Raw genomic sequence first — 48,276 nt, 5'->3', positions numbered from 1 at the left:
CTGCCCCATGCGGTTCCGTTGCTCGATGGGCTGCCCGGCGTGCCCAAGTGGGTCGTGGGCGACCGTGGCTACACCAGCCACGCCTTTCGCGACCACATCTGGACCATGGGCGCACGGCCTGCGATCCCGCCCCAGCGCCATGAGGCGCCCGTCGCCTGCCCGGACTGGATCTACAATAACCGCAACCAGGTCGAGCGCCTATGGGCCAGGCTCAAGGAGTGGCGGGCCATCGCCACGCGCTACGAAAAGACCGCCGCCAGCTTCACCGGCGTCCTCTGCCTCGCAGCCGCCCTCGATTGGCTCAAGCGATGACACGCCCTAATGGGCCTTCACCGGACCATTGACCCCCATTGGGTTGGCTGGCTGGCATACGTGGCTGACTCCGATCGAACTTTAGAGCTAGGATGAACTTCCGGAGCGCTAGATCTAGCTTTGCGCTGCTGAGATCAGCTCGAAAGCGAAGAAGCGTCATCCGATCCACAAGAGCACCCCCGGGCAGTTTTAAAGAATTTTATCCTATGCGCACATCGCGCAAAAATCAAGAATAAAAGCCTATAACGGTCGGGGCAAGAAAGCTGCTCTGGAGCCAGAGTCGCGAATTTCCGAGAGGAGCCGCTGCAGCGCAGCTATGCGTTGGGAGCCGGAACACCTCCATCAAGCGAGCGTTTCCGCCGGCAAACTCATTCACCACACGCGCCTCCACGGCGCGTCGAGGAGATTTTCCGGATGATCAACGCCAAGCTTCTGGCCGCCGTCGGCCTCACCGTCGCCGTCCTCTCGACCCCGGCCCTCGCGCAGGAGCCCCTGGCCGTCCGCGTCGCGCCGCAATACGACGGGAACTCGCCCGCAGCCCGTGACACCTCGGCGTTCCGCTCCGCCGCCCTGAAGTCGGATGCGGTCAGCATCGAGTCGAGCCGCATCGCCCTGGAGCGCTCGCGCAACCCAAACGTACGCAACTACGCCCAGCACGTCATCGCCGAGCGTGAGGCCACCACCAAGGCGCTGCTGCCCGAGGGCACGTCGCTCACCGCCGGCGGCACTGTGGTGTCGGACAGCCAGCCCTTCGAGACCCGCCTCGACAACCCCGTCGGCGTGATCCTCGCGCCCGTGACCATCTCGGCCGGCATCGCCCAGAAGGTGGTGGGCGGCGTGCTCGGCGGCGTCGGCCTCGTCGACAACAGCCCCGGTGAGCCCGGCCGTCGCGTCGCCATCGGCCCCGAGGGTCAGGCCCGCATCGACGCCCTCAAGAACGCCCGCTCCGCCCGCGAGTTCGACCGCACCTACGCCCTCCAGCAGGCCCGTTCGGATGCCCGGACGCTCGGTCTCTACGAGGCCTATGCCCGCAACGGCGACAGCGCCCAGGGTCGCGAGTTCGCCAATCAGGCGCTGCCTTACATCGCCAACCAGCACGGCCACTCGGCCGTCCTCGCCGATCGTCTCGGCGGCTGATCAAGCCGCTGTTGGTTGAAACGGAAAGGGCCGCCCCTCTGGGGGCGGCCCTTTGTCGTTCACCACCCCTGTCATTCCGGGTTCCGCTTCGCGGCCCCGGTCACCCACCTCACCCTGTCCCTCTCCTTTCCGGAGAGGGGACCCGCGATTTCCAGGGACCAAAAGGATCGGCCGGAAACCATATCAGATGGCCGCTGCCGGATCGCCGCCGAGGGGATTGCCGTCGTCCTCGTTGCGGGTGTCGCGGGGGCGGCGGCGAGCGCCGCGGTTGAAGAACGAGCGACCCAAGGCCCGGAGCGGCGCCGTGAGGCGGCGGGCGTCGTCGGCGCGTTCCATGAAGCGTTCGCCGTTGCGGATCTCCTTGTCGAGCCGCGCCATGGTGCGGGCCAAAGCCGGATCGTCGTCATCGAGCCAGACCTCGACGGTGCGGGCGAAGGCGATGACCACGCCTTGGACTTTCAGCCGCCCGAGCGGACCCTCGGTGTCGATGCCGGCCGCCGCCAGCATGAAGCGGTGGGAGTTCAGTGCCACCCCGTTGAGCGCCAGCATCGACAGGGGATCGCCGCGCAGGGCCGGGGCGATCCGCCGAAGCGCCTCCTTGTACGGCGTCATGGCGTCGAGGCGGCGCATGAGCACGTCGAACAGGCGCTCGCGGGTCGGCTCGTCGGCGAGGTCGCTGCCGTCGCCTTCCAGCACCTTGCGGTCGATGATCCGCGCGAGCCCGCCCAAAACGGCACCCTTCGACGGGAACAGGTCGCGGAATTCGGCGAGGCTCAGGCCCGCCTCACGGGCGATGTCGCCGATCTCGATGTCGTTCCAGGGCTGCTCGGCGGCGAGCCGCATCAGCGCCTCGACGGCGGCCTCGCGGGGGGAAAGTCTTGGCGCCGTCACGGCGACCTCGGTTCCGGTGGTGTCCTGGGCGGAGGAATTGGGCATGGGCGGTCCTTCGGCTGCGATCCTCGTCCGTCCCTCCCATGTAGGGTGAACCGGCCGGGGTCGTTAGGGCGAAGTGGCTACCCGGACAATTCGCCCGCCCGATGGCGCGCCGCCGTCACCGCTTCCCGCATGAGGTCGGGCAGGCCGCCGTCGCGCCTGAGCACCGCGAGGGCCGCCGCCGTGGTGCCGCCCGGCGAGGTCACGTCCTGGCGCAGCTGCGCCGCCGGCCGGTCGCTGGCGTCCAGGAGGGCGCCCGCGCCGGAGACCGTGACGCGAGCGAGGCGCGCCGCCATCTCGGGGGGCAGACCGGCGGCGATCCCGGCCTGTTCCATGGCCTCGGCCAGGAGGAACACGTAGGCCGGCCCCGACCCGGAAACGGCCGTGAGGGCATCGATGAGCGCCTCGTCGTCGAGCCATTCGACAGTGCCGACGCTCCTCAGCAGGGCATCGGCCGCCCCGCGCTGGGCGGCGTCGACCTCCGCGCTCGCCACCGCTCCGGTGGCGCCCCGGCCGATGCTCGCCGGCAGGTTCGGCATCGCCCGCACGATGGCGCCCGCCCGCGGCAGCCGGGCGCGCAGGTCCGCGATGGTCTTGCCCGCCAGGATCGACACCACGAGGGTGTCGCTTCCGACAAGGGGCGCCAAATTCGGCGCGGCGGCGTCGAGCCCCTGCGGCTTCATCGCCAGCACCAGGGCCTCGGCGGCGGGTACCCGGTCCGGATTGAGGCTGAGCCCGCGCGCGGCGCAGAGGGCTTCGAGATCGGGCGCGGCGTGCGGATCGAGCACCGTGGTCCGCGCCGGATCGAGGCCGCCGGCCAGCCAGCCGGCGAGCATGGCGCCCCCCATCTTGCCGGCGCCGACCAGGGTGAGGGAGGCGGGCAGCCGGCTCACGCTTCGCCTTCGGTCTCGAACAGCACGGCGTCGAGGGCTTCACGGGCGGGCTTGCCGGCCCAGAGCACGAACTGGAACGCCTGATAATAGCGCTCGCAGGCATCGACGGCCGATTTCAGCATCATGGTGCACTGGTTCTGCGTCGGTGCCGATCCGCCGGTGAGGAGGAGCGAGTGGCGGAACATCACCACGCTGTCCGTGGACCACAGGTCGAAATGGCCGATCCACAATTGCTCGTTGACGAGGGAGACGAGCTTCAAAATCTCCGTGCGGCGCCGCTCCGGCACCTTGAGATCGAAGGCGCAGGCCACGTGCAGGGCTTCGACATCTTCGATCCACGTGAAGGCGACGTGATACTCGGCCCAGCGCCCGGCGACGGAGACGGACATCTCGTCGGTCTCGGCCCGGTCGAAGATCCAGTCGCGCAGCGACGCGAGGCGCTCGACGATGTCGAGGGGGTGCTCGTGCCGATCGTGATCTTCGATATGGAGTTGGGTCATGGCGGTCCAGTGTGTCGATCCGGCACGGATCGTCGGCGTGCTGTGCGGAGATCCGGCATCACCCCTCCGCGACCGGCCGTATTCATCCGGAGAGCGGATGCGTCGGCCTCGGTCGTGGTCGCGGCGGGGTGGCTCGGGCGATGAAGCGAATCAGGTCATGACTCACTATAGACCGCGCCGGACTCGGCTTTCAAAGCGCGCCCGGAAGTCGGTGAACAGGAAAGCGACCGTCCACCGTTCCTTCCTGTGCACAAGCGCGATGGTGCGGGAAACACGCAAGACCGCGCTTTTTCGGCCGAATCCCTTAGAGAATCTCGGTGGCGCCCGGGGCTGGACCGGCCTCGCCGCCGGAGCCTTTCGCTTCGAGGGCGGCGACACGGTGGGCGAGGGCGTCGTTCTGGCTGCGCAGGGCGGCGACCATGTCGCGCAGCACGTCGAGTTCCTCGCGCGAGGCGATGTCCATGTCGCGGATCAGGCGCTCGAACTGCGCCTTCACCACGGTCTCGGCCTCGCGGCGCACCCCCTGAGCCGCCCCGGCGGCATCGGTCATCAGGCGGGCGAAATCGTCGAACAGGCGGTTGGGGCCGGAACGGTCGGAGCTTTGCATCGGTCGTCTCCCAGAGGGGATCGCCATCCGATCCGTGAGCCTCACGGAAACCGGCGTCCATTCGCGCAGACATAAGAATCGGCGCCCCATCCGGCAATCCGTTGCGGGTCGGGGGCGGCCGGAAACAGCCGTTTACAAATCGTCTCGCCCCGGCCCCTTCGCCCGGGCGGCGCGAACGGCCATAACGGCGAGGCGAAAGCCCGTCCCGAGCCCCGCCCACGTCATGACCCAGCCCGCGACCCCCCACATCCTCGTGGTCGAGGACGACCGTGAGATCAGCGCCCTGGTGGCGCGCTATCTCCGGGCCAATGCCTGCCGCGTCACCGTGGCGGGAGACGGGGTCGCCATGGAGCAGGCCCTGCGCGAGGCCCGCGTCGACCTCGTGGTCCTCGATCTCATGCTGCCGGGCGAGGACGGTCTGAGCCTGTGCCGTCGCCTGCGGACCACCTCGACGGTCCCGGTCCTCATGCTCACCGCCAAGGCGGAGGAGATCGACCGGATCGTCGGCCTCGAGATCGGCGCCGACGACTACCTCGGCAAGCCATTCAACCCGCGCGAACTCCTGGCGCGTATCCGCGCCATCCTGCGGCGGGGCTCGGGAGCCGAGGACGAGACCGGCGTGCGCCGCCTGCACTTCCTCGACTGGACCCTCGACGTGTCCCTGCGCCAGCTCGTCAGCCCCGAGGGCGCCCGCATCGCCGTCACGGGGGCGGAGTTCGATCTTCTCCACGCCCTGTGCCTGCGGCCGGGCCGCGTGCTGTCGCGGGATCAACTCCTCGACCTGACCCAGGGGCGCGCCGCCGGACCGTTCGAGCGCAGCATCGACGTTCTCATCAGCCGCATCCGCCAGAAGATCGAGCGCGATCCGCGCAGCCCCGAGATCATCCGCACCATCCGGTCGGGCGGCTACCTGTTCACCCCGGAGGTCACCCGCGCATGAGGTCTCCCCGGCTCCGCCTCGCCGCCCTGTGGCCCCGCAGCGTCGCCGGGCAGATCGCCCTGCTCATCGTCGCCGCCATGGTGGTGACCCATGCGGTGGCGACCCTCGCGTTCTTCACCCTGCGCGAACCCTGGCGGCCCGACGATCATCCCGGGGTGGCCGCCACCCGGATCGCCACCGTGGCGCGCCTCCTCGACGCCACGGCGCCGGACGCGCGCGACGCCCTCCTGCATGCCGCCGCCCGGAGCCTGCCGACCCTGCGCCTCGCGCCCTGGCCCGACTCGGCTGCCGCCGGTACGGTGAGCGAGGCCCTCAAGACGCATTCCGTGGTCCGGCGCGTGCGCGACGGCTTCGGTCGGCCCCTCGCCATGGCGGACCTCGCGGCCTCCGAGACGCCACCGGGGATCCGGGTGGGGATCGTGACACCGGCCGGGGCGCGGTTCTCCGCCCTCGTGCCCGACGACGAGCGCCCGCCGATCCGGCAGGGGGCCATCGTCGTCACCTTCCTGTTCCTGGCCGTGGCCCTGTCGCTGGTCACCGTGTGGGCGGCCCGGGCCCTCACTCGGCCGCTGGCCCGCCTCGCCCAGGCGGCGGAGGCGTTCGGCACCCGGATGAACGTCGTCGCCCTGCCCGAGAACGGGCCGCAGGAGGTTGTCGCCGTGGCGCAGGCCCTCGACCGCATGCGCGCGCGGGTCCGGCGCCTCGTCGACGACCGCACTCAGATGCTGGCGGCCATCAGCCATGATCTGCGCACCCCCATCACCCGCCTGCGCCTGCGGGCCGAGTTCCTCGAGGACGACCACACCCGCACCATGACCCTGCGCGACCTCGATCAGATGAACGGCCTCGTCGAGACCGCCCTGTCCTTCGTGCGCGACGGCCAGACCGGCGGGGAGGGCTCCGCGACGCTCATCGATGTCGCCTCCCTGGTCCAGACCGTGAGCGATGCCTTCGCGGATGTCGGCGCCGACGTCCGGGTCGCGGCCACCCGTCACGTCCTCGTCCGAGGGCGCCCCGAGGAGTTGCAGCGCGCGGTGACGAACCTCGTCGACAACGCCGTGAAGTATGGCGGCGGCGCGCGCCTGCACATCACCCAGGCGGAGCACCGGGTGGTGGTGGCAGTGTGGGACGACGGTCCCGGCATCCCGGAAGCGGAGCGCGAGGCGATGCTGCAGCCCTTCGTGCGCGGCGACCGGGCCCGCAACCTCGACACGGCGAGCGGTTTCGGCCTCGGCCTCTCCATCGTCGCCGCCATCGCGGAGGCCCATGACGGCCGCCTGATCCTGGAGAACCGACGGCCGCGCGGCCTCGCCGCCCGCCTGGAACTGCCCCTCGCGGCGACGGCGGCGCGGCCGGCGCCGGAGCGGATGGCGGCGGAATGATCCAGCGGAGACTGGATCGGCAAGCCCGCGCGGCGCCTGAGCGAAGCCGAACTCCGCCATTCCGAAGGAATCAGACGGAGTTCGTCTGAATCAGAACTCCATGTCGAGTTCTTCGATCTCGTCGGGTTCTGCGAGGGCGGCCGCGATCCATTCCCGCATCAGGGGCCAGGCCAGGATCGTGTCGCGGTAGGCGGCGGCGCCGGCCGAAACCGGCACGTCGTAGGTGACGAACCGGGAGCACACGGGGGCCAGCATGGCGTCGGCGAGGCTCGGCGTCTCGCCGAACAGGTAGGGGCCGCCGTAGCGCGACAGGCACTCCTCCATGATGCTGACGAGGCGGTCGATGTCGCCGCGTGCCCCGTTGAAGATCTGGAACCGGGTGTGACGGGCCTTGATGTTCATCGGCAGGGCCGAGCGCAGATTGATGAAGCCGCCATGCATCTCCCCCGCGATGGAGCGGCAATGCGCCCGGGCCACGGCGTCTTTCGGCAGGAAGCCGGCCTCGGGGCGGATCTCGTTGAGATATTGCGCGATGGCGAGGGTGTCCCACACCACGATGTCGCCATGGCAAAGGCGGGGCACGAGGAAGGACGGCGAGAGGTGGAGCAACTCGGCGCGGGTGGAGGCGTCGTTACCCGAGAGCAGCTCCGTCTCGAAGTCGAGATCCGCCATGCGGCAGACGAGCCAGCCCCGCAGGGACCACGACGAATAATTGCGACTCGAAATGGTGAGTGTCGCCGTCGGCATGGGGATTCCTCGGTGGTTTCTGTCGGCGGTCGGTCTCGTCCGGCCTTGGCGCGACTGATCCAAGACTCGTGCCGAAACCTCGCGGCGCGGGAGGCCCCGTAGGAGCGCGGACGCGCCGCGATTGGGAAGGGCGCGGCTGGGGGGGCGCCGGCGGTGAGCGGGGCTACCTTCGGGCGCGGGATTTGGCGTTATCTTGCCGGTCGTCGTGGTCTGCCCCGGGAGGGGCGACCCGTGATGCAGGCGTACAACAGCAGCGGGGGAATACTCTCGGCGACCGTTGCGTTGCAGACTCACCTGGATCAGCCTATGCGCCCGCTGGTGGCGAGGCTTTTGCCTTGCGCGCCCCACACGGATGTTTCGCGATCCGGTTCGTCCGCGTAGGAGATCTGCAGCGCCATGCTTTATCATGCCTTCGATGCCCAGACGGATCTGGCGGAACGGACCCGTGCATGGGGGCGTCTGGTTCATGATGCGGTCTCGCCCTGGACCGCCGCCGGCTACCGGGAGCCGATGACCTGGTGGTCGGCGGGTGCCCGCATGATGATGCGCGCCGGCCTCACCTTCACCCGCCCGGCCTACGGCATCGATTCCGTCCGCGTCGGCAATCGCGATGTGCCCGTGACCGAGCAGGCCGTGGTCTCCACGCCCTTCGGCACCCTCCTGCGCTTCCGCAAGGACATCGACACGGTCCAGCCGCCGGTCCTCGTCGTGGCGCCGCTGTCGGGGCATTTCGCGACACTCCTGCGTGGCACGGTCAAGACCCTGCTCGCCGATCACGACGTCTACATCACCGACTGGCACAATGCCCGCGACGTGCCCCTCGCGGACGGTGCCTTCGGCTTCGACGATTACGTCGATCACCTCGTGCGCTTCCTCGGCACCATCGGGGAGGGTGCCCACCTCGTCGCCGTGTGTCAGCCGGCCGTGCAGGCGCTCGCCGCCGCCGCCGTCATGGCCCAGTCGAAGGACGCCGCGCAGCCGCGCAGCATGACCCTCATGGCCGGTCCGGTGGATTGTCGCATCAGTCCGACCTCCGTGAACCACCTCGCCACCTCGAAGCCCATCGAATGGTTCGAGAAGAACCTCATCTCGACGGTGCCGGCGCGCCACAAGGGCGCCGGCCGGCGGGTCTATCCCGGCTTCATGCAGGTCTCGGCCTTTGTGTCCATGAACGCGAAGCGGCACATGCAGGGGCATGCCGACCTGTTCTGGCACCTGGCCAACGGCGAGACCGAGAAGGCGCGGCAGATCGAGACCTTCTATGACGAGTATTTCGCCGTCCTCGATCTCGCGGCGGAATTCTACATCGAGACGGTGAAGACCGTGTTCCAGGATTACACCCTGGCCAAGAACGAGCTCACCTACCGGGGCAATCCCATCGACATGCGGGCAATCCGACGCACGGCGCTGATGACCGTCGAGGGCGAGCGCGACGATATCTGCGCCGTCGGCCAGACCATGGCGGCCCACGATCTCTGCACCGGCCTCGCCCCCCACATGAAGAGCCATCACCTCCAGGCGGGGGTGGGCCATTACGGCGTGTTCTCGGGCCGGAAATGGGAAAGCCAGACCTATCCGCTCGTGCGCAACTTCATCCAGTCTCACGCCTGACCGCAGGCCGCCAGCTCGCGGGCGCCGATGACACATGGATGTCAGAATCGCGTTCCGGCGGTTGGAACTCGACCGGGCTTCGTGTATGAGCCTGCCCCAAGTGCAGTTTCTGCGCCGATTCGAGGTCGTCCGATCGACGTCCCGCCCGGAAGCCAATTCCGGGTCCGGGACGTTTGTCGGTTCCATCTCTCCCACGGGAGCACGATGGGCCGTGACGAGGCGCCGTCCGAAAACAAACCTATGTCTCAGAGGATCTAGACCGTTGCAGGTACTCGTTCGCGACAACAACGTCGACCAGGCTCTCCGCGTTCTCAAGAAGAAGATGCAGCGCGAAGGCATCTTCCGCGAGATGAAGCAGCGCAAGGCGTATGAGAAGCCGTCCGTGCGCAAGGCCCGCGAGAAGGCCGAGGCCGTCCGCCGCGCCCGCAAGCAGGCGCGCAAGACCGCCATCCGCGAGGGCCTGATCGCCGCTCCGAAGCCGAAGCCCCGTTTCGGTGCCGGTGCGCCGCGTCGTCCCGGCGGTTCGCCGTTCGCGCCGACCGCTCCGACCGTGCTGCCCGCCGTCGGCGGCGCTGCCTGAAGCACAGGCTCGGGGGTTCGATCCTCAGGATCGGACCCGGCGTCGAAAAGGCCCGGCCGCGTCGCGCGGCCGGGCCTTTTCGTTGGTGCCCATGGTCGCCACGCGGGCTGACCGCTTCGCCCTCCGCTTCATCCAAGCGGAAAGCGGAAAACCTCACGCCGCGCGGGCCGCCAGGGTGGCATGTTCGGCCTGGACCAGCACGTCGAGGGCGCGCCAGGGCTTCTGCATGTAGACCGCTCGGCTCGGGATCCGCCCGGCGCCCTTGGCGTCGCCGCCCGAGGTCAGCACCACCCGAACCTCCGGCCAGCGCCGGCCCACCGCCGTGGCGAGGTCGATCCCGTCCATGCCGCCGCCGAGCTTCACATCGGCGAACAGCAGGGCGACGTGGCCGCCGGCCCGTTCGAGGACGGAGATGGCCGCCTCGGCACTCTCGCAGGCGATGACATCGAGATCCGTCTCTTCGAGCACCGCCGTGGCGAGGTCGCGTACGGCCGCGTCATCCTCGACCACGAGGGCGATCGGACAGTCCGGCAGGGATTGGGCCATGGGGGCTCCTTCTCTAGGGTGAACGAGACGAGGACGGGGGGCGAAGGGGCTCCGAGGGGGGCAAACCCGCATCGATCGCCCGCCGTGTTGATTCTCTGGAGGTGATGCTGCTCTGCCACGCCGCCCCCGGCAAGGGTCGCAAATGCGAATTCGGCTATGCGGTTCCCGCAACCATCCCGGTTTCGCCGGCCGCCGTCACGCCGCCATCGTCTTCTCGCCATGGTGCGGGGCCAGGGTCGCCACCCATACGGTCCATCTCTTGCGTCGCCGACACGGGCCACGACGGGGCGGTGGCCTTAACCACTCGTTCACCGTTCCGGTCGGAAAATCGGCGCTTGGACGAGGAACGGCCTGAGGACGCGAAGCGGGGTCGCGGACTGGCGAATGGGAGGCACCCCGCGCGAATCCCACAGGAGGTGTCTGCCTGCCATGTGCCGTTTTCTTGCGTATTCCGGTGATCCCGTCTTCCTGACCGACCTCGTCTGCGCGCCGACGCATTCCCTGGTCCACCAGTCGCTCCACGCGACGGAAGCGAAGACCGAGACCAACGGCGATGGGTTCGGGATCGGCTGGTACGGGGAACGGACCGATCCGGGACTCTACCGCGACGTCTGCCCGGCCTGGTCCGACGAGAACCTCGTCAATCTGTGCCAGCAGGTTCGCGCGCGGATGTTCTTCGCCCATGTCCGCGCCTCGACGGGGACGGCGACCACGCGGGCGAACTGCCATCCCTTCGCCCATGGGCGGCACCTGTTCATGCACAACGGCCAGATCGGCGGCTATCTCAAGATCAAGCGCCGTCTCGAAGCCCTGATTCCCGACGACCTCTACGATGTCCGGCGCGGCAGCACGGATTCCGAGGCGATCTTCCTCCTGGCGCTGTCCAACGGCCTCGCGGAGGATCCCATCGGCGCCATGGCCCGCACCCTCTCGACGGTGCGCGACCTCATGCGGGCGGCGGACGCGACCGAACCGCTGCGCTTCACCGCCGTGGTGACCGATGGCGACACCCTGACCGCCTATCGCTGGGCCTGCGACGGGCACCCGCCGAGCCTGTATTACCGCCAGACCGAGACGGGCCTCGTGGTGGTGTCCGAACCCATCGACGGATGCCGCGACGGCTGGAAGGTGGTTCCGAAGGGCGGGACTCTCCAGGCGACGCGGGGCGGCACCGTCACCCTCACGGGGCCGGACGCCGCCATCGTGCCCCGCATGGCGGCCTGACCCTTCGCCCGCTTGCGGCGCTGGCCCGAAGGGCACACAACCCCCGGGCCGTCCAACGCGCGGGAGCCGCCCATGACCTATCCCAACGTGAGCCTGCACATCGCCGGTGCCTGGACCGGGGGCGAGGCGGGCGAGACCCTGCCGGTCCTCAACCCCGCCACGGGCGAAACCCTCGGCACCTGCGCCGTCGCCACGCAGGGAGACCTCGACCGGGCGCTTTCCGCCGCCGCGCGGGGCTTCGCGGCGTGGCGCCGGGTCTCGGCGTTCGAGCGCGGCAAGATCCTGCGCAAGGCCGCCGACCTCCTGCGCCAGCGCGTCGAAGCCATCGCCCGCATCATGACCCTCGAACAGGGCAAGCCCCTGGCCGAGGCGCGGATGGAGACCCTGGCGGGCGCCGACGTCATCGACTGGTTCGCGGGCGAGGGGCAGCGTGCCTATGGCCGCGTCATCCCGGCTCGGGCGGAGGGCGTGGTCCAGACCGTCCTGCGCCAGCCCGTGGGACCGGTCGCGGCCTTCACGCCCTGGAATTTTCCCATCAACCAGGCCGTGCGCAAGGTCTCGGCCGCCCTCTGCACCGGCTGCTCGGTGATCCTGAAGGGGCCGGAGGACACGCCCGCGAGCTCGGCCGAACTCGTGCGCGCCTTCCTCGATGCCGGGGTGCCGGGCGACGTGCTCTCCCTCGTGTACGGCGATCCCGCGATGATCTCCGGCTACCTCATCCCGCATCCGGTCATCGCCAAGATGTCGTTCACCGGCTCGACCCCCGTGGGCAAGGAACTCGCGGCGCTCGCCGGCCGCCACATGAAGCGGGCGACGATGGAGCTCGGCGGCCACGCCCCGGCCCTCGTCTTCGCCGATGCCGATATCGAGCAGGCCGTGGCAGTTCTCGGCGCCAACAAGTTCCGCAATGCCGGACAGGTCTGCGTCGCCCCGACCCGCTTCCTCGTCCACGAGGCCGTCTACGAACGGTTTCGCGATGGGTTCGTGGCGTTCGCGGAATCGCGAAAGGTCGGGGACGGCCTCGACCCCGAGACGACCATGGGGCCGCTGATCCACGCCCGCCGCCTCGAGGCCATGGAGGCGCTGTGCGCCGACGCCGTGGCCAAGGGGGCGGAGCTGCGCACGGGCGGCCACCGCCTCGGCAACCGGGGCAACTTCTTCGCCCCTACCGTGCTGTGCAATGTGCCGCTTGAAGCCCGCATCATGAACGAGGAGCCGTTCGGCCCCGTGGCCCTGATCCAGCGCGTCTCCGACGACGAGGCGGCCTACGCGGAAGCCAACCGCCTGCCCTACGGGCTCGCGGCCTATGCCTACACCCGCTCCGTCACCCGGGCGACGGAGGTCGCCGAACGGCTCCGCAGCGGCATGGTCGGCATCAACCACCACGGCCTCGCTTTGCCCGAAACGCCCTTCGGCGGGGTCGGCGATTCCGGCTACGGCAGCGAGGGCGGCTCGGAGGCCATCGAACCCTATCTGACCACCAAGTTCGTCAGTCAGGCGAGCGTCGGGGCGTAGGCGATCGGCCGAAGTCTAATAATGCGGCGGCGGCGGTTCCGGGGCGTTCGAGCCGGGACGGCTGCCCGCCTCCTCGATCTCTTCCACGAGCTTCGTCATCCGCCGCGTCAGGGCGTCGATCTGGCGCCACTGCGCCGTGATGGTGGCGTTGAGATCGTCGATCACCGCGTCCTGCTCGGTCAGGCGCATCTCCAGGGCGTCGATCCGGGCGCCGAGGTCGGGTTCGCTCATCGCAGGGTCTCGTTCATCGCAGGGTCTCGGGGGCATGGTCGGGCCGTTCGACGAGGGCGGGGCCGAGCGCGATGCGGCCGTCGAACACGAAGCAATCCCCCGTCCAGCGGTTTTCGGTCTCCGGCACGGTTTCGAGGTAGCGCAGGATGCCGCCTTCCAGGGTGTGGACCTCGGCAAAGCCCCGGCTGCGCATGTAGGCCCCGGCCTTCTCGCAGCGGATGCCGCCCGTGCAGAACATCGCCACCTTCGGGTGGGCTGCCGGATCGAGCCCGTCGACATAGGCGCGGAACTCGCTGAAGCGGCGCGTGCCCGGATCGACGGCGCCCGGGAAGCTGCCCAGCGCCACTTCGAAGCGGTTGCGGGTGTCGATGAGGAGCAGCCCCGGCGTGTCGAGGAGGGCGTTCCACGCCTCCGGCGCAACCGGTCGCGCGGGGCAAAAAGCCGGATGGGTGGCACCGCCGTCGAAGGTCACGATCTCGGGCTTGACCCGGACCTTGAGGCGCCCGAACGGCGCGGCCTCCGCCGAGGACAGCTTCACGTCGAGGTCGCGCAGGCGCCCCCCGAATAGCGGGCCGGAGCGCAGGGCGTCGAGGAGCTGCGTGACGGCGTCCATCTCGCCCGCCACCGTGCCGTTGATCCCCTCCCGGGCGAGCAGCAGCGTGCCGGTGATTCCGAGATCCCGGCACAGGGCCTCGACGGGATCGCGGAGCGCGTCGGCATCGGGCAGGTCGACGAAACGATAGAGGGCGGCGACGGTGAGCATCGCCACGGCATAATCCGGGGACACGCGGCGGGTAAACCCGCCGCTACGGCGCGGGCTCGATCCGGCGCAGGATGAAGGTGGTGCCCACTTCCGGATCACGCCGCCAGCGCCCGTCCCCCATGGGAATGAGCGAGACCGTGTGACCGCGCCGGGCCGTCAGGGTCAGCCGCCCCCGGACGAAGCGCCACGACACCGGATCGAACACCCTCAAGCCGCTGTCGCGGCAACCGTCGCGGATATGCACGGGGGCCGGCTCCGGCCCCTCGGCGAGATCCAACCGGCAGGTGTCGAGGTCGCGGTAGCGGTCGAGGGTGTAGAGCCCGGCCGGAGGCGGTTTGCCGCCGAGATCCGTTTCCGGCGCCCCCAAGCCCCCCGGCGGGGGAGGGGAGGCGGGGGCGGTGGCGCTCGCCGGAACCACCGGAACCGCCGGCACCATGGCGACGATCTGGAGGGGAACGAGGCTGTAGTGCTCGCCGGAATCCGCGGCTGCCACGAGGCTGCGCGCATCGGGCCGCCGGGCGAAGGGCAGGACCGGCCGCAGGTTCTTGTCCACGAGGCGCAGGGCGCCGTCCGTGAACAGCCAGCCGGCGACCCCGTTCAGGACCGGCAGCGCCCGCCGGCACCCGGCCGGGAAGGACAGGCGCCGTCCGGCTTCGCCGCTCTCGGCCGACAGGGTCACGACGCAGCGTCGGGTGCTGCCGTCCCGCGACAGATCCCAGGTGCCCGGCACCCCGGCGATGTCCTTCGGCAGGCTCTCGACGAAGGGGGCGGGCGTGTCCGGGGCGGCGGGCGCAACCTGCGAAGCGGACGCTGCCCCCGGTGCGGAGGCGTCTTGAGCGTGGACTGGCCCCCCCGTGGCGAGGAGAGTCAGGAGACCGAGGCGGACGACCGTTGCAATCCTGGTCATGCCTGCCCACCCCGGTGCGTCTTGGGCACGGGTGTTTCGGGCACGGGCGTTAGCGGTCCCCGGCCGGCGAACCAGTGGAGCAGGTTGTCGACCACGAGGCGGCCCATGGCCTCGCGGGTGTGAACCGAGCCGGACCCCACATGCGGCAGCAGCACCACGTGATCCATGGCCACGAGCTCGGCCGGCACGTGCGGCTCGCGGGCGAACACGTCGAGGCCGGCGCCCAGGATCGTGCCGTCCTTCAGGGCGGCGATGAGGGCTTCCTCGTCCACCACGCTGCCGCGCGCCACGTTGACGAGGATGCCCTGGGGGCCGAGGGCGGCGAGGATCCCGGCATCGACGAGCCCGTCCGTCTCCGGCCCGCCCGGCGCCACAACCACCAGCACGTCGACGGCCCGCGCCAGCTCCAGCAGCGAGGCGTGGTAGGGATAGGCGACCTCCGCCTGCCGGCGGCGGCCGTGATACGCGATGGTGACGCCGAAACCTTCGAGGCGGGTGGCGATGGCCCGGCCGATGCGCCCGAGGCCGAGGATGCCGACGCTGCGCCCGCGCAGGGTCGGGGTGAGGGGATAGGGGCGCGTCGGCCAATGCCCCGCCCGCAGGTAGCGGTCCGCCTGCGGGATCTGGCGCAGGGTCGCCAGCAGGAGCCCGAGGGTGAGGTCGGCGACCTCGTCGGACAGGACATCGGGGGTGTTCGTCACCACCACCCCGCGCGCGGCGGCGGTACGGGTATCGATTGTGTCGTACCCGACCCCGAAACTCGCCACGATCTCGAGGTTCGGCAGGCGTTCGAGGAGGGGGGCGTCCACGGTCACCTGCGGCCCCGTCGCGATGGCGCGGATGCGCGGCCCGATCTCGGCGTAGAACGCATCCCCATCCGGGGCCGTGTCGGCCCGATGCAGGGTGAAGCGTGCGGCGAGAGCCCCCATCACGCTCGGCTGCATCGGTTTGAGCAGCAGCAGATCGACGGGCGGCAAACCGACGGGCGACAAACCGACGGGCGACATGGCTGACCTTCGCGGGTTTCGTGCGCGCTCCCCCGAGGGCGCGGTTTCGCTTTAGCTCCCGCTCCGGACCCGGTCCAGTGACGCGGGCGGGCGCCCCGACATGCGGAATCGTCGGCGCTGCCATCCGTCCGGGGCGGCGGCACGCCCACTTTCGCTGGGCGGTCTGGAACATTACTAAAGGAGAGCCGGGCACCGAGGCCCCTTGAAGAAACGCGAAGACAACCCGATCATGACCGCGCCGCGCACCCTCTACGACAAGATCTGGGACGACCACGTCGTCGATGTCGAGCCCGATGGCACAGCCCTCCTCTACATCGACCGCCACCTCGTCCACGAGGTGACGAGTCCGCAGGCATTCGAGGGGCTTCGCGTGGCCGGGCGCCGGGTGCGCCACCCGGAGAAGACGCTGGCCGTGGTGGACCACAACGTCCAGACCTCGGACCGGAGCTTGGGCATCGAGGATCCGGAAAGCCGCATCCAGCTCGAGGCGCTGGCCGAGAACGTGCGCGATTTCGGCATCGAGTTCTACGACGCCCTGGACCGGCGCCAAGGCATTGTCCACGTCATCGGCCCCGAACAGGGCTTCACCCTGCCGGGCCAGACCATCGTGTGCGGCGACAGCCACACTTCGACGCACGGCGCGTTCGGGGCGCTCGCCCACGGCATCGGCACCTCGGAGGTGGAGCACGTCCTCGCCACCCAGACGCTGCTGCAGAAGAAGGCCAAGAACATGCGCGTCACCGTGGACGGCGTCCTGCCGCCCGGCGTGACGGCGAAGGACATCGTGCTGGCCATCATCGGCGAGATCGGCACCGCCGGCGGCACCGGCTACGTCATCGAGTATGCCGGCGAGGCCATCCGCGCCCTCTCGATGGAGGGGCGCATGACCATCTGCAACATGTCCATCGAGGGCGGCGCCCGCGCCGGCCTCGTGGCGCCCGACGCCACCACCTTCGCGTATGTGAAGGGCCGGCCGAAGGCGCCGCAGGGCGAAGCATTCGAGCGCGCCTGCGCCTACTGGAGCACCCTGGTCTCCGACGAAGGCGCGCATTTCGACCGCGAGGTGCGGTTGGACGCAGCGAACCTCCCCCCCATTGTCAGTTGGGGCACCAGCCCGGAGGACGTGATCTCCGTCTCCGGCGCCGTGCCGGACCCGGCCCTGATCGCCGACGAGAACAAGCGCCAGTCGAAGGAAAAGGCCCTCGACTATATGGGCCTGACGCCCGGCACCAAGATCACCGACATCGCCATCGACCGGGTGTTCATCGGCTCGTGCACCAACGGCCGCATCGAGGACTTGCGCGCCGTGGCCAAGGTGGTGGAGGGCCGCAAGGTCCACGCCAACGTTTCCGCCATGGTGGTGCCGGGCTCCGGCTTGGTGAAAGCCCAAGCCGAGGCGGAAGGCCTCGACCGCATCCTCAAGGACGCGGGCTTCGATTGGCGCGAGCCGGGCTGCTCCATGTGCCTCGGCATGAACGCCGACCGCCTGAGCCCCAACGAGCGCTGCGCCTCGACCTCGAACCGCAACTTCGAGGGCCGCCAGGGCCATCGCGGCCGCACCCACCTCGTTTCCCCCGCCATGGCGGCGGCGGCGGCCGTGGCGGGCCATTTCGTCGATATCCGCGCCTGGCCGCAAGCCTGACGTCATCAAGATGGGGCGGAAGCGAAAATCCCGATTGACGGGTGCCTCCGCTCCGCCTAAACGAACCCACGTCGGCGCCGCGAGCGGCCCCGACAGGCCCAGGTGGCGGAATTGGTAGACGCGCTGGTTTCAGGTACCAGTCTTGCAAGAGGTGAAGGTTCGAGTCCTTTCCTGGGCACCAATTGATTTCTAACTTGCTGAAATCAAATCGCTTTTAGGTTTGCATCCCGCACCCGGGAAACTGGTGCGGGATTTCTTTTGGCCTCACGAGCCAGTCGCGCGCGGTTCGCAGTCCTCGTGTAGGTCGCACTTTCCCGGCTTCCATCCGCCCATCCGAACAGCGCGTTGAGCTGCGCCTCGCTGGCGCCGGCCTCGGCCGCACGCCGCGCCCCAGCCTTGCGCAGACCATGGGCCGAGCCGGGGCAGCCAGCCTCTCGGCACACCTTCCCGAACCACGTCCCGAACGACTCTTTGGTGAAGGGCCGGCCGCGATCCGTCGCGATAAAGGTGAGTTCGCCCGTCGGTGTCGCGGCGATCGAGTCTGCCAGCGGCGGCAGGATCGGGGCGACCACCACCATCCCGGTCTTCTCGGTGCGGATCGTGAACTCGCCGTCGCGGACGTGCGGGCGGCCGAGGCGAACGGCATCGCCGCGGCGCAGGCCGGTGTAGAGCAAGAGGTCGAATGCGAGGCGCTGACGGGTCCCGATCTTCCAGCGCTCCTCGAAGCGCGCGAGCTCGTCCTCGGTCCAGGCATGGAAGCCGGTGTCGTCGTTGCCGCCGGACAGCAGCTTCACCCCGAGCGTCGGATCGACCCTGACGTAGTCGGCGTTGACCGCCCAGCCGAACAGGCCGCGCATCGCCTTCAGGAAGTTGTTGGCGGCGTGCGGCTTGTCCCGCCGACGATCCCGGCCGGCCAGGATGGCCCGCCGGTCGATCGCTTTGATCTGTTCGGTGCCGGCCGTCTCCTCGATGGCGCGATAGACGGCATGGCGCTGCTTGCGCGTCGCCGGCGCGAAATCCGACCACTCGGCCGTGGTGAGGTACTTCGCGATCAGCCAGCCGAGTGTGCCCGGCGCGGGGCCGGTGGGCTCAACGATGGGCTTACCCTCCACCGCCAGACGATAGTCGCGCCAGAACGCAGGGCTGTCGTAGGCCTCCCGCATCCGGGTGCGTGGTCCCTGGCCCACTCGGACGTACCAGACCACGGTGCCGTGGCGGTTGGTCTCTCGGACGAGGTGGGGCGGACGGGGCTTGGGCATGGCGGCGGTCATAGGACCACCACACGGCCTTCATCCGCAACGGGGGGCAGCGGCGCATCGGGTTCGACCGCATCGGCGGCCTTCACCGTCTCGACCGCAACGCCATCGGCCCGGACGATGACGCGCATCACCGGAAGGCCAGCGGCCTGGACGGCGCGGATCGCTCGGGCGATGTCGGCCTGGGTCACCGTGGCGCTGCGGCGGGGCATCAGGGGTTGCCTGTCGTGATCTGGTTCGTGGGAGTCGGCGAGGGGCCGGGGTTCGCGCACCAGGCCGGGTTCTCGCCCTTGGGGCCGAACAGGTCGGGCACCGCGTCCTCGACCGTGCGGTAGAGCTCGGTCATTCCCCTGCACTCGCGGTCGTAGGCCTCGCCGCGTTCTTCGTCGCAGGACAGGACCCGATCCTCCGGGCCGTAGGCCTGCCCCGACAGGAAGCCCTGGAACACCATGTCGAAGGCGATGAAGCCGATGTGGTCGCGCAGGGAATCGGGCAGGCCGCTCCAGGCCGCGCTGAGTTCGACGGGACCTGGCACCTTCATCGGTCACTCCCAGGGGTGAGGCCCAACCGGGGCTCGCACCCCGCCAGCGATCGGGCGATGTGTAGGAAGCCGTCGTCGGCCCAGGCTTCGCCCCAGCGGACGTAGTGGCAGGCCAGGGCGCGCAGGCCGCCGAGGGTTGCCGGCAGGGTCCGCATCATCGCGTGCCGGGCCACCGACGCCCGTTCGCAGGCGGCGTTGCAGCCCCGCATGGATGCGTCGTCGGTCTCGTCGAGGGCTTCGCACGCCAGGGTGTGCTCGGTCTCGGCGGTGTTGGCCGCGTCGAGGACGGCATGGATCGGATCGGCCCCGCCGGAGCCGGAGGCCGGAGCCCCCAGCAGCATGGCGAGTTCGGCGGCCCGCGCCTCGGCCCGTCCGTAGGCCGGCTGGTAGCCGGCGGCGAACTCGGCTTCCTCGGCCAGCCACCAGCGCAGGTGCGCCAGTAGGGCGCGGGCGCCGGGACGCGTTGCGCAGGACGCGGCGAGGAGCGCGTCCAGGGCCTCGGACATCGCGTCGTTCGCCAGGATCGTGTCTTCGCCCTCCGGGGCGACCTGAAACGCGTTCCAGGCCTGCCGGTGATCGGCGATGGCGGCGTGGATGGGATCAGGCGGCATCGCGCGTCTCCCGTGCTTGCAGGCACTCACCCATGCGCTCGATATCAGCGCGGAGGGTCGGATAGATGGCGGCCAGATCGGAGTGAGACCTGCCAAATTCGTTGGCGTTCTCCATCCACGACAGGCGGGCGAGGACATCGCCGATCGTCGAGGCCGGCAGCGTGTCGAGAAGATCCTCGAGGACGTACCGCCGGACCTCGACCCAGAGTTCGGGATAGTGCTCCCACTCGACCATCGTCTGACGATCGCGGTCCAGGGCCTCGGCGGCGCGGTACTCGGCCCATGCCTCCTTCACGGTCGGCGGGAGCGGCCATGCCGCCTTGACCGCGTTGAGGACGGCTGAGGGCAGCTTCGAGCGGCCGTCGAAATACTTCCAGCCGCTGAGCGTGTAGGTGCGCTCGTAGCCCGGCCGGTTGTCCCAGATCGTGAACGGCTGGCAGGCGCGGCGTAGGGCTGCCTCCCGGTCGGTCTCGGCATGGACCGCCTCCGCGCTCCCATACTGCGCGAGGATCTCGACGCGCCGGGCCTGCTTCTCCTGCTCGCGCTCCGCACGCGCGGCCCGCATCTCGGGCGTGTTGAAGAAGTCGTTGAACGCCGAGGCTGCGGCCTGGGCGGGCGTCACGACCGGCGGCGCGTCGAGCTTTCGCTTGGCCTGCGCCACCGTCATCCCGGCCTCGCGAGCCAAGGCCGTCATCTTGGTCGCGGCCACCTTCCTCTCGTGCGGATTGTCGGTGCGCTCGTGAAGGGCGCGCACCTTGGCGAAGCGGTCGAGCGCGCTCATGCTGGGCCTCCCGCAACACCGTTGGCGAACACCTCGGGCTTCAGCTCGGCCGCCCGCGCCCAGATCTCGGTGCAGACCTCGTGGCCGACCATCTCGTAGGCGGCGTGGACGAAGGCTTGGCGCTTGGCGTCGACCTGAACTGCCTTTTGACCGAGCACGGCCGCGTGGGCGGCGGCCTTCTCCGCGCGGCCGAGGGTGCCGATGCGGGCCTGAAGGGTCGGGCGGGACCGGCGCTTCACCTTCAGGGCCCGCTCGGCGCGCACCCGCCAGTCCTGCGCCTCGGGCGTGGTCTGGTCCGAGTGGGCGATCTGGTCCTCGATGGCGAGGATGGTGCCGTCGAGCTCGGCGAGGACGAGACGGCCCTGCTCGGCCGTCGTGATGTCGTCGATGCGGACCTCCCGGCCATCGCGGAGGAGGATGGAGGTGACGGCGGGGATGTCGCGGGGGTGGAGGATCGGGGCTGGGCTCATCGCTCAGGCCTCCATCTCAGGAAGAGCAACCCCGGCATCCCGCATCAGGGAGCGCAGCATCAGCTCACCCCAGTTGGCTCCCCTCATGTGCGGTACGGCGTCTTGGAACGCCCGGAGCTTGATGTGCATGCCCTCAACGGTGCGCGCAGGGAGGGCGGCCATGCGGTCCAGCACCGATTTTAGCGCCGAATCGGCGGCTGTGCATCGTGCCTCCGCTTCGAGGAGACCATGGGCCTCGTTGACGGCGTCCTTTGCCGAGTCCCAAGCCTTCCAGGTGGATACGATCTCATCGATCCGCGCCTGCGCTTCCGGCCACGGCACGACATCGAGCACGTGACCGGGGAAATCATGCCATGCTCGCTCGCCCGGCCGAACGGGACGTTTGATCTCGTGGCATGCAGGACGCCGGGTCATCCATTCGATGTCCCCCCTGTCGATGGGGGTCCCCTCCAAATCAGCGATATACCGGCCATCGCACTGAAGGTTGAAAGGGCGATCCGACTCGCGGAAAACCAGAGCCGAAGGACGTTCTGGCATGGCAGCGAAGACGACATCGGCGCGCGCGTCGCAGTCCGCGTCCGCTACCTTCATTCGGGCGTCTGCGGCCTCAAGCTCGACGCCGAGTGCGATCAGGGCGGCGTCGGGATGCTCGGCAGGGTGAGAAGCTGTGATCGGCACCAGGGACAGGACGGCATCGCACAGGGAGGCGAGGGCCTGTGAGCCGTCCTCGTCGGGGTCGACGCTGTTCGAGGCCAAGGCTTGGGGGAGGTAACTGGCCCAGGCGATGAGGCCAGCAAGCGAGATCGGCCGGGCCGTCAGAACCATGGCATAGGCGGCCCGCTCGCGGTCCTTAGGACCGCTCTCATCGGCCTCGGCGCGGGCATACTCTGGGGTCCCGTCTACAAGCTCGGTCGTCACCTCCATGAAGGGAACCCACTCGGCATAGGCTTGGCGATGCCGTTCGATCAGATCCAGGATCGGATCCGGCGTCGGGGCACCGACGACGCGAGGCGAAAGCGGTGCGCTGCCGACCGCACACTCTCGCGCCGCCTCGAACACCTTGTTGGGCCGGAAGGCCAGATCGTGCAGGGCATCGAGCCGATGGCTGCAACGCAGATCGTCGTAGAAGGCGCCGTTCGCGTCCTGGTCCTGCACGGCACCTGCGTTGAACTGCCGGGCCATCTCCCGGCGGGCTACACCGGCCATGCGCTGCGCCATGAAAGAGATCCAGTCCGTGACCGGACGGCGGTGGGCTTTGCCGGCCGCATCCTCGTAATAGACCGTGCCGTTGGCTGCGATCATTTCGGTCGGGATCGCTCGCTCGGGATTAGCGACCCGATCCAGTTCCGCGACCCGGAATCTGCGGCGTAGTTGGTCCAGCCGGCCAGCCCGAGCGTACTCCGGACAATCATCAGCCGACGCTCGACGGGCCACCTCGCGCAGGGCGATGGCGTGAAGCCGCTCGGCCTCGACCCGAATCCCCAAAGCGATGTTGATGAAGGAGGTCGGCTCGCCGGCCGGGTATGCCATGAAGCCTTCGGGTGGCTTGTCCCAATCTACCTCCGGCTCGGAGGAAGGTGCGGGTGGGGGAGTGACAGCGACGCTGAGGGGTGAAGCAGCGGGCCGTCCCTTCCAGTCAACGCCTGCGAGGCTCAAGGCCGACTGGATCAGTGCACGCACCGGTTTCTCCGGCAGGTCCTCCCTGTCACCAAGCTCGGCATCCTGTTCGTAGTCGCCAAGCACCCAAACATTGGGGATCACTGCCCGCGCATGGACTGCGAGACCGGCGAGAGAGGTAGCCGGCATCTTTAGGATTTCGAGCCCGAGATCAGTCACGACAGCGAAGGCTTCGTCGTCACGATGATTTGCCTCGGTAACTCCCGGCAACGCCCAGGCAGCTTCCAACTCCTTGATGGTTGGGCCACCCGTTGCCTTCGCGGCGTCTATGAAGGCCGTGAAGCGTTCGGTCGGTTCGCGATTGGCCTCGACGGCATCGAGCCAAGCAGCATGTGCTGCGTCGAACTCGACGCCCAGGCGCAGAAGTTCATGATCGGGCTCGGGCGCGTCGGCTTTCGCCGAAGGCGCCGTCAGCAGCGCGGCGACGGCCGCGTCCAGCGCGTGGTCCTCCCCGGCATCGTCGCGAATGTCCTGTGCAGCGGACATGCGGGTGCTATCAAGGCGGGTGCCCTGTTCCATGGTTTCAGCTCCTTGGGTTCGGGGTTGGCCCTCGCTGGTGTTGCAGCACTGGCGGGGGCCGCTACGTGTCGGGTGGCGCGCCGCGCTCACCCGAAACCTCTCAGATGTCGGTGTCCTCGGGATCGCCGCAGGGCTCGCCGTGCAGGCAGACCGTCAGGGTGCGGGAGGCGGTCAGGCGCGTCTCGGCGCCGAGGGTGATGGTGCCCGTCGCCACGTCGTGGGTGTTCGACGTGTAGAGGCCGCTGCGGACCATCAGGAACAGGGTGGTGTTGATCTCGCCCCCGCCGACTTCCTCGGGCAGGCCGAGCCAGTCCTGAAGGTGACGGAACAGCGCGAAGGGGCAGATCGGCCCAGCGACATGCGCCGTGCGCCGGATCGCTTCGGCGAGGAGGGCGCTACGCCACTCGGGCTGGCCGATTTGCGGGGACTGCTCTTGGGGGCGGAAGGGGACGATCTGTGCCAGCGCTCAGCCCTCCATACGAAGAGCGAGACGACCGGTCAGCCATAGCGTAGCGAGGCCAAGGATTGGAAGGAAGGGAGGGGCCTGGATGAGCATGGGAGGGCTCCACCGCGAGAGGCGATGAAACACGATTACCCGTAATTCAACCCGATTTCAACCCATTTTCGGGTGAATTTGATGGATGAGAAATATCGCACGAAATCAATCGTCTTTTGGCAAATTTGCCTCAGAAGCCCAGTAGGGCGCTTTGCCTTTTTCGAAGATGTGCTTTTTGCCGTCATAGTCTGAAATCTCGACAAGTCCTTCTGAATTTATCCAAATGTAAGAATCATCAAGCATTTCGAATGCAACTTCTTTCTTCGAGTAACTCAGGCGTGCAACATTTGGATGGTCCACAAGCGTTTGCGATGCTGCGGCAATCAGTGATCCAGATCTATTGAATGCTTTCATGAAGCGTTCTGTAAGTGATATATAATCATCTCTGCTCTTGAGGGCTATATCAAGAAGATCTACTATAGCTTCGTTTTCAGAAGTAATCCGCCGGTCTGATTGGAAGCTTTTTATTTCTTGGATAATTTCAGAGGGCACCAACACGGTTACCCTCACGAATCCCTCCGGCTCTTTTGGTTCGATGTCTGGTGGCGAAAATTTGGGTATATTGAGGTCAAGGACTTTTGCCACATCAGGCAGCACCCGAGAGCGACGCGTTAGTCCGCTTTCGATCCGATCAATCGTAGATTGGGTGGTGCCAACTTTGGCGGCCAGATATTCCTGACTCCATCCCATCGCCTCACGCGCGCGACGAACTTTCTCACCGAAATTTTCGCTCATGGGCAACATTCTACCCAGAAGTGGGTAGCTCCAAACAACCCTATTGCGGGTAATGCACAAATGGGTTATTGCGGGTTATGCATCAGAATACGCACCATCCTGCTATGCAAGCGGCGATAGGCCACTTCCGTTCGCAGAAGGCCCTCGCACAGGCAATTGGGTCATCACAGTCTGCGGTCTCACGTATGTTGCTCAAGCAGAACTCAATCTCCGCGGAGCTGGCTATGGCAATCGACTTCGCGACAAATGGACGAGTAAATAAACGAGAACTTCGGCCGGACCTGTGGACTGAGCCAGCTGTTCCTCCTCTGGCACTCGATTTTGAGCATCGGCAATCTTCCAGTGAGTTTTGCAATCCCGAGGAATCCCATTCGAAGCATGCCCCGGCATGACCGCTCGGATCACGAATGCTCACGACCAAACCCGCAAGATGATCAACAACCCGACCGGAACCACGAACATCAGGCCGATCGCCCAGTGGATGTCGTTCCGCGCCTGCTTCAGTTCGTTCTCCAGTTCGGCGATGCGCGCCTCCAGGGCTCGAAACCGCGCCTCATCCATTCCGGGCTCCTTTGGTCCTCGCAGCATCAGTCTTTGGGGTCTTCAGGCATGAGTGCTCTCAACCCTTCCCACCGGTCCTTAGGGCGTTGCCATGGATCTCGATCTCACTGGGCTCGCCCTACTTGTGACCAACCTCGTCATGCTATTTCAATCCTACGTGCTGTGGCGCGTGACTTGGAGGGGGAACACGCGACCCTGTCCCTGTTCGCGCAAGGAGGCGGAGAGGGTAACCGTCACGGGTCCAGGGGCCACACCGGACGGAGTGTAACGCAAGCCGTAAGTCCCTCTGAAGCGCTCGGCTGGCTCGATCAGTGCACGTACGGGCATAGTGTCGAAGGTAAGCCGCCCCTTGTCTCCTCGGGTTTCGAAGTGCCAACCCTGCCCTTCAACCGCGAGGGACTCCACGACGAGGCGCGTCTCACCGCGATTAAGTATCCGGCAGTCGATTTCGCACGCGGTTGGGTCAAGGAGCTTGATGCTGAAATCCAGCAACGGCAGTCGTGCGAGCCTATCCCGTTGCTCGCGTCGGCTGTTCAACCGAAGCGAGAGAAAGGCACAAAGACCACTCACGAACGAAAGTCCCAAGGTCGCATAGGCGCCCCACCACATGGCCGCTCCATCCGTTCGGTTGGCCCCACCCATGGTGACGGGACCGGCCCGTCACTGTCCAGCCGGCCGCAGGCCCTGTCCCGGCACGATGCGCCACGCCTTCGTCTGGTCCGCCAGGGCGGTGAAGGCCCGGTTCAACTCGCTCATGGCGAACGGGATGATCTCCGTGGTGGTCACCACGTCCGCGTCGAGGCTCACCGTGATGTGGATAATCGCCGTGCCCCGGGTGCAATCGAACGCGACGTCGTAGCTCGTGTCGCCGAGATCGGGGCCGAGGCTGCGCGCGACGCTCTCCAGTTCGATCTCGAAGAGCTCTTCTTCGTTCGCCATGGCGGCCTCCTTGGGTTCGGTGTGGGGCGAGCCGGGGCGCTACCGCTCCAGGCGCATCAGGGCGTTGGCGACGGCGCCGAGCAACGCCGCCGCCGGGCCGGCGCCGGGAACCCGGCTCTGATCGTCGAGGCGGTTGGCCAGCCGCTCGCGCGCCGCCGGGCGGTCGGTCATCGGCACCACGGCGATCACGTCCACCACCAGCACCGCCAGGGCATCGCCCAGGGCCTGCAGGTCGGGCCGTCGCCGCGCCGCCGCGCCGGCGGGGAAGGATAGGGCCGCCATGCTGTTGCGGGACTGGATGCGCGCGGCCGAGGTCGACGATGCCGCCCTGGCCGAGAAGATCGGCGACCTCAGCGCCTTCACCGTGCGCAAGCTGCGGTACCGCGAGCGCGGTCCCTCCATCCGGGTCGCGGCCCGGATCGAGGAGTTGTCCGGCGGCATGGTCCGCGCGCCGGACCTGCAGCCGGTGAAGTCGCGCCGCACCCCGGCGGAGGCGTCGTCGTGACCGCCCCCGCCCTCCGTTTCTCCAGCCGCATCGTCGGTCCGTCCGCTCCCGCCCGCCAAGACGTCGCGGCCGGACTGCTCGATGCTGCTGTTCCTGCCTATGGTCTGCACCTCGCGGTCTCCTCTCCGGTGGCGATCCCAATCGACCACAGGAGGCACCCGAGATGTTGGGCAAGTCACCCGAGCCCGCGGGTCAATCACCCAAGGGCCGAGAGGCCGTCGTGATGTCAGCCAGAGCCGAAGCACGCACCCTCGTCGAAGCCATCGCCGGTCCACTGCGGCTCGGTGAGAACGTGAAGGCAGCCCTGTCGCGGGTGGCGCGAGCGACGGGGCTCAACGACCGCCGGGTGCGGGGCATCTGGCACAACGAAGCCCGGTCGATCCGCTCGGACGAGATGGACCGTCTTAGGAAAGCCGCGCGCGAGGCGCGCGCCACGGAGCAGGCACGTGATGAGTACAGGGCCGTCCTCACGAAACTCGCCGCCTGCGGCACGGCCCTGGGCCTTCCGGGCCCGGACGTGGATCGCCCGGCTGATCCTGGGCTGGGCCTCGGGCCTCGCGGTGATGATCGCGCCGTGGATCGAGGATCCTGAGCCGTGATCCCGCTGACCCACGCGCAGCCGCCGCCCTAACCGGCCGGTAGCCGACCCCCAGCCCTCATCCTTCCCCGCCCGACACGGTGCTCCCGAACCCCGGAGCTTTGGCCGATGCCCCTTGCTGTCCTCGCTCCGTCCCGAACCGCCGTCCGCATGCCTTCACAGGGAGCTTCGTCATGGGTGAGGTGATCGACCTCAAAGCGGCACGCGATGCCCAGATGACCAGCGCCTTCGCCGAGTATGCGGCGGCGAAGAACCGGGCCGACGAGACCCTGCGCATCCTCGACATGATCGCGGCGGCGCGGGCCTGGGAGCGGTTCATCCTCCTCGCCATTCCGGATCCCCGTCAGCGGATCGGCCTGCTGTGACCTCGGCCCCGACAGGACTGGCGCATGCCCGTGGCACTCAGGTTCGGACGCCCATGGCAGATGTGATCCCGGCGGACCTCGACACCGAGGCCGGTCTGATCGGGTGCGTGCTGACGTCCCCGGCGGTGTTCCCGCTGGTGCAGCACCTCGTGGCGCCCGAGCACTTCCACGAGCCGCTGCACGCCTACCTTTGGGAGACCATCGCGGCGGTGAGTGCGTCGGGTGACACGCCGAATTATATGAAGATCCGGGCCGCCATCGGCCCAGCGGCGGGTGGCCGCGACATCGGTGGGCGCACCCTCGTCCAATACCTCACCAACATCACCGCCAACGGCGTCGTGCCGGCCTTCGCCGAGGAGTACGCCCGGACGGTGCAGCAGTACTGGCAGCTGCGCGAGTTGGCCGCCACGACCAGCAACGTGCGCGAAGGCGGCCCCGTGATTCCCGGACCGACCCTGGAGCGGATCTACGCCGAGGTCGACAAGGTTCGGGCGAGCTTCGTTTCACAGAAGTCCACGAGCGCCACCCTAGCCGAGGCCGGCGAGGTGCTGATCGCCGGCATCACTGCCGACCTGCAGGGCACCGCCGTGAAGCTCGCCAGCAGCGGCATCCGCACCTTGGATCGAGAGATCGGTGGCGGCCCGCAACCGGCGAACCTCATCACCGCCGCTGGCCGCACCTCGATGGGCAAGTCCATCCTCGGCACCGAGATCGCCCTGGCGATGTCCGACCAGGGCTGCGCCACGATCTACCATTCCCTCGAGATGTCCCGGCGCCAGATCGCGGCGCGCACGGCGTCCAGCGAATTGCAGCGCCGGAACATCCGGATCTCCTACGAGCAGATCATGCGCCGGGGCGGCCTCGATTATCGCCAGGCCGAACTCGTCGCCGGCGTGGTCTACGAGCAGCGCCAGCAGCCGATGACCATCGAGGATGGCGGTGGCCGCACCATCGGCGACATCGCCGCCTCTTCGGACCGGCTGGCCAACGCCTACGCCCGGAAGGGTACGGCGCTCGGCTGCGTGGTAATCGACCACGCTCACATCGTCCGCCCGGCCCGCGCCTACCGCCGCGAGGACGAGGGGTTGAAGGAGGTGGCCGACGGGGCGCTCGCCCTGGCCAAGCACCTCGATTGCCCAGTCTTCCTACTGGCGCAGTGCAACCGCGGCCCCGAGGGGCGCGAGGACAAGCGCCCCGGCCTCGCCGACATCCGCGGGGCCGGCGCGTTCGAGGAGAACTCGGACACGGTGATCTTCCTCTACCGGCCGGGCTACTACGCCGAGCGGACGCAGGCGTTTCGCGACGGCTGTCCGAACGCCCGGGACGATTTCGACCGGGTCCGGCACGACCTCGAACTCATCATCGACAAGAACCGCGCCGGCCGCCCGAACCAGACCGTGCGGGTCTGGGTCGACCCTGCGCTCAACGCCATTCGAGATCGGTGAGGCGGCGATGAAGGGCGAGTTCTACAAGATGGACTACGAGGCCTGGGACGAGGGCACCGATGGTCTGTCGCTCGAACAGGAGGCCGCATACCTCCGGCTTTGCCACCAACTCTACCGGCGCAAGGCCTCGATCCCGAATGCTCCGGCGACCCTCGCCCGCATCTGGCGCTGCCATCCGAACAAGGCCCGCAAGCTCCTCGCGGACCTCGTGGCCGCCGGGAAGGTCGTCGAGAAAGACGGACACCTGACCAACACCAGGGTGACACGTGAGCTAGACGACAGGGAGACGCGCCGCACACAAAAGGCGGACGCAGGGCACACAGGAGGAACACGTGCCCAGGAAAATCGGCGTAAGTCCCTGAAAACGCTGACTCCAGATCAAGCATCTGCCGGACTGCCGGACAAGCAAAATCAAGCAGAGAAAGAGGGAGAGGGAGAGAAAGAAGATACCCCTAAAGTCCCCAAGGGGACCGACACGGGGTTCGATCGATTTCGAGCTGCCTTCCCGCCAAAGCACGTCAGCTTCCCGACCACCCAGGCCCGGAAACGCTACGACCAAGCGATTAAGGCTGGGGCCACCCCCGACGAGATCGAGGCCGGCGCGAAGGCCTACGCCGCCGAGCAGCTCCGCATCGGCAAATCCGGCACCGAGTTCGTGAAATCGGCCGACAGCTGGCTCTTCCAGCGCCGGTGGCTCGACTACGCCAAGCCGGCTGGCGAGCCTCAGGGCGCACCGGCGCCGAAGCTCAACCTCGAACAGGACCGCCGGCACCGCCTGCGCCTCGCCATCGACCACTTCCGCGACGAGTGGCGCCAGGGGACCGATGAGCAGTACCGGCCGGGCACGCCGGGCTGCACCACGGCACCCGAAATCCTCGAGGAGGCGCGTCTGGCCGTGGCGACCGAGCGAATCCTGACGGAGCGCCCACCGGCAACCAATGCCGCCTGAGATCCCCACCCCGTCGCGTACCGAGAGCCACCCATGACCGTCCAAGCCAAGAGCCAGCGAGCGAAGGGCAAGCGCCAGCGGGAGCGCGAGCGCCGTCAGCGCCGGGCCGAGCGGCGCGGAGCTGCCGGCACCACGGCAACGTCCGGCACTGTCCAGGCCGCCCCCAGCGCACGCAGCATCGCCGATCCGATCTGCGGCGTGGCTTCGCCCGTCATCGATCCCTCCCTGTGCTGGTTCATTGCCAAGACGATGCCCCGGATGGGTGATCGGGCTCTCAAAGCCTTGCAGGATGCCGAGGTGGTGACCTACCAACCCCGCTCGACCGAGGTCGTGGTCCGCCGCGGCCGCCGGGTGGTCCGTCGGACGCCCATGCTCATCCGCACGGTGTTCATCGGCGTGCGGGACCTCGGGCATCTGGACACGGCCCGGACCAGCCTCGGCGTGGCCGAGATCGTCTCCCGTCCCGTCGAGGACACCGCCACGGAGGGCAACATCGCCGGGCTCGTCCTGAAGCCCGCCCGGCTCGACGCGGACGGCCTCCAGCGGTTCGTCGACGTCATCGCCCGGGGGGAGATCGTCGAGCCCGTGGGCATCAAGCCGGGGCAGAGCGTGATAGTCACCACCGGGCCGTTCGCCACCTTCCCGGCCATCGTCGAGGAGATCCTGCCGAACGACCGGCTGAAGGTCGCCGTCAGCCTGTTCGGCCGGCCTTCGCCCGTGGAGCTTGGGATCGCGGATGTGCAGGTGGGGTGAGAGAGCGCGGCCTGCGACCTCCATGAGTACGCCGCCGAGGCCGCTTGGAAGGAGCACAACCGTCGCGTTGCAAACGGCGAGGCGTCCAATCGCACGATTGGCCTGATGATGGCTTCGCCCGTTAGCTAGGCGTGGGAGGGCCACTGGCAGCGTTAAGAAAGGGGTTAGGCGGACGACCCTTGCCGTCCGGAAAACGCACCCGGCGCGTTGAAGTTCGGCCTTTGTCTGGCCCAGGGGCGCCACGTTTTGCGCACGGGCCTCCCGAGTGGCCGAAAGGGGTAAACGGCCGCTGGCGCCCCCTCCAGGGCTCGAATTCGCCCGGTTTAAAACTGGACTGTTGACGTGGGGTTGGCCGCGAGTCATATTGACGCTCGGGCGGGGGAACCTCTGCCCAAAAACGACAAAAGACCAGGGCTTCCGACCCCGGCCTTCTTGTCTTAACCGCAGGAGCCTTGGAGGGCCTGCAGCTATCTAGGTGACACGCGCATTTTATGCGTGCCTGATGGCATGTCAAGTTCTCCAAGGCTCCTTACATAAAGGAAGCCTTATATGACGCCCTCAGCCCGGCGCCCCTCGCGCCGCCTCTCTCCCGAAGACGCTATGGTGGTCTGGCTCCGACACTGGAACGGCGAGTTCCAGAACCGGATTGCGGCCAGCTTCGACGTGAATCCTGCCCGTGTTAACGAGGTCCTTAAGGGGCGTCGTTATCCCGAAAGTCGGTCGGCTGCGCTCGCGCACCGCTCGGCCACCTAGGGAGGACCGGCATGGCTAAGAAGCCCCCCCTCGCGAAACCTCGCCCGCCGTCTCGACTCTCGCCTCCGGCGTCCTGTCGGGTCGGATCACGCCCTCAAAGGCCCAAGTTCTGACCTTGGCAGCGACTGCCCTCGGGCAGGACCAGACCAAGGGCCAGAAGCCGAAGCGCTGAGTTACCCGGCTGAGTAATTTTGGAGAGGCGCAACCGTGAGGTTGCGCCTTTTGGCTAGCGAGCCCGCCACACCTGCCCCGCCTGCATGCGCTTCCCCTCCGCCATCCGGCACGCGCATCTTCCTGAGCGCGCAGCCCACGCGGCGCGTCACGTCTGTGAGTAACCTCCAGTCCCGGCTGTCCTTCCCTTCCGTCTGACACACTGATTCGGCCAACTGGGGAGCCGTCATCGGCTTCTTCGCCTTGCGTAGCTCGGCAACCCCGCCTTCTACGCCACCCGTCGGCGCCACTTCTCGGGGGCTGGATGCCGTTCGTGAGCGAGGGCAAGGGCCTCCAGCCATTCGACCACGTCCGGCGGTACGACGGCGTCTCCGGAGGCCCAGCGTCTCACCAAGCGGTCATCGCAGGACAGGGCATCGGAAAGCCCCCGCTGCGACCAGCGCAGCAGGGCCAGCACCTCGCGAAGGCGAACCGGCGTCACGGAAAGAAGATTTTGATGACGGCTGCCGTGCCGCCGATCAGCGCTGCCGTCGCGGCCACCGTCGTCGCCACGATCTGCCAGGGGGCGATGGCGCGGTCGCGATCCAGTTTGGCCGCCTCGGCGCGGAGCTTGGCTTGCTCCTCGACGAACTTCTGTGTTTCGGCGTTGGAGCGCAGGACGCGAGCGACCTGCTCCGCGATGTCCAGACTGTTTGGGGCGGACGTGTTTGCCATCGGGGTCAACCCTCGATCCGGCCGGGGCAACCCCTCAGCCATGTCCGCAATGTGAGGGGCTGTCAGGCGAGCGTCAAGGAGTGCTCATCGCATGACGTGGTGCTGACTATGCCCCTGAAGAACGACCATGGTGACCTAATCGCGATCGGCACCGAAGGCATGATCGTGAGCGTCCACGGTTACGGCCAGAGCTACATGGTCGAGTTTGCAAAGCCGCTGGGCGCTCCCGCCATGGCTGAGCCGCACGAGGTCGGGCTGCAATAACTTCTGCCCCTTGAGCGCTACGGCGTAGACTCGAACGGGCGCGCCTTCGGGAGGCAACTGCAGCGGAGACGATAGGATAGGCGCTTTGAGCCTGTGGTGAGGACACGCGGCGAAAGGCCAAGCTTCACGGAACTGTGACCCCGGTCCTACGCAACGATCCCGGATGAGATCGCTTGGCCAACGTGCTGCACGTTCGTGCTGCCCAAATCATCCCTGTCTAATGAGTTTTTTGATGACGCCTCAGTTCTGGCTATGGCTCGGCTTCGCGGGCATGGCGGCGGGTGCCGCTGCGATCCTCTATCTGGCGAAGAGGAGAACGCAGGCCGAGGAGGCTGATGGCATCATCCATGGGATCGTGCCGATCATCGCGGCCTGCTCCTACTTCGCCATGGCGACCGGACAAGGCAGCATCGTTCTCCCGGCCGGACCCGATGCGGCCGATGTCGCGCGCCAGTTCTACTTCGCCCGCTACATCGACTGGACCTTCACCACGCCCCTGCTGCTTCTTGGCCTCGCCCGCACCGCGATGCATTCGGGAATGCGCCGGCCGGCCATCGTCTGGGGCCTGATCGGCTCCGACCTCATCATGATCGTGACCGCGCTGGCGTTCGGCCTGTCGACGGTCGCCTGGATCAAGTGGATCTGGTTCGCCATCTCCTGCGGCGCCTTCCTCGCCGTGTTCTACGGGATCTTCGTTCAGCTCCGTGAGGAGAACGCGGCCGAGCGTGCCGATATCCAGTCCGCCTTCCGGCGCAACGCCGTGTTCCTGTCCGTCGTCTGGTGCATCTACCCCGTCGTGCTGCTCGTGGGTCAGGACGGCTTGGGCATCCTGTCGCCGACCATGGCTCTGGCCGTCGTCGCGCTCTCGGATCTGACCGCGAAGGTCGTCTATGGCGTGATGGCGACGCTCTCGACGACGCGTGCCGTCGACCGCGACTTGGCTGAGGGCAAGGCCACGGCCACGCCGCTGCGCCGCGCGGCCTGATCGGCATGGCGGCTCGTGCGTCCATTCCGGTCTTCGGAAAGCCCGATGCGGCGAGCCGCCACCATGCGTGGCCGGCGGCAAGTCTCCTGCCCCTGGCCGGCGCTGTCGTAGCGCTCGGTCTCATGGCCTCGGCCTACCTGCCTCGTGAAGCGTCTTGGCTCGTTGCCCTGACGGTGGTGATCGTCCTCGGCGTTCCGCATGGCGCCCTGGACGGTGCGGTGGCCGCACCGCTCATGCGCCCGCGCTACGGCCGGGCGTGGTTCGGGATCTTCGCGATCCCGTATCTCGGCCTTGCGGCTCTCGTTCTCCTCGCCTGGGCGGTCGCACCCCTCCTCACCCTGGCCGGCTTCCTTGCCCTCTCGGTCTTACATTTCGGGGAGGAGGATGCTGGTACGGGGCGACCGTTCGAGGCCTTCGTCCGCGGCGGTTTGCCGATTGCGCTTCCGGCATTACTGCGGCCCGAGGAAACCGCCGGGCTGTTCGCCGTGGTCACGCGCGTGCCGATGCCGGAGCTTCCCGTGTGGTGGACGGCTGCCTCCTGGTTCTGGTTTGCCCTGGCGGTCATTTGGATCGTCGCGCGTCGGCGGCCACAGGGTGTGCTGATAGAAGTCGCTGTCCTGGCCGTCGCGTTCTGGCTGCTCCCGCCTCTGACCGCGTTCACCCTCTACTTCGTTGGTCTTCATGGCCCCCGGCACATGCGTGCCCTCGTGCGTGATCCGAACCGCGCGCCCCGCGTCGATACGATGCGCAAGGCCGTCCTCGCATCCCTGCCGGTGTTCGGCCTTACCCTCATGCTCGGTGCAGCCCTGTGGCCGCTCTACAGCGCTGGCTCGCCCGATGAGCCCTCAACCCTGCTGGCCCTCACCCTGCAGATGCTGTCAGCCCTGACCGTGCCGCATGTGCTTCTCGATCGTATCGTGGAGCAGCGTACGATCTAATTTCCGGTATGCTGACGACCACCCGTTTTGGTGCCATGGCGGCCGGCAGTCCCCCATGGGGGTTGCCCAAACTGGGCACGCCGGTCATCTTACCGGCATGACGTTTCAGTTCGCCTATCAGTTCACGCCGGACGTGCTGCAATCGGGCCTGCGGGATCTCGATGCCGTGGTGCTGACCGTGCCTCTGAAGAGCGACGATGGCGACCTGATCGCGGCCGGAACCAAAGGCACGATCGTGAGCGTCCATGGCGACGGCGAAAGCTACGTGGTCGAGTTCGCCGAGCCACTTGGTGCTCTCGTCACGGCTGAGCCGCACGAGGTTCGCGCCGTAAAAGCCCCCGACGCTTGAGCGACAAGACGATTCAGGTTCGCTGGTTCATCGACGGGCCGAAGGTCTCGGCCTATTTGCTGAACCCCGATCATCCGGTCGGAGGGTCAAAGGCCAAGTACCTACTTGGGTTCGGGTTCTCTGCCGATGAGCCGAGAGTGCTGGCCGAGGCCCTGGTTGATCACGCCATGATGAACGCGCCCGGTACCGTCGTCCGGCAGGCGAAAGGGCCAGACCGTGCCGTGTTCGAGGGGACGGTCACGGCACCCGATGGGCGAGAGATACCCCTGCGCACAGTGTGGGAAGCCGGCAAGCCCTACGAGATGCGCTTCATCACGGCAGTGCCGCTGACACGTTGAGACGCAATACCCTGTGCAATAGCATTGCGGAAAGCGTGCTCGTGTAATAAATTGCGATCTTAGCACTGTAGGCGCTGTACTCTCCCGTCGCGGGATCGATGTTGAGCCCCTAAGGAGACGGTCGAACCCGCTTCTCCACTTTGAAGGCTGGTCCTGAGGATCGTCCCCCATTGGGGGACACTTTAACGAGCGCCACCCTATGCATTCGCCGAATGGAGCAGCCCGGTAGCAGTGCCCGAGGTCGTGAGCGAGCGGTTGAACCGCCCAATCCGATCGGTCAGCATGCCTTCGCTCACCTCTCAAGGGTCGCGACCATGTTCTACGACTCGGTGCACAGGCTCCGCCTCTGGCTATGGAGGCGTCAGGAGCGGATGCTGGAACGCACCCACCGGCTGAGACGAGCAGAGGACGCCTCGACCCTTCCGAGCGCCTCCGGAACCGCCGGATACGCGGCAGGCGCCGATGCTGGCTTCCACGCAGGCATGTTCGCCGGATACGAAAACACCAACATCAACATCAACTCGGCGACCTGTTTGGACAGCGGATCGTTGGGCGGCGGCGGGGATTAGGCAGGACATGGGCGACCGCGTCGACCAGCGCCTTGCCGACCTCGTTCGCGCGGCCGTCGCCTACGACGAAGCGGAACGGCGGGGCAGCAGCGCTCAGATGACGCCGCGCAGTAAGGCCCTCGTCATCGCCTTCGGCGACTACAACGACGCCGTTCATTGGGCCCGCGATGGTCGCACCGAGTATGCCGCAGCGGGCGGCCCGAAGGGAGTGGCCTCCCGCGACTGATGAGACCGATGTCCTATGGCAGGGGACCCTGGGAGCCCTGGGTGTATACGGGTGGTCGGGGTCCCCAAACTTTCTAGCGCCAGGGTCCGAAAACCCGGTAACGCGGTTGGGTAACGGGTAACGGGTAACGCTCCGATGGCAGATCCCGAACCGACGATCCTGATGTCGCAGGCCGAGTTCGCCCGGCGACGCGGCGTGTCGAAGAAGACCGTCACCGAGTGGAAGGGCAAGGGCCTCCTCGCGATGACCGCCGACGGAAAGGTCGACGTCGAGGCGAGCGAGTGGAACCTCGACCAGCGCCCGGCGACCTACCGGGGCGGCACGGCGCATCGGCCGGTGCGAACGGTCCCGAAGCCCGAACCGGATCCGCGCAAGGCCAAGCCCGAACGCGCCAAGCCGAAGGCGAGCGAGGCACCGCCGCCGCGACCGTCCGATGGCGACGAGGGCGACGACCTCGACCTCGACGCCGAGAACCTGCCGACGCCGCAGGCCATCCGGCGCAAGGAGAACTTCCTCGGTCTCCAACGCCGACAGGAGTTCAGCCGCAAGCAGGGCCAGCTCGTCGATCGGGCCGCCGCCGAAAAGCTGTTCTTCGACACGGCCCGTAACCTGCGCGACGCCTGGGCCAACTGGCCCGCCCGCATCGCGGTCGTCATGGCCGATGAACTGAAGGTCGATGCGCGCACGCTCAACACGGTCCTGACCGCGCATGTCCAGCAGCACCTCCGCGAACTCGGAGAGCCCGAGGCCGACCTACCTCGATCTCGCGAGCCTTGAACGGTCCTGGCGCAAGGGGCTGACCCCGGCGCCGGACCTCAACGTCGTCGAGTGGGCCGAGGAGTACCGGAAGCTCAGCAAGGAATCGTCGAACGGCGGCCGGTTCGTCACCGCTCGCGTCGAAGTGGCCCGCGGCCCGATGCTGGCCGCCACCGAACCCGGTGTCGCCACCATCACGCTGATGGCGTGCACGCAGTTGCTGAAAACCACCGTGATCGAGAACATCCTCGGCCGGTTCATCCACATCGACCCATGCCCCATCCTCGTGGTGCAGCCGAAGGACGACGCGGCCGAGACCTTCTCGAAGGACCGGCTGGCGCCGATGATCCGCGACACCAAGGTGCTGCGGGACCTGTTTGGCGACGCCAAGGCGACGGATGCCGGCGCCACCCTGACGCACAAGCAGTTCCCTGGGGGCCACGTGACCCTCGTCGGATCGAACAGCCCGACCAACCTCGCCATGCGGCCGATCCGGCTGCTGTGCTGCGACGAGATCGACAAGTATCCGCTCTCGGCCGGCGGCGAGGGCCCGCCCATCGACCTCGCCGAGGAGCGTCAGGCCGAGTTCAAGACCAACAGTTTGAGCGTGCGGGCCTGCTCGCCCACCGTTACCGGGCGCAGCGCCATCGAGGCATCCTACGACGAGAGCGATCAGCGCAAGGCGTTCGTGCGCTGCCCGCACTGCGAGGACTGGCACCCCCTCGAATGGGAACAGGTGCGGTTCGATAAGGACGAGGGCGGCAAGATCCGCGCCGAGAGCGCGCGCTATGAGTGCGTCGGCTGCGACAAGCCCTGGACCGAATCGCAGCGCCTCGTCGCACTGCGCAAGATCGAATGGCGCCAGACCCGGGCCTTCACCTGCTGCGGTGAGAACCAGGTGCCCGAGCGTTGGGCGCCCGAGGCGCACGGGGTTCGCCGCGCCCTGTGCCTCCACTGCGGGGCCATGGCAGTGCCCAACGATCACGCTGGATTCGTCGCATCCAAGCTCTACGCGCCGAAGCAGACGATCCGCGAGACGGTGGCGAAGTTCGCCCGCGCGCTGAGACGGGGGCCGGAGGCGTTGCGGACCTTCTTCAACACCCAGCTCGCCCGCACGTGGAAGGAAGGCGCGGACGCGCCGGACTGGCAGGACGTCTACACCCGGCGGGACAGCTACCTCGCCGGCACCGTCTCGCGCGGCGTCCTCATCCTGTTCGGTGGCGTCGACGTCCAGAAGGACCGCCTCGAGGTCAGCGTCTGGGGCTTCGGCCGCAACCGGGAGCGCTGGCTGATCGAACACCGCGTGCTGCCCGGCGACACCAACCGCGCCCCGGTCTGGAAAGACCTCGAGGCGATGTTCGGCGAGACCTGGGAGCACGAGAGCGGCGCCGACATGACGGTGCGCGATTGGGGGATCGATTCGAGCGGCTTCACGGCGGAGGTTTACGCCTTCGTGCGCAGTCAGGCCGGGCGACCGGTCCACGCGGTGGATGGCCAGGACAGCTATGCCGCGGCTTTCCTCGGTGTAGGTGCGAAGGATGCGACCCCGGCCGGCAAGAAGCTGCGCCGCGGCCTGAAGACGATCCGGGTGGGGGCGTCATTCGCCAAGCAGGAACTGATGGGGTGCCTCGCGCTCCAGCGGCCGAGCGACGGCAAGCCGTACCCGGCCGGATTCGTCCATCTGCCGCGCGACGTCACCGAGGATCAGGTGAAACAGCTCACCGCCGAGGAACTCGTCACGCACGTCACCCGTGGCCGCACCCGGCGCGAGTGGGTGCCGATCGGTGGCCGGCGCAACGAGGTGTTGGACTGCGCGAACTACGCCCGAGGGCTCGCCGCCATGCGCGGCTGGGACCGGTGGCGCGAGACCCACTGGCGCGAACTCGAAGGCGCCTTGGGGATCGAGCGCGACCGCCCAGCCGGATTGCCGGAGGCATCGGTGCCCGAGGCCGTGGTTGCCGCCGGATCGCTCGCGGCGCGTAACCTCCAGCGCGCCAGCGCCAAGCGCAGCCGGGTCAGAAGCCGAACGACGAGGTAGGCCATGGCCGCGACCATCGAGAAGCAGATCGCGGCCCTTGAGACCGCCATGGGCAGCGGCGCCCTGCGCGTCGAGGCGCCCGACGCCGCGACGATCACCTACCGGAGCTACGACGAGATGCGCCGGGCCTTGGCCGACCTGCAGCGCCGGAAGGCGGCGAAGGATGCCGGTGCCGGAGTGGCCCGGCGCCGCACCCGTCAGATCGTCACCACAAGCCGCAGCGGATGGTAGGCGTGCGCCAGCCTGTCCGCTTCCGCGTCAAGGGGACCCGCGACTACGTCGAGCCCGTGGCCATGGACCTGTCCGGCCTCGACGTGACCGTGGCACCCGAGAGCGGAGCTTACGATATCGCCAACGGGGCAGGCCGGCGGTCGCGGGCCTGGCGCGTCGGTAGCTACGGGCCGAACACCGCCATCGTCTACGCCCTCGACGAGCTGCGGCGGAAGTCGCGCGATCAGGCTCGCAAGAACCCCTACGCCGTGGCGGCCGTCGACCGCCTGGTCACGAACATCATCGGCACCGGGATCAGCCCGCGTTCCACGGCGGCCCGCTCGACCGAGGGGATGAGCAAGGCGCAGGCGAAGCGGATCAAGAAGGAGGACGCCGCGTTTCGCGCGGATCTCCAGCGCCTGTTCCTCGACTGGACCGACGAGGCCGATTCCGTCGGCACCCACGATTTCTACGGCCTGCAGGCCCTGGCCGTGGCCGGCATGGTGGATGGCGGCGAGACCTTCGTCCGCCTGCGCACCCGGCGTCCCGAGGACGGGTTGACCGTCCCACTCCAGCTTCAGATCCTTGAGGGGGACCACTGCCCTCACCTCAAGTCCGATCCGGCCGCCCGCATCCGCCAGGGCATCCAGTACGACGCCATCGGCAAGCGGTCCGGGTACCACCTCTACCGCGAGCATCCCGGCGACGGGGTGATGACGGCGGACGCCATCGAGCTTGCCCTCGTGCCGGCCACCGACGTCTGCCACCTCTACCGCGCGCGCCGCCCCGGCCAGGATCGCGGCGAACCTTGGCTCGCCCAGGCCCTGCGCACGCTCTACGACCTCGACGGCTACCTCGATGCCGAACTGATCCGGAAGAAGAACGCCGCCCGGCTCGTCGGCTTCGTGAAGCGCATCCTGGCGGACGGGGCCGAGGAGAGCGGGGCAGGCGGCGGTCCGCTCGGCACCGACGCACCGGACGACGATGGCGCGGCCACCCTCGATTTCGAGCCCGGCACCATCCAAGTGTTGGCCGACGGCGAGGACATGACCTTCAGCGATCCGAAGGACGTCGGGCCGAACTTCGAAGCCTTCGTGCGCGAATCCAAGCGCGGCATCGCGGCGGCCTGCGGCTTGCTCTACGAGATCCTCAGCGGCGACTACAGCCAGTTGAACGATCGAACCCTGCGCGCCGCGCTCAACGACTTCCGCCGCGCCGTCGAGCGCTGGCAGCATCACCTCGTCGTATTCCAGATGTGCCGGCCGATCTGGATCCGGTTCATCGACCTCGCCTTGTTGTCCGGTGCCCTGAAGCTCCCCGCTGGGATGAGCCGGAAGGACGCCTACGCGGCGAACTGGATCCCGCAGGCTTGGCCGTACATCCACCCCGTCCAGGACGTGCAGGGCAAGACCATGGAGATCCAGGCGGGTCTCTCCACCCGCAGCCGGAAGGTCGCCGAGGGCGGCTACGACGCCGAGACGGTCGACGCCGAGAACAAGGCCGACAACGACCGGGCCGACGAACTCGGCCTCGTCTACTCCAGCGACGGCCGCCAGAGGGCGAAGGGCGATCCCGCATCCGCGGGCGCCGACGATCCGGCCCCCGAGCCGACCCCGGCCGCGATCTGAGCGGCCACAACACCACCTCACGGAGGCACCATGGCCGCTCTGGTCAATGGGAACGAGATCATCCTCACCGGGACGGTCGGCGATCTCTATTGGGACGACAGCTTCACGTCGGCCGATGTCATCTTCGCGCTGGCGCAGGTCGGCCGCGAGCAGGACATCACGATCCGGCTCAACAGCGCGGGCGGCGTCGCGACCGAAGGCGCCGCCATCCACTCGGCCATCGCCGCGCACAAGGGGCGCAAGGTGATCGTGGTGGAGGGCATTGCCGCATCGGCCGCGTCCGTCATCGCGATGGCGGGCGACGAGGTGGTGATGTCGCTCGGCTCCCTGATGATGGTCCATGACCCATCGGGCTTCACCTTCGGTCCGATCACGGAGCATGAGCTCTCGATCCGGATGCTCCAGGCCCTCGCGACGTCGATGGCCGGCATCTACGCCGAGAAGACCGGCAAGACGGTCGCGGACGCCCGCGCCGACATGCAGGCCGAGCTCTGGATGACGCCCGACGAGGCCGTGGCCGCCGGCTACGCGGACCGGACCCTGGCCCGCGCCGCGAACGACGACTCCGAGCCGCAGCCGACGGCCTTCGACTACCGCCTTTTCCAGCATCCGCCGGAGCGCCTCGTGGCCCTGGCCGATCAGCACGCGTGGACGAAACGCGCCCGTCCCACCGCGGCCTCGCCGGCCGTTCCCCCACGCCAGAAGGAGAACACCATGGCGAACGAACCGGCGGGCAGCGAGCCCGTCGTCCCCCCTGATCCCACCGCGGCACTGGCCGCCACCGTCGAGGGCGCCCGGAATGCCGCCACGGCATCCACCGTTTCTCGGGCCGACGCCTCCGAGATCGCCAAGCTCTGCGTCGAGGGCGGTGTGCCGGCGATGGCGGCAACGCTGCTGGCGGAAGGCGCGACCGTTGCCCAGGCCAAGGAACGTATCGGTGCCGCCGGTGAGGTGACAAATCTCGTCGCGCTCGCGCGGCGCAAGGACCCCAGCCTGCCGACCAACCTCGCCGCCACGATGCTCGCCGAGGGCAAGACGGTCGAGCAGGCGCGAGCTGCCCTCTTCGACAAGCTCGTCGCCCACGAGGATCGCACCTCGATCTCGTCTCACCCGCCGGCCGCTCAGGGCAACGCCGGTCCCACCGCATCCGCCACCAGCATGGAGCGTGAGCTCAAGCGAGCTGGCATGAAGAAGGACGCTTGATCATGGCCTTGCTCGAAACCGCACAGGTCGGCTCCGACTGGCTGAAGACCGAGGACGGCAGCTATCGCAGCCGCGACACCGCCATCATCGCCTCCGGCGCCGGCAAGCTGAAGACCGGTACCGTTCTCGCCCAGGTGGCAGCCACCGGCAAGTACTTCCCCGCCGCAGCCAGCGGCGCCGACGGCACGCAGACCGCCGTGGCGGTGCTGTTCACCCCGGTCGACGCCACCAGCGCCGACCAGAAGGCCGTGATCGTCTCGCGGCACGCCACCGTGAGCCACAACGGTCTCACCTACGGCCCCACCATCAACGATGCGACGAAGCGCGCGGCGGCCAACGGCCAGCTGAAGGCGGTCGGCATCATCGTGCGCGAAGGAGCGTAAGCCGATGCCCACCATCCTCGACATCTTCAATCAGGACGCCTTCTCGGCGGCCTCGCTCACCGGCAACATCTCCATGGTGCCGAACGCCTATGGCCGGATCAACGAGCTCGGGCTGTTCGCGGCCGAGCCGGTTCCGACCACGTCCGTCATCGTGATCATCGAGAACGGCGTGCTGAACCTGCTGCCCACCCGCCCGCGCGGCGGCCCGGCCAGCCTCGGCACTCGCGGCAAGCAGAAGCCCGCATCCTTCGTCGTGCCCCACATCCCGCACGAGGACAGCGTGCTGGCCACCGACGTGCAGAACATGCTGGCGCTCGCCACCGGTGGCGGTGCCGGTCTCGAAACCGTCCTCGGCTTCGTGAACCGCAAGCTGATCACGATGCGGCGCAAGCACGCCATCACCCTGGAGAACTTGCGGATGGGCGCCATGAAGGGCGTCATCCGCGATTCCGACGGCAGCGTCCTCCTCGACCTGTTCGCCGCCTTCGGCGTCACCGAGAAGGTGGTCGACTTCGCTCTGGGCACGGCCAGTACCGACGTGGTCGGCAAGTGCCAGGACGTGACCGGTTACATGGAGGACAATCTCCTCGGCGAGACGATGACGGGCGTGCACGCGCTCGCCTCGCCCGAGTGGTTCCGGAAATTCGTCACGCATGCCAGCGTGAAGGAGGCCTACAAGTACTACGCCTCTGCGCCGAACCCGCTTCGCCAGGACGTGCGCAAAGGGTTCGAGTTCGGCGGCATCACCTTCGAGGAGTACCGCGGCAGCGCATCCTTCATGCAGGAGGATGGCACCGCCAGCGTGCCACAGCGGTTCATTCCGGCCGGCGACGTGCGGTTCTTCCCGCTCGGCACCACCGACACCTTCACGAACTACTGGGCGCCCCCGGACTTCTGGGGAGAGGTGAACCAGGCCCCCGCCAGCGCCGACGCCGAGGTGTTCGTCGCCCCGCTCGAGCCGAAGAAGTTCGGCAAGGGCATGGACATCCACACGGAGTCGAACCCGCTCCCGCTCGTGAAGCGCCCCGCGCTCCTCGTGCGCGGCACCACCTCGAACTGACGGGGGCGAGCATGCGGTTGCGCGAACAGGGCAACGCGGGCGGCGAGGTCGTCACCCTGGGCTGGGACGAGGCGCAGACCGCGCTTCGAGCCGGTACCCACGAGGTGGTCGACGACGCCGACGATGGCAAGGCGATCAGCGGTGAAAAGGGTCCCGAGCCCGACGCGCCGGTCGACGATCTCGACACCAAGACCAAGCCGGAACTCGAGGCGCTCGCCGCCGAGCGCGGCGTCGACATCTCGAAGGCCAAGACCAAGGCCGATGTCATTGAGGCGCTGCGCGCGTCGAAATGACCACCTTCGCCCTGGCCGTCGACGCCATGTTCGACGATCCGAACATGGCCGAGGACGCGATCTGGCGCGCGGGCGGAGCCGCCGAAGGCCTGCCCGTGCGCATCCGGTACCGCTCCCCCGAGGCCATCGTCGGGTTAGGCGGCAACCAGTTCGACCTCGTCGCCACCCTGATCGAGGTGCGGCTGTCCGAGATAGCCGAGCCAGCCAAGGGTGATCAGGTCGACGTCCTCGACGACGACGGCGCCGTGCGGGAAACCCTCGAGGTCACCGGCCTCTCGCGGATCGACGCGCGCAAGCTCGTCCGGACCTGCGAGGTGGCGTCGCTCGCCCCGGACGACGATCCGTGAAGTTCTCAGCCGCGGTGCCGGACCTGCGCGAATTGATGGCCGGCACGGAGGTGCGGATCGCCAAGTCCGTGACCGCCGGCATGCGCGACGTCACGGACGGACTGAAGCAGGACCTGCGCGCCGACGTGGTGCGGGCGGGTCTGGGCCAACGTCTCGCGAACACCTGGCGCGGGCAGACCTTCCCGAAGACCGGCGAGAGCGTCGAGGCCGCCGCCTACCTCAGCACCAACGCCCCCAAGCTCATCGACGCCTTCGACCGCGGCTTCACCATCACGGTCCGGAACAGGAAGTTCCTGGCGATCCCGACACCGGATGCGGGGGTGCGGCAGATCTCGGTGAAGCGCGGCGCCGCCTCGACGGGCTACGTCCTCACCCCGGCCGCCTGGGAGCGTGAGACCGGCGTGAAGCTTCGCTTCGTCCCGACCAAGACCGGCGGGGTGCTGGTCGCGGACGCATTCTACCGGCGCCAGGCCGCGCGGTACCAGGGACGCAAATCCTTCCGGGCGATCAAGGAAGCCGGCCCGGCCCAGGGCCGCTCCTTCGTCGTCATTTTCGTCCTGGTGAAGCAGGCCAAGCTCCGCAAGCGCCTCGACGTCGAGGCCATCGCCAAGGCGTGGGCCGAGCGCGTGCCGAGCGCCATCGCCGCGAAGTGGGTCGCCTAACCGAAATCAACTTCGAGGTTTATGGTATGATCTCTCGGATCATCTCGAGCTTGCTGCTCTGCTTGGCCTTAGGCGGCGTCGCTCGCGGTGAAGCGCCGCCGAGTAAAGCGCCTGGTGTGCCCAGCAGCATCACGCTGCAACCGGTCGCAATCTATGATGCCGCTGGGAACGTCGTCTCCTCGTTCGGAGGTGGCGCAGGCGGCGGCGCGTCCACCGTCACCGGCTCCATGGAACAGGACGTCCGCGCCACCAACACCCTGAACGCGGCCACGGCCAATGCCGCCGTCACCCTGCCGGTCAACGGACAGTCGACGGTCGGCTTGGCTTTCTCGGGTCTCACCGCATCGGGGGCCACGGTCACCTTCGAGCAGTCGAACGACGGCGGAACGACGTGGACCGGCGTCAACGAGGTCAACGCCGGCACGGGCGTGCCCACCGCGACGCGCTCGACGGACGGGCAGACCCGTGTCGCGGTCCAGGGGCGCACAAACCTGCGCATCCGCGTGAGCACGGTCGGCACCGGCACGATCACCGTTGCGTCCAACATCTCGGTCCGCGAGGGGCTGGTGACGCTGGCCTCGCCGCTGCCGCCTGGCGCCAACGTCATCGGCTTCACGAGTCCCCCTCCGTCCACGGCCATCAGCACCCAGCGGACCACAGCCATCGGCACTACGGGCGTGCTGGTGTCTCCGGTGGCCGCCGATGCGCGCCGCACGGTCACCAACACCAGCGGCATCGCGTGTGAAATGATGGGCAGCGCCGCCGCCTATGGCACGGGCTACCCCCTTCCGGCTGGCGGCTCGTTCACCTTTGACGCCTCGGGGCGGACCACGGCGGCTCTCTACGTCGCTTGCGCATCGGCCGGCGGCACCGTCGCCGTGCTGAGCTACTGAGGAGCGCGTCATGGCTGGCCCCTCCGACGGAAGCGCCGCCCTCTCCCGCGCCAACGGCCCCCTCGCGAGCGCCAAGCTCTGCGTGCGCTGCGATGCGCGCTCGGATTACGATGCCTGGACCGCATGGGCCGGGCGCACGCCGGACTTCGTGCATGCCTTCGGCAACGCGGGCGGATCGGGCGGCTCCTTCGCCAACCCGGTGGGGACGTGGGACGCCTGCCTCGGGCAGGTGCGCACGCTGTGCCAGACCTGGGCCGGCATCCCCCTCGCCTGGGCGCTCCCGCTCTGCACCACGACACAGCCGCTCACCGACACGACCGCCGGCACCTACAACGGCGTCATCAACGCCATGGCGGACGCCATCCTGGCCCACAACCCGGTCGGGCCGATCCCGGTCCGTATCGGCTGGGAGGCATACACCCCTGGCGCGTGGCCCTGGGCCGCGACCACGGCATCCGGCTCGACCGATTACGTGAACGCGTTCAAGGCTATGTCGGCCCTGCTCAAGGCGCGCTCGCCCCGGCTCAAGATCGGGTGGTGTGTATCGGCCTATAACTTCGATTCGACGGGCGCCGAGTTCGATCCGACGACGGCTTATCCCGGTGACGCTTTTGTCGATACCATAGGGCCAGACGCCTACCTGATCGGCGCGGACGTCTCCAAGGCCGTGACCTTCGCCCGCGCGTCGCAGGGCAAGGATCTGGTCGGCGCGGCGGGGTTCCGGTTCGGCCTCAAGTACCTGGCCGACTTTGCCCGCGCGCACGGCAAACTGTTCACCATCGACGAGTGGGGCATCGGCGCGGATCGCCCCGATTACATCCGCGACATGGCGCAGTTCATCGCCGATCCGGCCAACCGGGTCTGGTATCACGGCTACTGGAACAAGAACGCGGGCGCCGCCGCACCCGGCCCCTATCCCTTCCCGTGCCGCCTCACGCCCGACGGCGGCAACGCCTACGACCTGTCGCGGGCCGCGTTCCTCGACAATCTGAACGGCACGGGGCGCACCTACGCCGAGCAGCCCGAGACGCCTGCGTATTTCGCTCGGGCCACGACGGCGCCGACCGACGCGCGCCGCACCGCCGTGGACACGCTGGTCGCCACGCTGCGCCGCTTCGGGCTGCTCTCGACGGTCGATGGCACGCCCGCGCTCGACGGCCTCTATCTCTTCGCCGCCGCCGACAGCGAGATTGCCCGCCTGGGCCTCAACCTCCCCGGTGGGTTCACCACGACGGTCCCGACCGCGACCGGCAAGGCCACGATCTCGGGGAACGTCGGCTTCACCGCCGACCGCGGGTTCGCGGGCGACGGTTCCGCCGCCTATCTCAACCTCAACGTCAACCCGGTCACCGTGACCCCGACCGGCAAGTTCACCCAGAACAGCGGCCACATGGGCGCGTGGTTCCTGACCGCGAACACCCCGGCGGCGCAGCAGTTCGAGGTCGGCAACGCCAACTCGGCCATCGGTATGAACAATGGCGGCGCCTTCGTGGGGCGCCCGAACCAGTCCTCGACGGTGACGCTGGTCAATTCCGGATCCGGCCCCGGTCACGTCCTCTGGAACCGCACGGGATCGGCGGCCTGGGCGAGCTTCTTCAACGGCGCGGCGGCTCGCTCCGGCACGGATGCGTCCGCCGCGCTGACGAGCGCCAACCTCAACGCCTGCGGCGTCAACGGCGTGTCCTTCGGCTCGCAGCGGATCGCCCTCGTGCATTGGGGGCGCGCCCTGACCACGACGGGCAACCAGAACGAGCCGGGGCAGATCTACAGCGCCCTGCTCGCCTACCTCCAGGCCGTGGGAGCCGCCTGACATGCAGCGGATCGCTCTGATCCTGACGGGCGCCCTTCTCGCCATCGGCGCCCAGGCCGCAGGACCCGGTGGTGAGAACGCCATCGACCTCTCGGCCTACGCCACGAAGGACGCGGTTACGGCGCTTCAGTCCCGGATACCGTCGTTCGCTACCGTCATGCCGAAGGCTGAGGCGGGGGCATCCAACCTCGGAACCGTGCCTCAGATCCCCTACGCGGACCATCAGCACCCGCGCCTCACCGCCACCGCCAAAGGCACGCTCGACGGCACGGGCAACGCCACGGTGGTCTTTACGCAGGTCTTCGATGCCGAGCCCGCCGTGACGGTGATCTCGGTCGGCGCCAAGTCAGCGGGTTGGGCCGTGCCTGATTTCGACGTGACGTTCGTTACCAGCGCCCAGGGCAAGTTCACAGGCTGCACGGTCTATGGACGACGCGCCCGGCGCTTACCGCCCCAACCCCTCGCCGCGAGCCCCTTGGCGCTCACCACGCTCCTCACCGGCGTCATTACGGGCGTGAACGCCATCGCGGCGTCGATCACCGGCTATGACGCCACCGAGGATGCGGCTGGCGCCGGGTTCTCCCTCATCGCCGTCAAGGCTTCCTGACGATATGGTCGCTTCCCCCGCCCCGGCCGCCTCTGTCGAGGATACCGGCTCGCCCGTCGTCGTGCAGATCGTCGCGCGGGCCTCGACCTCGGACGGCACGAACGACACCCACACCGCGATCACCGTCAAGGCGCAGCGGTCGCGCACGCTCCCGGCGGTACTGGTGAGCCTCGCGAGCTGAGCATGTCGAGCACCCGCGAACAGGTAATCCAGGCCGTGGCCGCCCTCGTGAAAGGCGCGCTGCCTAAGGCGGACCACTACCGGAACGAAGAGAAGCAGAAGGCCATCCCGGTGGGCGGCTACGTCAACGTAGACGATGGCGACCCGGGCGAGCCCGAGGT

61 protein-coding genes and 1 tRNA gene are annotated in these 48,276 nt (G+C 68.2%); 38 read left to right on the top strand and 24 right to left on the bottom strand.

Annotated features, from left to right (window positions below; genetic code table 11):
• Together BM249_RS18235 and BM249_RS18230 are read left to right on the top strand one after the other, a co-directional pair.
• Positions 1 to 312, top strand: a 312-nt coding sequence (locus tag BM249_RS18235) for a transposase (RefSeq protein ID WP_143103797.1), incomplete at its 5' end; no start/stop codon positions are given.
• A gap of 417 nt (positions 313 to 729) precedes the next feature.
• Positions 730 to 1,449: a DUF4142 domain-containing protein gene (locus BM249_RS18230; protein WP_425284852.1), complete on the top strand. Its 720-nt coding sequence runs from the start codon at positions 730 to 732 to the stop codon at positions 1,447 to 1,449.
• Positions 1,450 to 1,632: 183 nt separating this feature from the next.
• On the opposite strand, the gene BM249_RS18225 is transcribed toward BM249_RS18230, so the two are convergent.
• From BM249_RS18225 to BM249_RS18210, 4 genes are all read right to left on the bottom strand, one after another.
• The gene (locus BM249_RS18225) at positions 1,633 to 2,385 is read right to left on the bottom strand and encodes a TetR/AcrR family transcriptional regulator (protein ID WP_244528853.1); all 753 of its coding nucleotides are present in this window, start codon (positions 2,383 to 2,385) and stop codon (positions 1,633 to 1,635) included.
• A 77-nt stretch (positions 2,386 to 2,462) separates the two neighbouring features.
• Positions 2,463 to 3,266: a pyrroline-5-carboxylate reductase gene (proC, locus tag BM249_RS18220; RefSeq protein ID WP_177232457.1), complete on the bottom strand. Its 804-nt coding sequence runs from the start codon at positions 3,264 to 3,266 to the stop codon at positions 2,463 to 2,465.
• A 5-nt stretch (positions 3,267 to 3,271) separates the two neighbouring features.
• The gene (locus BM249_RS18215; protein WP_091974680.1) at positions 3,272 to 3,775 is read right to left on the bottom strand and encodes a type III secretion system chaperone family protein; all 504 of its coding nucleotides are present in this window, start codon (positions 3,773 to 3,775) and stop codon (positions 3,272 to 3,274) included.
• 304 nt (positions 3,776 to 4,079) lie between these two features.
• Positions 4,080 to 4,382, bottom strand: a complete 303-nt coding sequence (locus BM249_RS18210; RefSeq protein WP_091974678.1) for an accessory factor UbiK family protein — start codon at positions 4,380 to 4,382, stop codon at positions 4,080 to 4,082.
• A gap of 223 nt (positions 4,383 to 4,605) precedes the next feature.
• On the opposite strand from BM249_RS18210, the gene BM249_RS18205 reads away from it, so the two are divergent.
• Positions 4,606 to 5,322, top strand: coding sequence for a response regulator (locus BM249_RS18205; RefSeq protein WP_091974676.1), 717 nt, complete (start codon positions 4,606 to 4,608; stop codon positions 5,320 to 5,322).
• Positions 5,319 to 6,704 carry an ATP-binding protein gene (locus BM249_RS18200; RefSeq protein WP_091974674.1) on the top strand — a complete coding sequence of 462 codons (1,386 nt, stop codon included), beginning with the start codon at positions 5,319 to 5,321 and terminating at the stop codon, positions 6,702 to 6,704. Before BM249_RS18205 ends, BM249_RS18200 begins: the two co-directional genes overlap by 4 nt.
• A 90-nt stretch (positions 6,705 to 6,794) precedes the next feature.
• Here the strand turns inward: BM249_RS18200 and BM249_RS18195 are convergent, their stop codons facing one another.
• Positions 6,795 to 7,451, bottom strand: a complete 657-nt coding sequence (locus BM249_RS18195; RefSeq protein ID WP_091974672.1) for a glutathione S-transferase family protein — start codon at positions 7,449 to 7,451, stop codon at positions 6,795 to 6,797.
• A 396-nt stretch (positions 7,452 to 7,847) separates the two neighbouring features.
• On the opposite strand from BM249_RS18195, the gene BM249_RS18190 reads away from it, so the two are divergent.
• Entirely contained in the window at positions 7,848 to 9,062 is a 1,215-nt protein-coding gene (locus tag BM249_RS18190) for a polyhydroxyalkanoate depolymerase (protein ID WP_091974670.1), read from the top strand.
• 262 nt (positions 9,063 to 9,324) lie between these two features.
• Positions 9,325 to 9,642 (top strand): 30S ribosomal protein S21, encoded by a 318-nt coding sequence (gene rpsU, locus BM249_RS18185; RefSeq protein ID WP_091974669.1) that lies wholly within the window; start codon positions 9,325 to 9,327, stop codon positions 9,640 to 9,642.
• Positions 9,643 to 9,795: 153 nt separating this feature from the next.
• On the opposite strand, the gene BM249_RS18180 is transcribed toward rpsU, so the two are convergent.
• Positions 9,796 to 10,188 (bottom strand): response regulator, encoded by a 393-nt coding sequence (locus BM249_RS18180; RefSeq protein ID WP_091974667.1) that lies wholly within the window; start codon positions 10,186 to 10,188, stop codon positions 9,796 to 9,798.
• Positions 10,189 to 10,617: 429 nt separating this feature from the next.
• Here BM249_RS18180 and BM249_RS18175 point away from each other — a divergent pair, with 429 nt between their 5' ends.
• Both BM249_RS18175 and BM249_RS18170 read left to right on the top strand, forming a co-directional pair.
• On the top strand, positions 10,618 to 11,412 hold the full coding sequence (locus tag BM249_RS18175; protein WP_091974666.1) for a class II glutamine amidotransferase: 795 nt from the start codon (positions 10,618 to 10,620) through the stop codon (positions 11,410 to 11,412).
• Positions 11,413 to 11,484: 72 nt separating this feature from the next.
• The gene (locus BM249_RS18170) at positions 11,485 to 12,927 is read left to right on the top strand and encodes an NAD-dependent succinate-semialdehyde dehydrogenase (protein WP_091974665.1); all 1,443 of its coding nucleotides are present in this window, start codon (positions 11,485 to 11,487) and stop codon (positions 12,925 to 12,927) included.
• Between the two features lie 15 nt (positions 12,928 to 12,942).
• Here the strand turns inward: BM249_RS18170 and BM249_RS18165 are convergent, their stop codons facing one another.
• Genes BM249_RS18165 through BM249_RS18150 form a run of 4 tightly spaced genes read right to left on the bottom strand, consistent with a single transcriptional unit; the run spans position 12,943 to position 15,772 of the window.
• Positions 12,943 to 13,158 carry a SlyX family protein gene (locus BM249_RS18165; RefSeq protein ID WP_091974664.1) on the bottom strand — a complete coding sequence of 72 codons (216 nt, stop codon included), beginning with the start codon at positions 13,156 to 13,158 and terminating at the stop codon, positions 12,943 to 12,945.
• Between the two features lie 13 nt (positions 13,159 to 13,171).
• Positions 13,172 to 13,921: an oxygen-dependent tRNA uridine(34) hydroxylase TrhO gene (gene trhO, locus BM249_RS18160; protein WP_091974690.1), complete on the bottom strand. Its 750-nt coding sequence runs from the start codon at positions 13,919 to 13,921 to the stop codon at positions 13,172 to 13,174.
• A 43-nt stretch (positions 13,922 to 13,964) separates the two neighbouring features.
• Positions 13,965 to 14,828: an AprI/Inh family metalloprotease inhibitor gene (locus BM249_RS18155; protein WP_091974662.1), complete on the bottom strand. Its 864-nt coding sequence runs from the start codon at positions 14,826 to 14,828 to the stop codon at positions 13,965 to 13,967.
• Positions 14,825 to 15,772 carry a 2-hydroxyacid dehydrogenase gene (locus tag BM249_RS18150; RefSeq protein WP_425284851.1) on the bottom strand — a complete coding sequence of 316 codons (948 nt, stop codon included), beginning with the start codon at positions 15,770 to 15,772 and terminating at the stop codon, positions 14,825 to 14,827. The genes BM249_RS18155 and BM249_RS18150 overlap by 4 nt, the downstream gene beginning before the upstream one ends.
• 292 nt (positions 15,773 to 16,064) lie before the next feature.
• Between BM249_RS18150 and leuC the strand changes: the two genes are divergently transcribed.
• On the top strand, positions 16,065 to 17,477 hold the full coding sequence (leuC, locus tag BM249_RS18145) for a 3-isopropylmalate dehydratase large subunit (RefSeq protein ID WP_091974688.1): 1,413 nt from the start codon (positions 16,065 to 16,067) through the stop codon (positions 17,475 to 17,477).
• Positions 17,478 to 17,573: 96 nt separating this feature from the next.
• Positions 17,574 to 17,658, top strand: a tRNA-Leu gene (locus BM249_RS18140).
• 22 nt (positions 17,659 to 17,680) lie between these two features.
• Here BM249_RS18140 and BM249_RS18135 read toward each other — a convergent pair.
• From BM249_RS18135 to BM249_RS18100, 9 genes are all read right to left on the bottom strand, one after another.
• On the bottom strand, positions 17,681 to 18,640 hold the full coding sequence (locus BM249_RS18135) for a tyrosine-type recombinase/integrase (protein ID WP_244528852.1): 960 nt from the start codon (positions 18,638 to 18,640) through the stop codon (positions 17,681 to 17,683).
• Between the two features lie 104 nt (positions 18,641 to 18,744).
• Positions 18,745 to 18,945 (bottom strand): hypothetical protein, encoded by a 201-nt coding sequence (locus BM249_RS18130; RefSeq protein ID WP_091974658.1) that lies wholly within the window; start codon positions 18,943 to 18,945, stop codon positions 18,745 to 18,747.
• Positions 18,945 to 19,274 (bottom strand): hypothetical protein, encoded by a 330-nt coding sequence (locus BM249_RS18125; RefSeq protein ID WP_091974656.1) that lies wholly within the window; start codon positions 19,272 to 19,274, stop codon positions 18,945 to 18,947. The genes BM249_RS18130 and BM249_RS18125 overlap by 1 nt, the downstream gene beginning before the upstream one ends.
• Positions 19,271 to 19,885 (bottom strand): hypothetical protein, encoded by a 615-nt coding sequence (locus tag BM249_RS18120; protein ID WP_091974654.1) that lies wholly within the window; start codon positions 19,883 to 19,885, stop codon positions 19,271 to 19,273. The genes BM249_RS18125 and BM249_RS18120 overlap by 4 nt, the downstream gene beginning before the upstream one ends.
• Positions 19,875 to 20,666: a hypothetical protein gene (locus tag BM249_RS18115; RefSeq protein WP_091974652.1), complete on the bottom strand. Its 792-nt coding sequence runs from the start codon at positions 20,664 to 20,666 to the stop codon at positions 19,875 to 19,877. The genes BM249_RS18120 and BM249_RS18115 overlap by 11 nt, the downstream gene beginning before the upstream one ends.
• On the bottom strand, positions 20,663 to 21,136 hold the full coding sequence (locus BM249_RS18110; protein ID WP_091974651.1) for a hypothetical protein: 474 nt from the start codon (positions 21,134 to 21,136) through the stop codon (positions 20,663 to 20,665). Before BM249_RS18110 ends, BM249_RS18115 begins: the two co-directional genes overlap by 4 nt.
• Positions 21,137 to 21,139: 3 nt before the next feature.
• Positions 21,140 to 23,332: a hypothetical protein gene (locus BM249_RS18105; protein WP_091974649.1), complete on the bottom strand. Its 2,193-nt coding sequence runs from the start codon at positions 23,330 to 23,332 to the stop codon at positions 21,140 to 21,142.
• Between the two features lie 100 nt (positions 23,333 to 23,432).
• On the bottom strand, positions 23,433 to 23,585 hold the full coding sequence (locus BM249_RS21795; RefSeq protein ID WP_177232456.1) for a hypothetical protein: 153 nt from the start codon (positions 23,583 to 23,585) through the stop codon (positions 23,433 to 23,435).
• Positions 23,586 to 23,993: 408 nt separating this feature from the next.
• A complete protein-coding gene (locus tag BM249_RS18100) occupies positions 23,994 to 24,623 on the bottom strand; it encodes a helix-turn-helix domain-containing protein (protein ID WP_177232455.1) in 630 nt (209 codons plus the stop codon).
• A gap of 77 nt (positions 24,624 to 24,700) precedes the next feature.
• Here BM249_RS18100 and BM249_RS22245 point away from each other — a divergent pair, with 77 nt between their 5' ends.
• Positions 24,701 to 25,015: a transcriptional regulator gene (locus tag BM249_RS22245; protein WP_091974646.1), complete on the top strand. Its 315-nt coding sequence runs from the start codon at positions 24,701 to 24,703 to the stop codon at positions 25,013 to 25,015.
• A gap of 19 nt (positions 25,016 to 25,034) precedes the next feature.
• Here the strand turns inward: BM249_RS22245 and BM249_RS21790 are convergent, their stop codons facing one another.
• The 3 genes from BM249_RS21790 to BM249_RS18080 form a co-directional block, all read right to left on the bottom strand.
• The gene (locus BM249_RS21790; RefSeq protein WP_177232454.1) at positions 25,035 to 25,184 is read right to left on the bottom strand and encodes a hypothetical protein; all 150 of its coding nucleotides are present in this window, start codon (positions 25,182 to 25,184) and stop codon (positions 25,035 to 25,037) included.
• Positions 25,185 to 25,844: 660 nt separating this feature from the next.
• The gene (locus tag BM249_RS18085) at positions 25,845 to 26,123 is read right to left on the bottom strand and encodes a hypothetical protein (protein WP_091974642.1); all 279 of its coding nucleotides are present in this window, start codon (positions 26,121 to 26,123) and stop codon (positions 25,845 to 25,847) included.
• 39 nt (positions 26,124 to 26,162) lie between these two features.
• Positions 26,163 to 26,405 carry a hypothetical protein gene (locus BM249_RS18080; RefSeq protein WP_091974640.1) on the bottom strand — a complete coding sequence of 81 codons (243 nt, stop codon included), beginning with the start codon at positions 26,403 to 26,405 and terminating at the stop codon, positions 26,163 to 26,165.
• On the opposite strand from BM249_RS18080, the gene BM249_RS18075 reads away from it, so the two are divergent.
• The 6 genes from BM249_RS18075 to nusG all read left to right on the top strand — a co-directional run bounded on the left by BM249_RS18075 (position 26,404) and on the right by nusG (position 30,738).
• The gene (locus BM249_RS18075; RefSeq protein ID WP_091974638.1) at positions 26,404 to 26,628 is read left to right on the top strand and encodes a hypothetical protein; all 225 of its coding nucleotides are present in this window, start codon (positions 26,404 to 26,406) and stop codon (positions 26,626 to 26,628) included. The genes BM249_RS18080 and BM249_RS18075 overlap by 2 nt on opposite strands.
• Positions 26,629 to 26,851: 223 nt before the next feature.
• On the top strand, positions 26,852 to 27,220 hold the full coding sequence (locus tag BM249_RS18070; RefSeq protein ID WP_091974636.1) for a hypothetical protein: 369 nt from the start codon (positions 26,852 to 26,854) through the stop codon (positions 27,218 to 27,220).
• 179 nt (positions 27,221 to 27,399) lie between these two features.
• Complete coding sequence (locus BM249_RS18065) at positions 27,400 to 27,591, top strand: hypothetical protein (RefSeq protein WP_091974634.1); 192 nt, start codon at positions 27,400 to 27,402, stop codon at positions 27,589 to 27,591.
• Between the two features lie 53 nt (positions 27,592 to 27,644).
• The gene (locus tag BM249_RS18060; RefSeq protein ID WP_091974632.1) at positions 27,645 to 29,036 is read left to right on the top strand and encodes a replicative DNA helicase; all 1,392 of its coding nucleotides are present in this window, start codon (positions 27,645 to 27,647) and stop codon (positions 29,034 to 29,036) included.
• A gap of 7 nt (positions 29,037 to 29,043) precedes the next feature.
• Positions 29,044 to 29,985 carry a DUF1376 domain-containing protein gene (locus tag BM249_RS18055; protein WP_091974630.1) on the top strand — a complete coding sequence of 314 codons (942 nt, stop codon included), beginning with the start codon at positions 29,044 to 29,046 and terminating at the stop codon, positions 29,983 to 29,985.
• A 33-nt stretch (positions 29,986 to 30,018) separates the two neighbouring features.
• Positions 30,019 to 30,738 (top strand): transcription termination/antitermination protein NusG, encoded by a 720-nt coding sequence (nusG, locus tag BM249_RS18050; RefSeq protein ID WP_091974628.1) that lies wholly within the window; start codon positions 30,019 to 30,021, stop codon positions 30,736 to 30,738.
• Between the two features lie 1,192 nt (positions 30,739 to 31,930).
• Here nusG and BM249_RS18040 read toward each other — a convergent pair.
• Both BM249_RS18040 and BM249_RS18035 read right to left on the bottom strand, forming a co-directional pair.
• On the bottom strand, positions 31,931 to 32,143 hold the full coding sequence (locus BM249_RS18040; RefSeq protein WP_091974624.1) for a helix-turn-helix domain-containing protein: 213 nt from the start codon (positions 32,141 to 32,143) through the stop codon (positions 31,931 to 31,933).
• Entirely contained in the window at positions 32,140 to 32,376 is a 237-nt protein-coding gene (locus BM249_RS18035; protein WP_091974621.1) for a hypothetical protein, read from the bottom strand. The genes BM249_RS18040 and BM249_RS18035 overlap by 4 nt, the downstream gene beginning before the upstream one ends.
• Before the next feature lie 108 nt (positions 32,377 to 32,484).
• On the opposite strand from BM249_RS18035, the gene BM249_RS21785 reads away from it, so the two are divergent.
• From BM249_RS21785 to BM249_RS21780, 21 genes are all read left to right on the top strand, one after another.
• Complete coding sequence (locus tag BM249_RS21785) at positions 32,485 to 32,640, top strand: hypothetical protein (RefSeq protein ID WP_177232453.1); 156 nt, start codon at positions 32,485 to 32,487, stop codon at positions 32,638 to 32,640.
• A 232-nt stretch (positions 32,641 to 32,872) separates the two neighbouring features.
• Positions 32,873 to 33,625, top strand: a complete 753-nt coding sequence (locus BM249_RS18025) for a bacteriorhodopsin (protein WP_091974579.1) — start codon at positions 32,873 to 32,875, stop codon at positions 33,623 to 33,625.
• 5 nt (positions 33,626 to 33,630) lie between these two features.
• Positions 33,631 to 34,563, top strand: a complete 933-nt coding sequence (locus BM249_RS18020; RefSeq protein WP_244528851.1) for a Brp/Blh family beta-carotene 15,15'-dioxygenase — start codon at positions 33,631 to 33,633, stop codon at positions 34,561 to 34,563.
• A 97-nt stretch (positions 34,564 to 34,660) separates the two neighbouring features.
• Entirely contained in the window at positions 34,661 to 34,912 is a 252-nt protein-coding gene (locus BM249_RS18015) for a DUF4926 domain-containing protein (RefSeq protein ID WP_091974578.1), read from the top strand.
• On the top strand, positions 34,909 to 35,250 hold the full coding sequence (locus BM249_RS18010; RefSeq protein ID WP_091974577.1) for a DUF6883 domain-containing protein: 342 nt from the start codon (positions 34,909 to 34,911) through the stop codon (positions 35,248 to 35,250). The genes BM249_RS18015 and BM249_RS18010 overlap by 4 nt, the downstream gene beginning before the upstream one ends.
• Before the next feature lie 371 nt (positions 35,251 to 35,621).
• A complete protein-coding gene (locus BM249_RS21385) occupies positions 35,622 to 35,819 on the top strand; it encodes a hypothetical protein (RefSeq protein WP_143103796.1) in 198 nt (65 codons plus the stop codon).
• 7 nt (positions 35,820 to 35,826) lie between these two features.
• On the top strand, positions 35,827 to 36,045 hold the full coding sequence (locus tag BM249_RS18005; RefSeq protein ID WP_091974576.1) for a hypothetical protein: 219 nt from the start codon (positions 35,827 to 35,829) through the stop codon (positions 36,043 to 36,045).
• Between the two features lie 135 nt (positions 36,046 to 36,180).
• On the top strand, positions 36,181 to 36,822 hold the full coding sequence (locus BM249_RS18000; protein WP_244528850.1) for a hypothetical protein: 642 nt from the start codon (positions 36,181 to 36,183) through the stop codon (positions 36,820 to 36,822).
• Positions 36,755 to 38,839, top strand: coding sequence for a phage terminase large subunit family protein (locus tag BM249_RS17995; protein WP_091974574.1), 2,085 nt, complete (start codon positions 36,755 to 36,757; stop codon positions 38,837 to 38,839). Before BM249_RS18000 ends, BM249_RS17995 begins: the two co-directional genes overlap by 68 nt.
• 3 nt (positions 38,840 to 38,842) lie before the next feature.
• Positions 38,843 to 39,070 carry a phage head-tail joining protein gene (locus BM249_RS17990; RefSeq protein ID WP_091974573.1) on the top strand — a complete coding sequence of 76 codons (228 nt, stop codon included), beginning with the start codon at positions 38,843 to 38,845 and terminating at the stop codon, positions 39,068 to 39,070.
• A complete protein-coding gene (locus tag BM249_RS17985) occupies positions 39,064 to 40,677 on the top strand; it encodes a phage portal protein (RefSeq protein WP_091974572.1) in 1,614 nt (537 codons plus the stop codon). Before BM249_RS17990 ends, BM249_RS17985 begins: the two co-directional genes overlap by 7 nt.
• Before the next feature lie 30 nt (positions 40,678 to 40,707).
• Complete coding sequence (locus BM249_RS17980; protein ID WP_091974571.1) at positions 40,708 to 41,880, top strand: head maturation protease, ClpP-related; 1,173 nt, start codon at positions 40,708 to 40,710, stop codon at positions 41,878 to 41,880.
• A 2-nt stretch (positions 41,881 to 41,882) separates the two neighbouring features.
• A complete protein-coding gene (locus BM249_RS17975) occupies positions 41,883 to 42,263 on the top strand; it encodes a head decoration protein (protein ID WP_091974570.1) in 381 nt (126 codons plus the stop codon).
• 4 nt (positions 42,264 to 42,267) lie between these two features.
• On the top strand, positions 42,268 to 43,323 hold the full coding sequence (locus BM249_RS17970) for a major capsid protein (protein WP_091974568.1): 1,056 nt from the start codon (positions 42,268 to 42,270) through the stop codon (positions 43,321 to 43,323).
• Positions 43,324 to 43,334: 11 nt separating this feature from the next.
• Complete coding sequence (locus BM249_RS17965) at positions 43,335 to 43,616, top strand: hypothetical protein (protein ID WP_091974566.1); 282 nt, start codon at positions 43,335 to 43,337, stop codon at positions 43,614 to 43,616.
• The gene (locus tag BM249_RS17960; protein WP_091974564.1) at positions 43,613 to 43,963 is read left to right on the top strand and encodes a head-tail joining protein; all 351 of its coding nucleotides are present in this window, start codon (positions 43,613 to 43,615) and stop codon (positions 43,961 to 43,963) included. The genes BM249_RS17965 and BM249_RS17960 overlap by 4 nt, the downstream gene beginning before the upstream one ends.
• On the top strand, positions 43,960 to 44,625 hold the full coding sequence (locus tag BM249_RS17955) for a DUF6441 family protein (RefSeq protein WP_091974562.1): 666 nt from the start codon (positions 43,960 to 43,962) through the stop codon (positions 44,623 to 44,625). The genes BM249_RS17960 and BM249_RS17955 overlap by 4 nt, the downstream gene beginning before the upstream one ends.
• Before the next feature lie 227 nt (positions 44,626 to 44,852).
• Complete coding sequence (locus tag BM249_RS17950) at positions 44,853 to 45,518, top strand: hypothetical protein (protein ID WP_143103795.1); 666 nt, start codon at positions 44,853 to 44,855, stop codon at positions 45,516 to 45,518.
• Between the two features lie 10 nt (positions 45,519 to 45,528).
• Positions 45,529 to 47,328: a glycoside hydrolase family 26 protein gene (locus tag BM249_RS17945; RefSeq protein WP_091974558.1), complete on the top strand. Its 1,800-nt coding sequence runs from the start codon at positions 45,529 to 45,531 to the stop codon at positions 47,326 to 47,328.
• A gap of 1 nt (position 47,329) precedes the next feature.
• Positions 47,330 to 47,935 (top strand): hypothetical protein, encoded by a 606-nt coding sequence (locus BM249_RS17940; protein WP_091974557.1) that lies wholly within the window; start codon positions 47,330 to 47,332, stop codon positions 47,933 to 47,935.
• Between the two features lie 4 nt (positions 47,936 to 47,939).
• Positions 47,940 to 48,116: a hypothetical protein gene (locus BM249_RS21780; RefSeq protein WP_177232452.1), complete on the top strand. Its 177-nt coding sequence runs from the start codon at positions 47,940 to 47,942 to the stop codon at positions 48,114 to 48,116.
• Positions 48,117 to 48,276 lie beyond the last annotated feature (160 nt).

The sequence above is a fragment of the Methylobacterium gossipiicola genome, from assembly GCF_900113485.1.
Classification (GTDB): Bacteria; Pseudomonadota; Alphaproteobacteria; order Rhizobiales; family Beijerinckiaceae; genus Methylobacterium; species Methylobacterium gossipiicola.
Note: the sequence above shows the minus strand (reverse complement) of the source record. Positions and strands in the feature narration are given on the sequence as shown.

Coding starts and splice junctions, on each gene's coding strand:
- BM249_RS18225 (WP_244528853.1), bottom strand. CDS start 2,385: ATGCCCAATTCCTCCGCCCAGGACACCACCGGAACCGAGGTCGCCGTG.
- BM249_RS18175 (WP_091974666.1), top strand. CDS start 10,618: ATGTGCCGTTTTCTTGCGTATTCCGGTGATCCCGTCTTCCTGACCGAC.
- BM249_RS18080 (WP_091974640.1), bottom strand. CDS start 26,405: ATGGCGGCCCTATCCTTCCCCGCCGGCGCGGCGGCGCGGCGACGGCCC.
- BM249_RS21385 (WP_143103796.1), top strand. CDS start 35,622: ATGCTGGAACGCACCCACCGGCTGAGACGAGCAGAGGACGCCTCGACC.
- BM249_RS17985 (WP_091974572.1), top strand. CDS start 39,064: ATGGTAGGCGTGCGCCAGCCTGTCCGCTTCCGCGTCAAGGGGACCCGC.
- BM249_RS17970 (WP_091974568.1), top strand. CDS start 42,268: ATGCCCACCATCCTCGACATCTTCAATCAGGACGCCTTCTCGGCGGCC.
- BM249_RS18205 (WP_091974676.1), top strand. CDS start 4,606: ATGACCCAGCCCGCGACCCCCCACATCCTCGTGGTCGAGGACGACCGT.
- BM249_RS18135 (WP_244528852.1), bottom strand. CDS start 18,640: ATGCGGGAGGCCTACGACAGCCCTGCGTTCTGGCGCGACTATCGTCTG.
- BM249_RS18130 (WP_091974658.1), bottom strand. CDS start 18,945: ATGCCCCGCCGCAGCGCCACGGTGACCCAGGCCGACATCGCCCGAGCG.
- BM249_RS17975 (WP_091974570.1), top strand. CDS start 41,883: ATGGCCTTGCTCGAAACCGCACAGGTCGGCTCCGACTGGCTGAAGACC.
- BM249_RS18180 (WP_091974667.1), bottom strand. CDS start 10,188: ATGGCCCAATCCCTGCCGGACTGTCCGATCGCCCTCGTGGTCGAGGAT.
- BM249_RS18215 (WP_091974680.1), bottom strand. CDS start 3,775: ATGACCCAACTCCATATCGAAGATCACGATCGGCACGAGCACCCCCTC.
- BM249_RS18100 (WP_177232455.1), bottom strand. CDS start 24,623: ATGAGCGAAAATTTCGGTGAGAAAGTTCGTCGCGCGCGTGAGGCGATG.
- BM249_RS17940 (WP_091974557.1), top strand. CDS start 47,330: ATGCAGCGGATCGCTCTGATCCTGACGGGCGCCCTTCTCGCCATCGGC.
- BM249_RS17980 (WP_091974571.1), top strand. CDS start 40,708: ATGGCCGCTCTGGTCAATGGGAACGAGATCATCCTCACCGGGACGGTC.
- BM249_RS17945 (WP_091974558.1), top strand. CDS start 45,529: ATGGCTGGCCCCTCCGACGGAAGCGCCGCCCTCTCCCGCGCCAACGGC.
- BM249_RS17995 (WP_091974574.1), top strand. CDS start 36,755: ATGTCCAGCAGCACCTCCGCGAACTCGGAGAGCCCGAGGCCGACCTAC.
- BM249_RS18200 (WP_091974674.1), top strand. CDS start 5,319: ATGAGGTCTCCCCGGCTCCGCCTCGCCGCCCTGTGGCCCCGCAGCGTC.
- BM249_RS18120 (WP_091974654.1), bottom strand. CDS start 19,885: ATGCCGCCTGATCCCATCCACGCCGCCATCGCCGATCACCGGCAGGCC.
- BM249_RS18150 (WP_425284851.1), bottom strand. CDS start 15,772: ATGCAGCCGAGCGTGATGGGGGCTCTCGCCGCACGCTTCACCCTGCAT.
- BM249_RS18065 (WP_091974634.1), top strand. CDS start 27,400: ATGGGTGAGGTGATCGACCTCAAAGCGGCACGCGATGCCCAGATGACC.
- BM249_RS22245 (WP_091974646.1), top strand. CDS start 24,701: ATGCATCAGAATACGCACCATCCTGCTATGCAAGCGGCGATAGGCCAC.
- BM249_RS21790 (WP_177232454.1), bottom strand. CDS start 25,184: ATGGATGAGGCGCGGTTTCGAGCCCTGGAGGCGCGCATCGCCGAACTG.
- BM249_RS18075 (WP_091974638.1), top strand. CDS start 26,404: ATGCTGTTGCGGGACTGGATGCGCGCGGCCGAGGTCGACGATGCCGCC.
- BM249_RS18190 (WP_091974670.1), top strand. CDS start 7,848: ATGCTTTATCATGCCTTCGATGCCCAGACGGATCTGGCGGAACGGACC.
- BM249_RS18085 (WP_091974642.1), bottom strand. CDS start 26,123: ATGGCGAACGAAGAAGAGCTCTTCGAGATCGAACTGGAGAGCGTCGCG.
- BM249_RS18195 (WP_091974672.1), bottom strand. CDS start 7,451: ATGCCGACGGCGACACTCACCATTTCGAGTCGCAATTATTCGTCGTGG.
- BM249_RS17965 (WP_091974566.1), top strand. CDS start 43,335: ATGCGGTTGCGCGAACAGGGCAACGCGGGCGGCGAGGTCGTCACCCTG.
- BM249_RS17950 (WP_143103795.1), top strand. CDS start 44,853: ATGGAACAGGACGTCCGCGCCACCAACACCCTGAACGCGGCCACGGCC.
- BM249_RS18035 (WP_091974621.1), bottom strand. CDS start 32,376: ATGGCAAACACGTCCGCCCCAAACAGTCTGGACATCGCGGAGCAGGTC.
- BM249_RS17960 (WP_091974564.1), top strand. CDS start 43,613: ATGACCACCTTCGCCCTGGCCGTCGACGCCATGTTCGACGATCCGAAC.
- BM249_RS18015 (WP_091974578.1), top strand. CDS start 34,661: ATGACGTTTCAGTTCGCCTATCAGTTCACGCCGGACGTGCTGCAATCG.
- BM249_RS18165 (WP_091974664.1), bottom strand. CDS start 13,158: ATGAGCGAACCCGACCTCGGCGCCCGGATCGACGCCCTGGAGATGCGC.
- BM249_RS18025 (WP_091974579.1), top strand. CDS start 32,873: ATGACGCCTCAGTTCTGGCTATGGCTCGGCTTCGCGGGCATGGCGGCG.
- BM249_RS18070 (WP_091974636.1), top strand. CDS start 26,852: ATGTCAGCCAGAGCCGAAGCACGCACCCTCGTCGAAGCCATCGCCGGT.
- BM249_RS18110 (WP_091974651.1), bottom strand. CDS start 21,136: ATGAGCCCAGCCCCGATCCTCCACCCCCGCGACATCCCCGCCGTCACC.
- BM249_RS18170 (WP_091974665.1), top strand. CDS start 11,485: ATGACCTATCCCAACGTGAGCCTGCACATCGCCGGTGCCTGGACCGGG.
- BM249_RS18115 (WP_091974652.1), bottom strand. CDS start 20,666: ATGAGCGCGCTCGACCGCTTCGCCAAGGTGCGCGCCCTTCACGAGCGC.
- BM249_RS18020 (WP_244528851.1), top strand. CDS start 33,631: ATGGCGGCTCGTGCGTCCATTCCGGTCTTCGGAAAGCCCGATGCGGCG.
- BM249_RS18155 (WP_091974662.1), bottom strand. CDS start 14,828: ATGACCAGGATTGCAACGGTCGTCCGCCTCGGTCTCCTGACTCTCCTC.
- BM249_RS17990 (WP_091974573.1), top strand. CDS start 38,843: ATGGCCGCGACCATCGAGAAGCAGATCGCGGCCCTTGAGACCGCCATG.
- BM249_RS21785 (WP_177232453.1), top strand. CDS start 32,485: ATGCCCCTGAAGAACGACCATGGTGACCTAATCGCGATCGGCACCGAA.
- BM249_RS18105 (WP_091974649.1), bottom strand. CDS start 23,332: ATGGAACAGGGCACCCGCCTTGATAGCACCCGCATGTCCGCTGCACAG.
- BM249_RS21795 (WP_177232456.1), bottom strand. CDS start 23,585: ATGGTCCGCAGCGGCCTCTACACGTCGAACACCCACGACGTGGCGACG.
- BM249_RS18060 (WP_091974632.1), top strand. CDS start 27,645: ATGGCAGATGTGATCCCGGCGGACCTCGACACCGAGGCCGGTCTGATC.
- BM249_RS18210 (WP_091974678.1), bottom strand. CDS start 4,382: ATGCAAAGCTCCGACCGTTCCGGCCCCAACCGCCTGTTCGACGATTTC.
- trhO (WP_091974690.1), bottom strand. CDS start 13,921: ATGCTCACCGTCGCCGCCCTCTATCGTTTCGTCGACCTGCCCGATGCC.
- BM249_RS21780 (WP_177232452.1), top strand. CDS start 47,940: ATGGTCGCTTCCCCCGCCCCGGCCGCCTCTGTCGAGGATACCGGCTCG.
- nusG (WP_091974628.1), top strand. CDS start 30,019: ATGACCGTCCAAGCCAAGAGCCAGCGAGCGAAGGGCAAGCGCCAGCGG.
- BM249_RS18125 (WP_091974656.1), bottom strand. CDS start 19,274: ATGAAGGTGCCAGGTCCCGTCGAACTCAGCGCGGCCTGGAGCGGCCTG.
- leuC (WP_091974688.1), top strand. CDS start 16,065: ATGACCGCGCCGCGCACCCTCTACGACAAGATCTGGGACGACCACGTC.
- BM249_RS18055 (WP_091974630.1), top strand. CDS start 29,044: ATGAAGGGCGAGTTCTACAAGATGGACTACGAGGCCTGGGACGAGGGC.
- BM249_RS18005 (WP_091974576.1), top strand. CDS start 35,827: ATGGGCGACCGCGTCGACCAGCGCCTTGCCGACCTCGTTCGCGCGGCC.
- BM249_RS18000 (WP_244528850.1), top strand. CDS start 36,181: ATGGCAGATCCCGAACCGACGATCCTGATGTCGCAGGCCGAGTTCGCC.